We start from the raw sequence: 52,317 nt of genomic DNA on the forward strand, positions 1-52,317 counted from the left end.
TACCCCGTCATTAACTTCTCTAACAAACGATTTGGATTCTACTTCTACCTTCACCTTTCGAATAGGATTACCTACGCCATTATTACAGGGCTTACGCAACACCTCTTCAAATGCTTTATTTGAATCCTGGCCATGATCTAGGTACCTCTGTTTTATTGCTTCATAAGTAGCTCTGTCTTGATCTTTTCCCACCATCTTAAAGTCCCCCTGCTTATCGAACTTAATATCTTTTAGAGGAACACGTTTTGCAATAACAGTCTTACCTTTCTCATCAACCCCAGCTTTCATCATAATCGTTTCTTTATGAGCAGCACCTGTAATTGAACGCTTTAACATACGTGAAACAATCATATAATTAGGTAACTCCAGACCAGATTCAATTGCACCTTTCACTTCACTCGGAATAGGTTGAACTGCTATCTTGGATAGTAACTCATCTCGGAAGCCTCTCCATGGCCAAGGAAAATACGTTTTCATATGTACATTCAAATTTTCTTTGTTTTTGTGATATTTTGTCATTCTAGTCACCATGTAGTGGTCTGTACATGCTACTACAACAGCATCCATGGCATGATGCAAGTGCGTATCTTGTCTTTCTTTTTCTAGTCCCCAACGTCTTCTGATGTGAGATGTTATTATCCCATTGACTGTTTGAACCCGTTTAAGAAAATTGTCATCTTGCCCCTTTTTAAATTCTAAATTGTGTTCAATAAAGTTTTTTAAGAATTTGCTTGCGTACCGAGTATCATTTAGGTGCCTTTCTCTTATTTGATCCCTTTCCCTGCCACTGTATTCTTTCTTCAGCAAGTTCTGCTTTTTCTTTTTTGAAAAAGATGAGTTAGATTGAACATAACTCTCAAAAGCTTCCCAATTTGAATTGTTTTTCGTTAAATAATCATAAGGGATTTTGTCTCCCTTTTTCCGATTTTCGTCACTATACACAAGAACTTTGTTATGGTAGCTATCCATAAAGCTTTGGCTGTACGGTAAAATGTGATCAACATCTAATGTTGGTACACTTCCACGTTCTCTCCGTAACTCAGAGAAAAATGTGTCAGGTTTAATCTTTTTTAGTGAATAGGGACATCTTTCACCTTGCTCTTTCCAAAGTTTATAACGAACAATATCATGACCAGTTGGATTTAATATGCCGTATTCAATAAGCATCTTAATAGCACCTTTGTTACGTTTGTAATTCTCATTTTGCTCCTTAATAATTTTCTGTCTCTCTTTATGGTCTTTTGATAACTCCCGAGCTAATTCGATGTGGATAGATAAAGGGGAGCCATATCGCTTAATTATTGCATTAATGACTTTACGAGATTGTGTTAAAGCCCTTTTCACAATAGGATTTGTAATTTCTTCAGGAATCTTAATTAGAAGCGTACGTCGTTCTGATTTCTTCAATCCTGTTGTATCATAGTTTAGAAAATCTGCTGCTTGCTTAAAGGTTTTTCCTTCCAACATAACAGGCAGTAACTTTTGAATAGCTTTAAAAGATAAATGTCCAAATTTTGTATAGGAGAGATGTAATAATTGTTCAACAAGCTCATTAGGATAACTACGTTTGGATAAATTTGTTGGATTTTTCAAATATGAACGAATATCCATATCTGTTTTATAAACCGTTAATGCAAATCCAAACGTGTCAAAATCTAATCTAGTGTAATTTTTAGTACCCTCTAGTGTTCCCATATAGTTGAACACACATTTTTTTATTTCATAAAACGATTTGATATTTACAAATTCTTTTTGCTCAATTTTTTTTATTGTTTCATTAGGATCATATGTGAGGTTATTGAATGCAGATGAATCATCTAATTTGATCCACTTTCGTATATCATGATACGTAATTTTTGGTAATGATTTTTTATTTAAATAATCTGTTCGATTAAATATTTTATCTAAAATCAACTCTCTTTGTTCATTGCTCAGAGGGTCAAGTTTTGCACCTATTCTTATATTATTTAACTTATCAAGTACCATATAGTATTGGAAGGTATATGTAGCTTTAGGAATTCGTCGTTCCTTATCCTCTAAAGAACAAGCTCCGACTTTTTTGAGTATTTGGTTACCCGAAGCAAAGGGTAACTGGTGCCCCCAAATCTTGATGTACTGTTCTTGCATCTCTTCAGAAGCAAATTCTGAATGAAATTGTCTTTGTGCTTCAAATAGCGTCTTTATTTCACTTTCTAAATCAAATCTGCTAACAGAGAAAACATATTCTTCAGTAGTGTTATGTCGCCTTTCTAGTTTTCTGAAAGAAGGGTCTTTCATCCACATTTCTCCTACAGTGCGATATGAAGATAGGCGTTGTTTATTTTCTTTTATGTTGGTTAATACTCGTCCAGTTTCAGTCTCTTTAAGCTCTGATTTACGATTAGATTTAAAGCCTCTACGTTGAGAAAGGTGGATGAGTAATCTTGTCCATTCGAAACGATTTAACAAACGATCTAATCCCTCAATACGAATATCCCAAATATCAACTGTTCCCTTTTTTAAAGGGTATAATTTATTCAATTCTTCTTGACTAATAACATCATATTCTACTAACAATTTGCGAATTTTTTGTTTTCTCAGTTTTTGTCTGTTTAATCGCCTTCGGGAGGATCGAGCTAAACGACGAGGCTCAGCAAGGGATGCACCTGTTTTAGGGATTTCAGATTTATCAAACATTCGAACACCCATATCAATAATGCTTGTTTTTTCATATTTTTCTTCGATTTCGTCATAGTCTAATTGAATGACACCCCATCCAATGGAATTTGTACCAATATCAAGGCCAATTCGATAATCTATGTCTTTCAAATATGTTCTCCTCCTTCACAAAAATTGTTAATAAAAAAGACCCTTGCTATCAAATGAGTAGCCAGGGTCCTTGTAGTCAGATTAAAGTGGGGAGACACCCGTCGTAACGGGCAGGCGATCCCCAACGCCACGGGCCTAAGCCCTTATCATAGAAACATCAAAGCCATTGCTGTACCATGATACTAATATTTTACAAAAAAACTCAAAAGATGTACAGCCAAATCTAAGAAATCTATAAGAATTTTTCATTAAATTTGCTTATATTAGATTTAATATAATATAGTTCTTGAGGTTTTCACCAGATATCACTATCCATTACCCATTACTCAATTATAATAGTTTACCTGTTTTTCCGCTCCCTGCACCCCGACCGCCCTTATAGAAACATGCTATCTTTCTCCATTATGCCACAATTTCCCCATCAAAAGAACTCTTGTTCCTCTCAAAACACTGATATTACTAACTTTTTTCAACAAACATATACAGCTTTCGAGCTCGTTCGATAATAGTAAGCAGCGTCTTGTAGTCTTCCTTGATATCGCATGTTCTTACTAAAAGAGTTTCTTTTTCCACTTCCAACTCTTTCAACTTACTTTCAAGTTGATTAATACGATGGACCAACTCTTCATTCTCTTGTGCAATATCTTCATAACGCTGACTTTGTCCTTCAAGCAATTGTAAATAATTGATGACGTTTGATATATTTAAACGTTCAACACTATTTTTTTGTTCTATATGTCGCACCTCAGCTTTATCCTCTAATGATTTACTATTATTTTTCTCTTTGCGTTGCTTCTTCGCAAGCTCAATTCCTGTCTTATATTGTTTTCTAACAAATGAATTCCACCGAAAGCCACAAGCTGAAGCTGTCCTCGATAAACGCTTTCCTACTTCCTCAAAGGCTGATAATTGTGTTCCACCTTCTCTTATGTGCCTTAGTACCACCTCAGCTAATAACAAATCCTCATCCTGTTTCCATGCGTCTTGACGTTTAGCACCCATACTCTCCCCTCCTAATCGCTTTTTTCTTGATATATGCGTTAAGAAAGGAAGATAGACTTTTTTAAATATTTTCAATTCAAAAAGACGAGATTTCTACTCTCGCCTTCCATTTTTCATATGTATCTTAGTGCTCTGATTAGATGATATAACGATTAGTCGGCTGACTGTATTCACTAAAGGTATGTGTTTTCGCAGTAATGAATTGTTCTAGTTTGAACGGAAATGACAATTGATATTCATTTAATATTTTTTCATTCTTAATAAATATCTTATGGTGTCTATCTGTAACATTGTCTGGTCTTATTGTCTCGATTAATGCCTTAAGTACTTGTAAACTAGATATCACCTGAAACGCTTCTTTTAATGTTCCGTGATAGACCTCTTGCATGTCTCCTACATGTAATATATTAAGCTCTTTGAAACGAACGATATCCTCATCTGAAAAATATTGAGGCAAAATTTCCGAATAAAAATCATGAATTAACTCCCTAATCTCTTTTTCTTGTAAAGGAGTTGAGGCAAATACTATTTTCACTTTGTACCCCCACTTATTTATTTCTATAAAGAAAGAATATCATAAGTTAGAGCATTACATATGTGGTAAAAAATTACTATTAATCACAAATAAAAAAAGCCTATCTATTGATAGACTTGGATTGACTAGTAGTATGTATGTTAGCCGTTTTTAACCGCTTCTTTTAGTTCTTTACCTGACTTAAAAGCTGGGGCCTTACTTGCTGCGATATCAATCTCTTCACCAGTTTGTGGATTTCGACCTTTACGTGCTGAACGCTCACGTACTTCAAAATTGCCAAAACCAAGAATAGAAACTTTGTCACCCTTTGCTAAAGATTCTTGAATAGTTTTAAATACTGCATCCACCGCTACACTTGAGTCTTTCTTACTTAGTTCTGCTTTACTTGCAACTGCACTTACTAATTCTGTTTTATTCATAATTTTAAAACCTACCTTTCTTAGAGAATATTATTATATCAGGCAGTTTATCCAATTGAAAGAACTATAATACTCTCAAACTACAAGATATTATATCAACACTCGACTTTTTGAAAAGTCGCAATATTATATTCTGTGTCACCTTCGAACGTCTGAGGCATGATACTCTTTAGTTCAAACCCATTAGATATCATCGTATTGATTTGTTTCTGGATTGATAATTCCTCCTCTATTGTATCAGGAGTTTTGAATTTAAGCCTTTTTAGAATCATAGTATACACACCATTCTTTATGATTTTACATGCGTCACTATGCTTATTCTAGTTTAAAACCTCAATCTCCTACTCTTTTATATTAATCTTTCGTTAATTTCCTCTATCCTTATAGCGATAAGCAGCTTTAAAGTAGCTAATCGGTTTATTTTCTACCCCATGTTGTACTTCAATCAACCCTAATACTGTTGGGCCATATATTGCTCTCTCAATTGTTATTTCTTCTTCGCGATACGTTACAGTAGCGGTGAATGTGTATGGATATTCAGGAAGTCCCATGACATCCGTTGGAGCCTTATCGTCCCCTAAAAAGAAAATGTCAATAATCTTCACAGGATCTTCTAATAATGAGTTTTCTGTAGGAGTCATGTTGTCATTTAACTTAAGAATGGTTTTCAAGCGATGGATATAGTTCAGTTCTCCTTGAATATCATCATTTTTTTAATAATGAAAATCTAACATTTCCGCCTCCCGATTTATATTACCAACATAATAACCATAATATCACTTGAGGTGAATAAAAAGAAAAGCATGAGCAACATCTGCCCATGCTATAATTAACCTAATATTTTATTGTTCCTATAAACTAATCCTCAAAATATCCAGAGTCAATTAGTTTTTGGATTCTAGTTGATAACTCATGTTTTATTTCTTTAGTTCTAAGATTAGATATTTTTATTTCTTCTAACCCTTCAGTAAAAACAGCATATTGATTGTTTAATTTTTTTATTTCAGCTAAGTCCTCTTTAGTTAATGAATCAGTGAGTGATTTCTCATATAGCCCAAAAATACTCATATATGAGCTTTTTACAAAGGCCCTTACTTCAGTTTCAACAGGTAATCTTAAATAATAGTTTTCATCAGATGCACTTTTAATTTTTCTCAACGCAGAGGTATAATACTCTGTGTTACCCTCATCGATTGCCTCTACTAAATATTCCATTTCATATGCAATGTCAAATTGGTTACTTAAATATTTCGTGTATGAATTATTGATAATGGCTGCATTATCATTTGTTGTCTCAAATAACACTAGATTAAGAAAAAGAGAAGTAACAAACGAAAATAATAAAATGGTTTTAATTAATTTTGACTTCAATATTTCCACTCTCCAACACAGAGTATTTCAAGTTTTTAAGCCTAGATAATAATTTTTTAATCAGTCCATTTCACTTCCATCATTCTACCTGTCCAATAATATGCTGTATATGATGAATTTGGATTCTGATAATTATTTTCAAATCTTGCAGAATAGTTAATTCTTGTAACTGGTTCAATCGAAGCAGCACCCACGCCTGAATTACTACCTTTAATTCTATATGTGAAGTGTGTTACAAACCCTCCATTAGTTTTATATGAATTACCTATAGTTGTGCCTGATGGTAAATCAATCTCAGTGCCTAAACCATTACGAACTTTTACATTAAAATAATAAAGAGCATTGTTATTTACATTTACATCTTTCACATGAGTAACATTAGGTTTAAAGGTTAACTGTTCAGCTACTAGTTTCAAAGGTTCTTTTAAAAATATTTCTAAATACCACCATTTTTCCAGTATATTGAGTCCTATTCCGGCTGCTGGCCAAACCTCATCCTCTAACACATCTAAATTTGTTGAACCCGTAAATAGCATATTAAGTCCTTGAGCCCTAGCAGTAGTTTTAGCATATAGAGGGTCTCTTAGATAACTCTCTACAACACTTATATTACTAAAAGTTCGCATAGTAACTGTAGTTGTACCATCAGAATTATTAGATGAATAAAAGTTTGTGACACCAGTAGTTTCCCCGATATTAGTAAATGTAGTTGGGAGTGTTTCAGTTCCACCTTTGCCAAGATAACCAACATCGTCAGTACCCATGTGAGTAGAAACATCTTGACTACTTATACTTGTAGCAACTTTTAACATAGTTGGAGCAAGTTTTGGTGTTACTAAATTTGATGTTTGTACAACTGTATTTTTGTTGTTTTTTAATTCAATTAATTCTTCTGCCTTATTTATTTCAGCTTTAGAAAGTTCTGTATGATCTCCAAAAAACAGGCTACCTATGCCTTTTTCAGATATTTCACCAATTGAAATTGTAACTATAGCATTTTTTGTTGATGGATTAAAATATAAACCTAAGATACTATCTTCTGATCCCCCTTTTGTCTCTGATGTACCTTCAAGTGGACCATAGTAATAAATTCCTTCTTCACCGGTAAACTTTTCTAAACTTCCATTATAATTACCTTTATAATTGTCATCGTTCACTTTAGTCACTGTGTGTACATCAAAATATGATTCACTGTTATTTTCTTCGATTTTTATATTTAGGTTTATAAAGGTATTCTTATATTTCTCTTTGGTTAAACCAACCTTCTCCTTGTTTCCCTTTAAAATATTTTCATTTGTTAAATCTTCCATATCCTTAGCATAATTCAATTTAATCTGATGTGTAGAATTTACTTTTACTTGGCCACTACTTAAATCTATAGCATTTGCTTTTGTAGTGATTACTGAACTAAACAGTACTGATAATATTATTCCAAAAATAGCAATTCTTTTCATGAACTCTTTCTCCTAACACTCTCTTTTTAATAATCGATAATATAGATTACAAACCAGTTTGTGTAATTAATTGTTCGAACAAACTTAGCTTATCATTATGTGAGAATTATGTAATTAGGTAGTTTTAACCAATATTCTACAAATATTAATAAACTAGCTTTTCAATAGATTTGTTGATTTTGTGAACAAAAAAATGGTTAATTTAGAGAATAAAATCACAGCATATTACCATTAGTTAGATGGAGTAATTTATATATTTTCAAACACAATTTGTCCATTGTGTCGTATAGAATTTTAAAATCCACCTCGGATAACGGTGATGGGATGTGATATTTTTTATAAAGTCTTAGCAAGCTAATTAAGTCAGTCTAGAATTTATGGACCTCCTAAGAATTTATAACCAAAAATAATTAATCAAAAATACTTGTTATTCCACAATATGGCCCTTTTCTTGAATAACTATATTGTCGTTCAGATTTTCTATCTCTAATTATAAAAATCCCTTTAGAGATATATATCCAAAGGGTAAAACGTCGTATCTTTTTTATAAGCATCGCGACTTTATTCAAAACATCGCATCTTTTTTATAAACATCGTAACTTTATTTCAAACCAACAGTATTTGATCTCCAATTATTTTGACAACGGAAACAAAAAACCTTTTCGAAAGAAATTGCTTAGTAAAAGTTAATACTATGGTAGACTTGCAAATATCAGCCTACAACAGGAGTATTTGGTGTGGATTATAAAGTGGAACGAATTACAGGTAACTTCTGTTACGACATAATGCAGTTTCAATGTAAGTGATGATATGAGTGTTGATTTCACATTAAACCCTGTCAATACAGTTTGTGATACACCTCCAATAAGGATTAACATTTATCAATTTTAGACAATAAATTTATACTAACCAGCTTGAGACTAACGAATAATTGCCGTTGTTTTAACGTTACTACTTTAAAAGATATCAAGTAAAAATAAGAAATGTTCTTCTCTAACAAGGGCTTATTAACTGTTGGAGTATATTTTTTCAATAAAGTGACATTCGTGTTTATTGTCACAACAATTATTTAGAAAAAACGTCGCCTCTTTTCTGTAAATATCCTGATTAAATAAAAGGCATTGTACCCTACATCATAACTTCATCAGAAATCCATATCCATACTATAAAACCTCTACTAGTAATCAAGATGACTAACGAGGTTACCTGATTATCTTTAAATATCGAAACATAAAAATATACTGAGCTTCAACAAACTGGGATATATAGCGGAACAGCGATTTGTAAATTTATAGTAGATTCAAAAATTCTTTCTCTTCGTTAAAACACACCTTATGATTACTTTGTAAAAATAGAGGCAAATGAATGTATTTAATAGTATCTTGTCTTTAATGTCACACATAATATTAAAACTAGTACAACACTTTGCGCCAAAATATAGAAAGTCGAAAATGTAGTTCTTCTGATTTAAGAGCAGTAAATTTGCTTGTTTGTTGAATAAATCCTAAGGTTAACACTAAACTATTACCAACGTAAAAAAAGATATTATCAATTTAATATTAATAAATAATTGAATCAAAAAAACACCTTACAATAATGATTATGTAAGGTGCATTGCAAAGTATTAATCTATTAATTACCAGCCATAACTGTCAAACCATATAGCATTAGTATAGTTTTTAATTGCTTTTTCTACGTATGGGATAATATTTGGAGGTAGATCTTCTAGTTCAAACCAAGTAAGTAAATCACATTTATTTGGTTCCATATTTATTATTTCCCCTTGCCATTTTTCGGCTACAAGGAAAAAGTCCATTCTCTCGTCCGTTGTTTTTCTATGCATTAGTCCCACTACTTCAATATCATCTAAATCTAAAATAATACCCGCTTCCTCTTTCGCCTCTCTTGCAGCTGCCTTTTTTACTTCCTCGTTTCCGTCTAAGTGACCTGCAATCACACTATAATTTCCATCTTCATATCCAGTATTGAACCTTCTTAATAATAGAATTTGGTTATCTTTTTTTAGAAAAAGGTGTACAGCTCCAACCATTTTGAACCTTTCATTGCTCATTTGAATATTTCCTCCTCTTTCTCCATGAAAATCTCGTCGAGGCTTTGGAGTACCTCTTGACTTAATTTTACATCAATAGCCCTAATATTTCCTATAACATGTTCTTTTTCACTTGCACCAATTATTGCACTTGTAATGTTAGGATTATTTAATATCCAAGCTAAAGATAATTGTGCAGGATTTAGATCTAAATTATTTGATAAATCAACTAACTTTTGAACTTTTGTTAATACAGCTGGAGACAAATCTAAATTTTTCACTGTAGTTCTTCCTGAATTTAATGAACCAGATAAGTACTTTCCACTTAGGACACCTTGAGCCAAAGGTGAATACACTATTTGTGATATACCGTTATTTGAACACCAAGGAATAACATTGTTTTCTATCTTTCTGTTTAGCAAATTGTATGGAGGTTGATTTACCACTATTCGCTCTAGTAGATACTTGTCTGCGACTTCCAAAGCTTTCTTCATTTGTTCAACTGTCCATTTACTTACACCAATGTATAATATTTTCCCTTGTCTAACTAGATTTTCTAGTGTTCTTAATGTTTCTTCTACAGAAGAATTGATATCAAAACGATGACAATAAAAGATGTCTATATAATCAAGATTCATCCTTTTTAAACTAGTATTTACTTGGTCAGTTAAATGCTTTTTTGATAAACCTTTTTGAGTTGGCCAAGGACCAATTGGAAAATAAGCCTTTGTAGAAATAATATACGTGTCTCTAGAATAATCCTTTAGTGAATGAGAAATTAACTCTTCAGCTTTTCCATTTTCATAAACATTTGCTGTATCAAAATTATTGATACCTAACTCATATGCAGTTTTTACAATTTCATTGGATTTAATATCGTCTATATAATTACCAAAGGTTAACCAGCTTCCAATGGAAAGTTCGCTTACTAATAATCCTGAATTACCTAATTTTCTATATTTCATCTTAACACCCTTCTAGATAATTTTTTATTATACAAGTTCAAATTTATTAATTAATGCCCACTCATCCTTTTTATCAATCCAAGTATTTAAGGATTTCTTTAAACGGTCATCCACACTGTCGGTAATCTTATCTTCATCCAAATCATTCTTCATATCTATTACAAGTCTCTCCATAAGCAGCTGCCACATAGATAATGATAATAGTATTTGATTTTTCAGAGAGGTATCTGTACTTTTTTGTTGCAAGAAAGCCTCTACTTCTGACAAAAAATTCTCTCTAATTAAATACTCTTTGAATGATGAATCTATTTCATAATTTTCTTCTATGCATGAAATTAAAAATTTCAGTAAGAAATGACTAATCTCTCTATGTCTCACCATGAAGTTATATAACAGTCCCCTCTCACTATTAGAAGCAACTTTATAAAGACTTTTAGTGGTATACATAATACTAAAATTACTATCAATCCACTTTTGAGCAGCAAGGCTCAATTCACCAACTCTTTTATCTAAAAAGGTTATTGCATATCTAGCCATATTTGTATCTGGTTTTCCATCATTCAATACCAGTTCAACATCACGTTTTTTTTCTGTTAGCTTCAACATTCTGGAATAGGGGGAATTCATTAGCACTTCCATTGAAGCCAGCATATAGGAGACAATAGAATGAACTGGCCTTCCAACCTGATGTTGCTTAATGTACTTTTTATCTAGAACCAATTTATCGTATAATTCTTCAAAGGACATCTTCTTCATATCTACTGTTTTAATTACTGCGTCTTCTCTTTCAAGAAAATTTAGATTCTCCTTTAAATCATCAAACCCTTCCATCATTTGATCAAACATAATAAAACCAATTCTTAACTTTATCCCAAGAGCGCTCAAAATTCTAAGTGCAACGATGTTTTGTTCTGGTTTAGTACCTTTTCCATAACGTTTTAATTGTTTTTCACTTCCAGACTCTACACCAATAAAAACCCTGTCTACCCCTGCTTTTGCAAGATAATACCACATTTTAAATCTTTCAACATTCCATTCCTTACTGCGTTTTGGCTCATATACCGAATCTGCTCTTACAGCTATATCAAACTTAATTTTATCTTTTCTTTTTAATAATCCTTTACAAATGTTAATTATTCTATCTGCTTCTTTTCCATCTGGTAATTCTCCGACAAATTCCTCATCAGCAAAATAAATATGTGGCTTAATACCAACTGCGGTACCTGCTTTAACTAAATCATCTACTTGTTTTAACGTTTGTTCTACAGTGAATGGTCTCCATGATCTCATTTTGTGATCCCTCGGACAAAAAGTACATAAAGAATAGTCGCAACCACGACTTGTTTCAAGAGTTAATGCCCCTCTTAGTTTCGATATTACCTTTAAAGTGTCCAAAGCAGGAGTTGGAACTTCTTCAATTTTTACAATTGTCGTTGGATTATACTTAATGGTGTTTTGATCCCTATCAAAGTATTGAACACCTCTTACATCTTCAATGGTAATTTCATTTTTTATTAACAAGCTAAGATCTTCTAGTGTATACTCTCCTTCTTTATCTGCAATTAATACTTCCGGGAATTTTTCAAAAAATTGTTCAGGAGAGAATGTTGGTATTACATTCCCACATACTATTAGTGAATCTATAGATCCATTTAATTTATGATTAAAGAGTTTTTCAGTTAGAGAAAATGCTAACTGTTTTTGTCCAAAGTTTACTGACATACCTATCAAACTTGGATTAATCTCCAAAGCTTTTTCTACAATTCCTTCTAAAGTAACCCCCACTTGCATATCAATAATAGTTACGTCTGCCAACTGTTTATTCCTAAGGTATGAAGCAAGGGTACCAATACTTAGATTAAGCCTAGGTATCGGGAAATTTTCTATTACACTAAGGTTAATTAATAACATTTTTGGCAGTTCCAATTGTTTAATCAATTTTTTGTCTAACTTAATTGTGGAAATATGTAAAGGTTGATTAAAGTTATGTGCCCAATTGCAATCCCAACGATTTAATAGTTTATTCTCCCTTATATCAGACTTAGGACAAAAAACAGTTACATCTTCTTCAGTTATTAAATATAAGGTTAGATTTTCTGTTTCACCAGTTACAATTAAATCCTTGTAATGAACTTGATTAATATTAAAAAAAGATTTTATTTCTTCTTTCATTTCATGAGGTGAATTCCAAAAATCACCAAATAATTCATCTAGATATTGTAAAATAGTTTGATTGTCCATCATAACACTCCCATATTTTTAAAATTATTTTCTTCATCCAAAAAACTAGGAATAAAGTTATCCAAAAAATATTTAATATATTCATGTTCGGAGGCTAGCTTACCTAAAGAATCCTCAAATTTGGATAGTATCGGTTTGAATTCACTATTTCCTCTTTTCACTTCGAAAATTGCTTTGCAATAACCATCCAATTGGTCTGCTACTTCAACAATGTATTCAATATCCATGTTTTCAACGTGTAGAGTATTAAAATAACTAGATTGTAACTCGATTGGTAAACCTTTAATTAGATGTTTTTTAGCACTTTGTTTTGTAATAGTGTAATTCTCTTTAATTGATGAATGATTCTTTATAGGGGATATTATGTGGGTAGTAATGCTGTCAGTTGAATCATGAAAAATGGCGTACTCAAGGGCCTTTTCGATATCAATTTCCTCATTGAAAATTTGTTTTTTTATCATGCAAAGCGCGTGAGTAAAAACGACAACATTAAAGCTATGCTGTGCAACATCTTCACTTTTTAAACTATATGTACCATTCCAACGTGGGATCATAGATAACCTTTGCATCATGGCATAAAAATAATAAGACATGTAACTCTCCTTTTCTTAATTAGTTTTAGAGATTGGTATGATATTATTTTTTTCCAATTCCAACTTTAATCGGTGAGCTTGTCTAAGAGGTGTAGTTATTTCTTGCTTAAATGTAATTAATTTAATGTCAAATTCTTTTGCTACTTTTTTCCCTGCATCAAGAATATGAGTTTGGGCTTCATAACTTTTTTTGAAACCTTGGTTATTATCTAAGTTTCTATTTCTTTTTTTTAATAAAGAAACCCAATCTTCATAATCAATTTCAAAGTTTATTAGAACATCAGGATTGGGCAAATTATAATAATCTAACTTAGTAATCTCTTTTAACGAGGTAAAATATGGATCTGTGTTTTCTATAAACCATTCCATTCCAGGTTTCTCAAAATAGTGATATAAAACTTTATTATAATATGAGTCTACTATAGCCCCTTTCCCTTGTTCTTTTATGCTTTCTGCTAAATACAATAGCGGAACTCTTATAGACCTAAACCACATTATTTCCGTAAAATGTCCATATAGGTCTCTATTTTGCGCTACAAGTGGCCATTCATCTTCTTCTGGTTCTACTAACACTTCGAAGTTAATTAATTTACCCAATACTTTCAAGGTAGACGATTTACCACACCCTGAAATACCTAAACCTGTAATAAATGACAATATTACCTCCTCCTAAATTTAAACAATTTTAAAAATAATTTGAATTTTTTTCTTTTTATTATACAATAAAGAAAGAATTTGTAAATCTTTTGTAAATCTTTGTTAAAAAATGTATAGGAGAAGTTTATGAAATTTAAAAGATTTTTTGTTACATGGGGAATATTATTAGCTTCATTGTCAGGAGCTTTTGCAGTATTATTTAACGGGAGTTTAATGAATGTAGCCCTCCCTTATTTCACCAATCTTTATAAAATTAATACAGTTACTGGACAATGGATCATAACAGCTTTTCCCCTAGCTATGGCTATTACAATGCCTTTAATTGGTTATCTTCAGAAAAAAATGGGAGATAGGCCATTATATCTTACCGGTTCATTTATATTCACATTTGGTTCAATTGCAGGGTCATTTTCATGGGATCTCTATTCCTTAATTTTCTTTCGAAGTATACAAGGGTTTGGTGCAGGTTTAATCATGCCATTAACAATGGTTTTTATATTTAAATATTTCCCAAGTGCAAAAAGAGGATTTATTATGGGTATTTGGGGTGTTGTTGGAATGATAGCACCTACTATAGGTCCAACAATTAGTGGTTCGTTTTTAAATATTAACCTTTGGCAAGGTCTATTTTTTATTAATCTACCAATTATTACACTAACTATTGTTTTCTCTTTTCTTTATATACCTAATGAAAAAGAGAAAATTATGAAAAGCACTAAATTTGATGTATTGGGGTATACTTTTCTAACTCTTTCATTGATTTGTATATTAGTTGGTGCCAATATGGGGAATTCCAATGTGAATAATTCCCCTTTGGGATATTACATAATTGTAAGCGGTATAATCTTGTTAATTGTATTCTGCATTATTCAATTCAGAGTAAAAAATCCATTGTTAGATCTCTCTGTTTTTAAAAATTTGTCTTTTACAATAAGTCTACTTATTTTGGCTGCAAGCACTATTAGTCTTTATTCTGTCATACTATTTATTCCGATTTATCTCCAAGAAATAATGCAATTGAGTCCACTGATTGCCGGATTAATATTGTTGCCACAAGCATTATTTATGGGAATTTCAATGACGATCGGTGGTAAGCTTCTAGATTTGAAAGGGCCAAAGGTAGTTTTGTTAACGGGATTACTATCTTTAAGTGTCGTTACCTATGTGTTGAGCTATAGTTTAACGACTTACTCATTAGTAACAGTAGTGGTGATACTTATCATCCAAGGTTTTTGCAATGGACTTATTAATACACCAGCAACAACTCTGGGGTTAAATTCTCTTAGTAGCAAATTATTAACAGCAGGATCTACTATAAATAACTTATGGAGACAATTAGTGAAAGTATTCTCCGTATTACTGTTAACTATATACTATGAATTTAAAATCACTCCCTATCCAGGTAATCCACAAGATCATGTAAATACTAAAATTCATGCTTTGTCTGGAACACTTCAAGTAGTAGCTTTAATTATAATCTTATGTGTTCCATTAACATTTATATTAAAAAAAAATAAGGAGGAAAATTAATGAACATATTATGGGGAGGATTTGGTATATTTACCATTCTATTAACAGCTTATCTATTTTCAAACAATAAACAGAAAATCAATAAGCGTGTAGTAATAGGTGGCTTAATCATTCATGTGTTGTTTGCATTCATCGTTTTAAAATGGAGCTTAGGAAATAAAGTATTGACATCCATTTCTGGATATATGGTGAACTTATTAAGTTATGCAAATGAAGGAGTTAACTTTCTTTTTGGAGGCATTTTTGAAATAGAGGGTGTTGGATTTATATTTGCATTTCAAGTGTTAACTACGATAATATTCTTCTCCTCTTTAATCTCTATTTTATATTATTTTGGTGTAATGCAATATATTATTAAAATTATTGGCGGCTTTATCCAAAGAATCCTTGGAACATCTAAAGTTGAGTCTATAACTGCTACGTCCAATATTTTTGTAGGTTGTACAGAAGCTCCTCTAGTAATACGCCCTTATATTAATAGACTAACACAATCTGAGTTGTTTGCTGTTATGGTAGCCGGCTTATCTTCAGTCGCTGGCTCAGTTTTGTTAGGGTATAGTTTGCTCGGTGTCCCCCTAGAGTATCTCATAGCAGCTTCATTCATGTCTGCGCCTGCTTCACTGTTAATGGCAAAAATAATTTTTCCTGAAAACATGAGTACAAAAGAGGAAGAGGAAGTCGTATTATCAACCAAGGGTGATGGTGATGATGATCCAGTAAATGTCATTGATGCAGCTGCAAAAGGAGCTTCTGATGGTTTGAAACTTGCATTAAATATTGGAGCTATGCTGTTAGCATTTATCGCTATAATTGCTTTATTGAACGGTATTCTTGGATACATTGGTGGGTTTTTTAATGTAAATCTTTCAATTGAACAAATTTTTGGTTATTTATTTTCTCCAATTGCATTTATTATTGGTATACCTTGGGCTGAAGCCGTACAATCTGGACAGTTTCTAGGATTAAAATTAGTACTCAATGAATTTGTTGCGTTTTCAGCTTTAGGTGCTGAATTAGAAAATTTATCTGGCAAGAGCATATTAGTCCTAAGTTTCGCTTTATGTGGATTTGCGAATTTTTCAGTGATAGCAATTTTATTGGGTGGATTAGGAAGTATAGCTCCAAAGAGAAGAACAGATATTGCAAAATTAGGATTTAAGGCACTTTTTGCAGCAACATTAGCGAATTTTTTAAGCGCTGCTGTAGCTGGGATGTTTTATTAATAACGAATCTCTTTAAAGTTTAATATTAAATAATTACAGCAAGTTGCTTGAAACAAAAAATAAAGATTTGTAATATTAAAATATTTTAAAAAAATGGAATATACGGCCCAATTCTTGAATAAGAAAAGACATTACATATTATAAGTCATAAAATATGTAATGTCCTTTAATCTAGGTCTTGATAAAGCCTTATCAAAAGGAGAATACCGTCACATCTTTTTTATAAACATCATGACTTTATTTTAACCCTACTATTTTTTTCATATTTTTAAAAGATTCGGTGTATATTTTGCTATTTTTGGTAGTTGGATTCAATAGATGATAACATCTACAAACATACGCTCTTAAGAATTTAATAATATTATACGAAATCCATAAAAGTTGTGGTGTATGTTTATCGAAAATAGGTCTGAAAAATTATAACATGTAGCACTATACGGTCCAAATGATTAAGACAAGGATATAATGCATTCAATTGTTATTATCACTACCCTTATAGAGGTAAAGGAGAGAGATATAATAGTTATATCAAATACCGATTTAGAGTTACACACATCCTATGTAAATTATTTTTAAGGATCATTAAGGAAAATGCGTAAGGAATTTAAAAATATTAAAAGTACAATGAAGAAGAGAGGTGTAAAAATTTACAATAGGAAGTAAAAATTGAAGAATTCAACATTTGGGAATATTAATGTCGTGGATACAATTGAGAAATTTGGTGCCAATATGGGAAATTCCAATGTGGATAATTCCCCTTTGGGATAATACATAATTGTAAGCGGAATAATCTTGTTAATTGTATTCTGCATTATTCCATTCAGAGTAAAAAATCCATTGTTAGATCTCTCTGTTTTGTCTTTTACAATAAGTCTACTTATTTTGGCTGCAAGCACTATTAGTCTTTATTCTGTCATACTATTTATTCCGATTTATCTCCAAGAAATAATGCAATTTGAGTCCACTGATTGCGGGATTAATATTGTTGCCACAAGCATTATTTATGGGAAAAAGGGGTGTGTCCATGAGGTAAAAACTAATGATGTTTGTTGCAGCCTTTCCATTAACTTTCGGGATGGGATTATGTACAACTAGCGCAGATAATCCACCGCCTCCTCCTGATGATGGAGGTAGTACTAGTGGCGGTGAGAACTGTGATCCAGCTCCAGATGGTATTTCTCTTAATAAAATTTACCCACCTGAAAGATGATAGCGAAAGTTGATCATCCAATGTCAATTGGAGTATCTCACCATTCCCGGTGAGGTACTTTATTTTTTTGTCTAGCAAACCTCTCAGTTATTATCCTAACATAGGAATAACTACAATTTCTATCTAGGTTATTAAGAGTTAACCTTCTTTTTTACCTATTTCTTATTTTCCAGTTAAGCTAGTTTTCTGTAACAAGATTTCGCATATTGTTGAAATTTTAAACTTTTCCAACAAAAAAGCGCAACGGATTTCAACTTCATTCCTCTTACATATGTATATAAATTTAAGGAGGAAATTTAAGTTCTTCAATTTTATCCATGGGTTTGTTAATAGGTACGTTGGATATTACAGCTAGTGCAGCAGGAGAGTATGTCCCAATAAGAGAGTTATTTCCCGACGCAACTATAACATACGACAACGCCACACAAACTGCATATGTTCAACGTGATAACGGCCTTTCAAAATATTGGAAATGTGATAAAGTGGAGAATGGAACATGTTACATATGGTGGGACGAATAAAAATAAAGATGTATCGATAACACTCCTTGGCGTGGGCAATTTATAATATGCGTAATAACCTCAATGTCCATTGTGTTGATTAAAATTAGTGTATAATTATTATGATTACATCAAATATTATAGTTACGCTGTTATAATTGATTTAGTTTAAAGCACTCATTTATGGGTGCTTTTTTGTGTTGCTAGTACGCCCTCAGACAAAATTATCTTTTCACTTACTTACCAAGGATAAATGCAAAATTAATAAGCCTTGAATCCAATACCAAGGTTTTAACTGATCAAGGTTACGGCAACTAAATGCTTATTAAGTCGTCAAATGAATAAAATAATGAGATAATACCAAATATATTTGTGTGTAAGACGAGATACATGTCTCTTGCAGGCATCACGAATTATAAGTTACGTACGTTCAAACGTAACTTGTAGGGAAATATATCAATATACGTACACCTTAAGGGTATTGATATAACCTTAGCTCGATAGTGGCGACTATTGAGCTATTCGTGCTCAGGTGAGATGTAACCCTGTTCAATAACGAACAGGGCTGGATAAGGAGAAAATACCATCAACGCCTTAAATGAGGGATCGTAATTAGACGAGGCGGAGGTTACGACCCCTCACTTAAAACGTTATGTATAATCTCTAACAGAAGGGGCCGTGCATTTTACAAAGAGATGAACGTTCACTTGTTAAACACGGAAAAGCTTTCAGCAAGGAGATTGGCATGAGTTACCTATATGTAAAACGGCCCCTTGTGTTAAACATTAAATAAAGTATTAGTACAATCCCTAAAATTATAATTCCCTAAGAATCCCTTTTTATACTCGTTTAATCAAAAATGTTGTCAGAAGACAAAATAGATAAGCCTCACTCTGTAAAAGAGCAAGACTTTGTGAAGGGAGATAACTACACATCATTACGCACTGAATATAAAATATGTACTCCCTTATCATTTGGTGTCGACAAGGGAGTATTTTTGTATGCGTTATTTCAATGCTCTATCAACAATAACCGGATTTAAAAATCTTCATCGAGAGTGATTTCTTTCCTTTTAGCTTTTTCTGCCCATTCATTGCTTTATAAAATGTTTCAGTCATATGCGTTTTGGTAGGCTGCTTGTAAATCTTTGAATTGTCAATTCTTCAATTTCATATTTACTTTCTCTTACTTTGGCTTTAATTCTGCTTCAATAGCTCTTAGAAACACATTCCATCGACCTTCACCTAAAATACGATGAGGACAGTATTTATTTGTCTAATCTTGATGTTTTTTAACTCTATCAACTCCCCAATTACGCTCTTTTAACAGTTTAGCAACGAACTTAACTGTTAATGTCTCTGCTCTTCTATAACGTTCTCCACCACTTTTTGAATGGCTTATTTCTATACCAATTGATGAACGGTTTCCTTTTCCGTATCGACCTTATGGGGCGCTCCATTCTTAATACGGCAACTACAAACTGCCTTTATTTGATGAAATATTTTCAACATATTTACCTCCATGAAATAAACAAAATAAAAAGCCCTATGGGTACTAATCAACTAATTGGGTATTGAGTCGATTGAGGTTATTGTTTCTTCAATTTAAGGCTCCATAAAATCCTTTAATCAAAAAATTTGTTATTCCACAATATGTCCCGTCTCATGAAGAAAACGCCTTCTCCCCTCTTAGTTATCGGGACTAATACGATGGATGTACCAGAATAACGGTACTGTTTCTAGGTCATTAGACATCTTAAAGACTTATTATCTTATTTAAATATTCGGAGTTGCTACTAAGTATTAATCGTAATATCCTTATCTAGTAGGTCTTTCTGATGGCAACCAAATTGATCCATCTTATTAATTATTGTATATTGTCCAAAACCACGTTGGTCTACCTACCAAATTAGGTAGTTTCTTATTTATACAGATTGAATATGCACAGGTCATGAGGTGGAGCACTACTTTTTCTGACAAATGGTGTCCAGCCGAACTCAATTTCTTCATTTAGAGAGTAATATCTTGGGTTACATATAATAATATGATCAAGAAGGTCTATCCCTACAATTTTACCTACTTCCACAAGGCGTTTAGTAACAATAATAGCAATTATTACATGTCTGTTACTAGTTGCTATTAGCATTCCTACACCGTACTCAGCATCTGCTGCGAAACCAGGGCATAGTTTTAATGACTTAGAAACAGAAACAGTCTATGGAAATCCAAGGGATACTTCCAACGAATCAGCTCTAGCACTTGCTTTAATAGCTTGGATTCCTGGAATATCTTCTTATAAAGCACTCGATATTGCAATGAAGGCTATAGGAACTGCGATATCATGGTCAGCATTTGTAGATGATGATAAACCAAAAATGAGTTTTCAATTTATAAATATGTTTATAAAGCTGATGAAGTTACGATGAAATTATTGGGGATATTTTGATGTAGCTGTAAGAAATGTGGTTACTATGGAAGAGTGGAAGACTTTTGACCACGTTATAGGAAAAACAGCAGCAACATAATAAAGAAGAGAATATGTAATTATGTTATATAATGGCGAGCCATTTGACTTGCTATTTTAATTTATAAAGGTGGTTACAAATAATGAAAAACCTTAAATTAATTGTTAGTTTAGTTCTATCCCTTATTGTGATAAGTGAGTACAAATGGAGACACTACGAATGAATATACTTCTTCAAATAATACTGTTCCTAAAACTTTTGAGGTAGTAAATAACGAAGAAATTATTGCAACAGTATATGAGAAAGAAATTAAAGGGAAAGAACTTAATGAATTATTTACTTTATTACAATTTGACGGAAAAAAATCTGAGTATATCTCAAATACAGAAAAAAAACATAGCAAATATACTTATAAAAAAAACTAATATATTCAAAAAGAAGCTGAGTAGAAGAGCTATCAAATTTCTAATTCTGAAATTAAAGAGAATTTAAATGAATTAAAGAGCAAATATAATACTGAAAGGAATGGCAAAAGATAGAGAGATTCCAAGATTTAATGAACTAAAAGATTTTATTAAAGACGAGATGGAAGAAAAACGTATAGATACTGAGATAAATAATATCATTGACAGATTGATCGAAGAAGAAAAAATTGTTATTTTTCTATAAAAAGGTTGCTATTAAAACACTCATCTAAGGTTTTTTTGTTATTAGGCTTGTTAGCCGTTAGAGTTTTGCCTATTCGCTGGATAATAACATATGGGGCAAAGGGAGCTAATCTACAATATACCCCAAAAGTAAATTCCTGATTATGAAAAAGAAAAACTCAATTTTTTTTTTGAAGAACTGAAACTAATCGACTCTATAATCATTTTGTTTAATATAACTTCGAATTTCAATTTCTAATAGTAATCGAAATTCATCTTCATCCTTCACAAACATGGAGATGGAAACTTCTCTAGGTAAACTTTAAAAAATTCGTATAAGTGGGACCTGAAATGGTAAAAAATGTGGTTTTATTTCTGGTTGATGATAGTATGGGTAAGGTTGATAATAATGATGTTTTGACGGATACATCCAGTACCATGGGTACGGTTGATAAGTATACTGATTTTGAGGATGTATTGAGTACCATGGATAACGTTGACTTCTAGCGTGACCTAGCTCTTGAATATCGTGGTATGGTATCGTCGAGATCAAACTGTTGTGCATAATTATATAACCTCTTTCTTATTATAGAAAATTAAATTATGGGTGTGAAGCTTTAGTATATTATATGCAATTATCCATAATTCTGTTATTAATGAGTTTCTACACATAATAACGTTACACCTTAACGGTTATTTGGCTGTATTCTTGAAGCACTCATTCATGGGTGCTTTTCTGTGTAGCTATGAAGCCCTCAGACAAAATTATCTTTTCTTTTATGTACTAGATATAGTTCAATTCAAAATAAAAAAGCCACCTTCAATAGGAGCTCACACCATATTTTTAAGATAAGTAATAATTACTTTCTTATATTCTTTTTTTATGAAAATTAGCCCTGTTCAATTATGAACAGGGCTGGATAAGGAGAAAATACCAACGCCTTAAATGAGGGATCGTAATTAGACGAGGCGGAGGTTACGACCCCTCACTTAAAACGTTACTTTATGTATAATTTCTAACAGAAGGGGCCGTGCATTTTACAAAGAGATGGAGGTTCACTTGTTAAACACGGAAAAGCTTTCATCAAAGGAGATTGACATGAATTACCTACATATAAAACGGCCCCTTGTGTTAAACATTAAATAAAGTAAATTTTTAGTATTAGTACAATCCCTAAAATTATAATTCCCTAAAGTTAATTTGTTATACCCTATTTTTCAAAAAAACTTAAACACAGTCTGTATTAGAGTAGAGCTTTAATGGTAAGAGGTGACGAAATATCCTCTTTATAAAGTATGTATCCCCTGTCCATTTAATGTGAGCATGGTAAAGCAAAGTTGTTGGTTTGGAATAAAGATTGATCAAAATGGATTCTTCCCCTAGTTTTAATGTGAATTTCTATAAAAAAGTTCGATCATTTTCTACTTCTGGTGTTCCAAGCTCCATATCGTATTATGAGGTCTACCAGTTACCTGATTGGTCCATATTTTAATTGTTATGATTCTTAAGCTAGACGAGATAGAATTCCATTCATGAGCCATATTGTGGAGTAACGTTAACGGTTGATAATTAGTAAACACAACTCACCATGTGTTTACTAACAACTCATGTTACAAAAACTTTATATGCAAGAAATTCGGAAAATAATTAAATTACCCCTCTTCAAAACCTTTATAATTCAACATTGTATAATATCATGTATATTCGAATAAATTTCAAAGCTAAAAAACTTTGATATATCAAGGGTTTTAGTAGGAAGTGGACAGTATTGCGGACAGGATCAAGTCCCACTGGCCCTCACATCCTACTCCGACTACCTAAAGAATAGCCTATAAAAAGAAGGCCAACCAGATAAAATATCAATCTGGATGACCTTATAATACGATATGGACCTAAATAGAAAAATCATCACAAATTCTCACGAAAAAAAAAGAACTGATAATTTGTCCTCTTCTTAAAAACACTGATTTGTAGTCTTATTCAACAATAGTGGAATTTATTAAATTATCTAAAGGTAGAAGTTCTAAAAATATTAGTAATGACACAGCTTGTTGAAGGAATTAGTGCTTCTATAATATTGTGGTAGAATCCGTCCTACAAACCCTGTTAAGCACTTATATGACAGAACAGCATGTGAAAATTGAAATTCTGCTTTATCTACTAGCATAAATTCACAAAAAAGCCAAATCTATTTCTTCAAGTCTAACGCCAAATTTATCTGCCCAGCTATGAGTTGATACCCATAATTCACTTGCACTATCTTTTAAACTTTGGACATCAGTATTTAGAGATAATAAACTGCAAACATTCTGTTCATACCCCTTGGGTAATGACTTTAATTTGAAACTCTCATTATACATTGTCCGACCAGATAAATATTTTTGCTTATTTTTTAATCCCACACAAATTGTTGCCCAATAAGCAATTAGCCTAGCTTCTTGTGCAGCAATCATTGTATCAGTATTTTTTAAAGTAAATACTTTGTATACATGTTCAAACATGTCGGCCATTGCATCTTTTACAAAAATATTAAAATTAGCTTGATCTTCTACTTCTTTTGCAATTTCTCTTAGATTTTATATAGATTGGTTGGGTCATAAATTATTTTACATGTAAAAAGAGAATCACTTTTTACTGACCATTCATAATCAATATTCTTAGCTTTTGACTTCATTTTATCTATAGTACTAAAACTTATTCCCACAAACATTCCTTTATAAAAAAACGGGTACCAACCACTTTCTCTACCAACTACAATCACTCTTAATTCTAAATCGGATTCTGGACAATCCATTCCTTTTGCTGTAGAACCTTCAATTGCAACTGAAATAAGATTATCTTTATACTTCTTTAATAATTCATTGTTAATTTCTTCAGCTATTTGAAATCTATCCTGAGATTTGAATTTATTAGGTTGCCAGCTGTTCAACTTATTCGCACCTCTCTAACAAATATATGCTACCTATAAAAAACATTTTACCCAATATAAAACTTATATTCATTAATTCTCTAATATATAATTATAATGAAAGGTCTTTTTGTAAGTAAATACTATTATTTCAGATGAGCGCCATATTGTAGATAATTACTTGAGTTTTATTAACTGATATGGAGCTCAATCCCTTCACCATTTGGCTTTCTGCCCGCCACCTAACTGTCTACGCTTAAAGACTATAGTTACCTTTAGTCCTCCAAGACTCGCTAAGAGTGAATAGCTAGTTCTTACTCGACGGGAATCCTACCCGTTCTATGATACGACCTAAGCTCGGCCGTACAAGCACCAGATTGCGGAAGATCATTATTAGTTTTACTAATCATTGAGTTGAATTAAGCGATCTACTAAACTCTCTCCCCCTACAATTTATTACAGGACGATTTTCATCTCACCTAATAGTTTCTTACACGTAATTGATATTTCCCTCCAATGTTACCTGCTTGAGTATAAACCTTTATTTTATATATACCTGAACCATATTTACTCAGATCAACTGCAAATAATCTCTCTTGAGTATCTGCAGTTATAGATTCTCCAACCAACCTTCCATCAGGAGCATAAACTTTATATTTATAGTTGTAACTACCATGTATATTATTTAAATAAAAATTACATTCGGATCCTTTAGTAACATCTATATTTACGTAATACAAAGCAGAGCTGTCATTAAGGATATCTTCCGCACTAAATATAGCTTCAGCCATTTCCTCCACAGGAGCAGACGCACTTCCTGGATTCATTAAGTCTTCTTCAAACTGTGAGGCTAACAATATACCGACAATACAAAGTGCAGTAGCGACTCCAGCCATAGGGAGTAGTTTAAATATTAGTTTGTCCTTTTTGCTTTCTTTATTAATACTCTTCTCTATTTTTTGTCTTAACTCTAATTGTTTTTGTGAATCCCAATGTATGTTTTTATCCAGATTTTTAAACTGATTAAACTGATATTGTTTAGGATAATTTCTCATATACAAACCCTCCTTCCGTTAATTCTTTATGTAATGCCTTCAGTGCTCTAGATAAGGTTGACTTAACCTTGCTGTCAGACCATCCTAAAATTTCACCAGTTTCTTTTATGGATAATTCTTCTATTTTTCTAAGAACAATAACTTCGCGGTAAGTGGGTTTTAGTTTGCGTAGAGCATTATACAATTCTTTAAAATTTTCATTAATGATCATAATGCTTTCTGTTGAAGGGGTAACCTCTTTTTCACGTACATGTAATTTAAGATGTTCAAGGATATTAAATTGGTTTCTCCTTATATAATCGATGGTTGTGTTATGCGCAACTTGAAAAATCCACGTTTCTATTTTTTCCTTATTATTAATTTTGTGCAATGAGTTACTTACTTTAAGAAACGTATCATGTGTCAAGTCTTCAGCTTTATGATAATCATTAGTGATCATATAAATAAACTTTAAAACTCGATTACTATAAACATCGTATAAATGAAGAACTTCATTAGTTTTATCTTCTACAAACATTGTATCGCCACCTTCTTTTCCACTAAAAACTATAATATCAGTGGTAATATATGGTCTGTTTTTCAATATCTACATTTATTCTATCTTTTTTTTCGGAAAAGTGCGACAAAAAATGATTTTATTCGTCTTACATATGTATTAAAAAAATTTAGGAGGGGTAAATATGATTCAATCAGTAGTAAGATCAGGAAAGAAAACACTCTTAATTTTTGTAGGTTTGCTGTTAATGGTAATGACAATGTTTTCTGGGACAAGTTTTGCTGCATCTGAAGGGGCTGTAAAAGTCATTACCAATAACAAAAGTTACTCAGGTATAACAGCTGACATCAAACTTCCTAGTAATGCTGATGTCAAAACAGGTTATGTTAACTGGTATTTAGGTATAGGTGCAGCCAAGGTTGAGGCAGGAATTTCAAAGACACCAAGTGGTTACAAAGTATTCTGTAACACTGGATATAAAGAATCTGGAAGCAATGATAAATATTGGATTTCTTCATATGATTCATCTATTGAAGACGGGGATACAGTGAACTTGAAATTGGTTAATAATGGGGACAATACCCTCACTATGTATGTGAATGGTAAGGTATATGAGAATGAGGCTGGAGTAAAATATGAAAATCGCCCTATTTATGATGGTTTAGCTCAATATGAACAAGTGAAGATGGTGATGGGTGTTGAAGATGATGGGAGCAATTCTTTCAGCGAAGCTAGTTTCTCTAATGTCCAACTAAGAGCTAATGCGTCAGGCTCTATTTATAAAAAATGGGATAGTTCAATTTCTTCAGAATTCAGTAGATATTCATCCTATGGTGATGATTTCGATGTATCCTCACAAGTACCTTTAAGTGCTAGTTTGCGTTAACATCTTTAATTTTGGTGATGAATCTGAATAACCAATCTATTTCTTTTTATTCATAATAAAACAATAATTGTTCTACAAAAACTTTAATATTATTAATATATTGTTAATATGTACGAACAATGGAATAAAATGGGATTTAAACCGATTTTATTAGGAACTCCCCGGACATAAAATAATAACACTTTCCAACGAAAAGGAGAAAAATATATTTATGAAAAAAATATCTATCGCTCTGATAACAGTTCTTATGATAATGGGATCTTTAACTAACCTGAATACACTTGCAAATGAAAATAGTACACCAATGAGTAAAGAGAACATAAATAAAATAATAAAAGAATTTGAAGATGAATACAATCAAAACACTTTAAAAAATGAAGATAGAGAAGAAGCGAAAGAAAAAATAGAAAAAATGAAAAGGGTCAAAGAAAAAATTAAAAAGGAAAAAGATAAATTTGCAACAGGTTCTGAATCGCTAGAATATAAAAGTCTGAAAATGGCAGCTAATGATGATTATAGTGAATATTTGAATGAATTAAGACAAGGAAACTATATTGAGGGAATACTTGATTTGGATGAAGGCTTATCAGAAACAGACATCTTTGATATTGGGTATACTTATGCTAATGAGGCTAGAGATGCTGCGATTGATTATAGTAGTAATACAATGCTAAGGGATGCTTTCAGACATTTTAGTTGGAATTATTTATCTACTGTAAATGTTGGGAAATCTGAAGCTAGAACTGCGACAATTAATCATGAATGGGGTATTCAAATGATTGACGCAATTGGAAATTATTATACAAATCGCTATAATGAATATATTGCTGACGGCTATTCTGAATCTGACGCTGCGAACAAATCTTTTATTGATGCAACACTATATATAGATGATCTTAAGTATTTCATGATACAATTTTGTGAGGACGATTTAAGCTTTTTCAAAGGATATTTTGAAGATTCAAATATAATGGACTTTACTAATAACCACTATGGAAGAGAATATGGTGACGACTATCCTACAATCGGTTATAAATTTGCCTTTGCAAATGCTAAAGATGAGGACGTCAATCAACTCATACTTGATGAAGATGATGTAGTAAGTTCAAGTTATGAATTAGTTTGGAAGAATGATTGGTACACATATTAATTAATGGTTCAACAAAGTATTCATTCTATGGTGGATTTTAGAATTAAAGGTTTTCTATTAAACCAAACCAAGCCATAGGTTGGTTTGGTTTAATAGATTATAATATTTTAGGAGTAAAAATATGAGATTCATAATTTGGATATTTTTCTCAATAATAATATCGATAGCTATCTTATACAGATATTGGCCTGATTATAGAGATAACGAATTTCCATTGTTCACAGATATCGTTATGCCAATATTTTTAATGTCATATTATATGACATTTTTCGCAATCCCATCTTTATTACTACTTAAATTCGGAAAACGTTTATCGGTAAATTTTATAATAACCTGCATTATATTTCTTCTTTCATTTTTATTTTCTTTATTCGTTTTAAAGTTTTCATCAGTAGTTATTGAAATTGTAATATCATTAGTAGTTTCTTTGCTTGCCTGGTTTTATATTATTGTATCAGTAGCCTTTTTATTAAAGTCTAAATAATTACTTGAGGTAAGTGATTTAATTAACATAAATGATTAATGAGTAGATTAAAAGGACTGTAATCAGCCCTTAATCTCATTAATAATCATGAGGATATCCGAAAAGAGTAATTTTGTGTGCAATTTAAAATCAGGTTGTTGATATCACAGTTTCTAAAACATATAAAGGAGCATCCAATAGCAGGATTATCGACTTATTGGAAAGCCACTAAGTTGTAAGGTTCTTTTCTTTTTCACTCCTATTTTTTTTTACTCTAATTTTCATCTAGATAACCATCTTCAGTTACTAGCTTAGCTCTTATAGATAATTCTTTTTGTATATCTGAAACTGTCAAAGTAGAAAAGTTTAAAACTTCACTTTCCTCTATAAAAAGTTGATATTGACTATTTAGTTCATCCAACTCTTAAATGTCTTCTTCAGTTAATTGGTCAGATAACGATTTTTCATAAAAAGAAAAAATCATGTTACTGGTATTTTCAACAATAGATATCATATTTCCGTCAATATTTATTTGATACATAAAATAAGAATTTATCTCAGCTGCTCTTTTTACATTTCTTAATGCCTGATTATAATCTTTTCCTTGCTGGTGATCAACAAGATCAACCAGTATGTTTAAATTCCTTGCTATACTAAATTCATTGCTTAAGAATTCAAGATAAATATCGTTTAGGAACTTTTGATCTGTCTTTACTTGTTTATAAAAGATAACAATCAGTATAAGTGAAAAGACAAGCAATACTGATAATCCAATTTTTACGATTTTCGATTTCATTTTAGTTCCCTACCTTTTTCAAGAGCTCATTCTACAGATGAGATACACTATCTAATAAACAATTAGTATGCTGTGTAAGTTGAGTTTGGGTTTTGATAATTGTTTTCAAACCTTAGCTTATAATTAATTCTTGTAACTGGAGCAATATCTCCACTATTTGAACCCTCAAAATGGTATCTGAAAGAAGCTAGAAAACCACCATTTTCCTTATATAAATCATAATAATTTACATTAGTTGGCATATCTATTTCTCTACCCAATCCTTTTCTAACATGAATATTACGATAGTATAATATATCACCATTTCTGTATTCAAAGTATTCAATTTCAGGTTGGGAAAATAATTCATTATCAAACACTTTCCAATTCTATTTATTAGGTAATATTTCAACAATCCACGATATTTAGAAAACCTAACACTACTTCCTTCTAATGGGTATGTGTCGTCAATTTGGATATTTTTTGACCCAGTAAAAAGTATATTTAGCCCCTGAACACTAGCAGTCGTATCCTATAAAAAGAGTTACTTCCACCGAGAGTTTGAAGACTCTGAGTGTGACGGATTTGAGATTCCGGAAAGCCTTGTTCACGATTTTTTAAAATAACTTTCTCTTAATAAGGTTCCTTGTGCATCTTTATATATACCTATGAAGTATTCTTTGTTCACGTCTAGGGTAAAAGGATTGTCAAAAATTAAATCTGGAGTAGCCTCAGCCCTCCCATCCTCTCTGATATGTTACTGTTGTCATTGGTGTTTCCCCTATTCTAAACCCTGTGCTTCTGTCGTATACCAGGTTGCAGTAGCATCATAAGGAAAATTTGATCCCTTCACAATTATTTTATTTAGTTTTAAAAGGGCAGTGCCTCTGGTTTTAATAATATTTTGGTTCGATATGAAACCTCAAGTAACGCTTTAGCATCAGGAATATCCTCTAATCTATTGATAATTCAAAGGCATTACTCCATTAATTTTTCTTTTTAAATTAAATTGTAACATAACAAAAACATTTACAATATATGTTATTACAGGAATAAAAAAGGGGTTAAAGGAAGAATAGAGATGATTAGGATATAATAAATGGATTTTTTAAACTCGCGTGGTGACGTTAAACACCCTATTCTTATGATAGAGGACCAGATTACTCTTTACACTATCCGTGAAGAACAACTAGAACATTTAATCTTAAATTTTAAACGTTCAATAGAAAATATAGTAAAAGATCGGAATGAAGCAATTAAAATAAAACCAGAGATGATTGAAAATATGGAAGCTGATGGCGATAGCATACAAGAATATCATTAATCAAAATTGAGGAGAAGGTAAATTTCTCGTCTTTTTTTATTTAATTTAAAATAATTCTCTTTTATCTTGGAAAGATAAAAATTCTTAGGGTTAATTAATTCTTAATTTTCAAAAAAGAATGTCACCAGATTGATGACATTCTTTAATCAATATTTTTCAAAATAGTTTAATTTAACATCTGAATTTTAGTTAAACTTAGTAATTAATTCTTAAAATAATACTAAAATTTTCCTGTTACTAAAATAAAGTCATAAAGATTTTTATCTATAAAATTTAAATTTTGTACCTGAAAATTATTCTTTTCTATAAATTTTATCTATTTAGGGTTTCTATATTTTATTTGAATTTCTAAATCTAACGCATCTAAAATTTTTAATAATGTATCTATATTATAATTTTGTTTTGTGGTAACTCTAGATATTTGTGAATAACTCATTCCGTCTATTTTCTCCCCCAATTTCCTTACTGTTAATCCGTTCTTATCTATAGAATCTTTAATCATATTAGCAATATGACGTTTAGGTTGATCGATTACTGTATACTCCACAGGAATTGGGACGATATCAGAGAAAGAAAATGTCTCCGTATCCTTTCGGTTTTCCATACATTCTCCCCTTTTTAGAGTCTGATTCATTTTTATCATTCCTTTAACAGTAAATTTCATTATATCTTCTATAATGTAATATAGGGTGTATATAATTTTTTAATGATTTACTACAAAATTGAATGGTTCATTCCTCCTCAGTATGTTATATAAATAGATTTTTAATCCCTTCTTTCTGAGTTTACCTCCTTTACATTTTAGTTTTTATTTAACTTTTCTGTTCATTTTCTAATTTCATTACCATAAGAGGAGTTACTAAAAATCGGGGTAAGAAGGAGGGTTTATACCCATCCTTCTTCCTTAGCAACTTTTTTTGCTTTGTCCCAGTGTTTCTTTAAAATTTTGTTATCTTTTTTTAAAAACATTATTACTAATCCATAACCATCTTGTGCCCTTCTAAAAATTATCCTCCAGTAATTATTTTGGGACATTATCCGAAGGGACCACCACCCATTATGTAGATTTTCTAAACTTCCCCTTGTATGGAACTCTAGATTAGTACCATGATCGTTTAAGGTATCTAGATTGCTCAATACCTTCCTAAACGCGATTGGGTCTCTCTTTAAAGCTTTATCCTTTTCTAAACTCTTAAGAAAGTCATCACTGTAACGTAAGTTGGAGTGTTTCGGATTTCTTTTCATGTTTAACCTCTCCCTCTTGGTATGAAATTTTCAATGAACAGTTAATAATAATTGCCTTATTTGATCTCGTTCGCATATATGATAACAAAAAGGAAATTAAATGTAAAGGATATTGCATCTACTATAAGAATAGGAGTTAATTTTGTAATATTACTCGATACTCAATGTACCCTGATAACGACTATTTTTGTTGATTCTCCGTTTTAAACAACAGCATCAATAAACCAATAGCTAGGGAAGGAATAAGTATGAAAAGTATAGTAAGTGGTGAAAGAATTAGAGAATTAAGACTAGCTAGAGGATATTCACATCAACAAATGAGTGATAAATTAGGTTATGTAACACTGTAAGTTATCTCCAAAACTGAGAAAGGTGACAGAAATCCATCTTTTCCTTTACTTGATGATTTAGCTAAGTTATTCAGTGTTTATAAAAATTACTTGCTTGGTGAAACTGATGAAGTAGATATAATTGATGAACAATTTCAAAAACGCATAGATGAAGAAACACAAGAGCTATAGGACATTTTACAGAAACTCGACCCGGACAAAAGAAGAAATTAATGGATATAGTTATAAACTAGGCAAAAGTAAAACATCCAAATTTGTAAGATAAAATCAATTGGAAGCTACCTTTTACAGGTAGCTTCTAATTGATTTTATTCACTAGTTCCGTAGCATCACTATCATTTCTTGCGTGCTTGTCCTCAACAGTTAGTTGCAACATTAGGTATTCTTCCTTTGACATTTCCATTTATAAAAATAAGTTCTTCGACTGGAAAAAACTATATATATAAACTAATCAGCCCGCCAAATGTGATTGCAAAATTAACGGTTAAATACCATTATAGGCCCCACCCCTTTTCAAAGAATAAAGCCGACAACCCTTATAAATTATTTATTTTATTCCATTTATACCATAGTTACCTATATTGTTGTAATTTGTCCCACTTTGCATGTTATTTTAAATTACAAAAGTTCCAATTTTTCATTTCTGGAGAACTGGAACTAATTGACTCAATAATCATTGAATTTCCTATTCATAAACGAAACTCCGTAAAGATGTTTGGAAATTAAGCTTCGAAGATGATCTATCGATGACGGATTAAACTTCTCTATTTTTTCAACAGGATTTCCGTTCTTAAATATAATTACTGCTGGATAAAAATAGTCAATTTTAAAATCATCTATGGTAAATTTGGGCTTGACATTATATGTTATAGTTTCAAACGGAACAAATTCTTGTTTAATTTTATCTAGTTCTTTGTTAACATCAAAAAAATTACAAATAGAACAAGATTCTGTTGTAAGACCATAAACTTGAATACCGGTTTCTTTTAAGTCAGGTAGGCCATAATCACTCATAACTGATTCTCCTTTATTATAATTTCACTATTATCTACATAAATTAATTATCTTGTGTAAGAAAAATATAATTAAGTATTAATTTGATCCAGTTTTGTAATTCTAAATCAAAAAACTATTTAACACAATGTCCATTATGTCGATTAAAAGGAATTATTTGACCTATCACATTAATACAAACTTAACTAAAGTAACTTACATAAAATAAAGCAAACCCTTTAAATCACTCTTTCCTCCCTTCCTTTCCTTTCTTGAACGAATAATCAGGGAGGGTTTACATACGACTATCATTGAGTTAATTAGTGCTACTAGAACGCCCTAAGACAAAATTATCTTTTCCTTTACGTACTATATGATAGATAAATGCAAGATAAAAAAAGTTCCTACTCTATATATGAGGAATTACGGCTAGATTTGAATGATTTGCAAAATATGCACTCCCTATCTGCTTTAATTGATAGGGAGTTAGATGGGTTGGTGTGCAGCAGGGGATCACACCGTATTATAAAGGTATGTAATAACTGCTTTTCTATATTCTATCTTTATGAATATTAACCATGTTCATTGAACAGGGCTCATTGCCAACGCAATAGATGAGGGCCATATCATGCGGGTGGATACCACGCACCTCACTTAAAACGTTATACATAATTTCTAAATGAAGGGGCCGTGCATTTTACAATGAGGTGGTTTTTCACTTTCTAAACATGGAAAAGTTTACAATGAAGGAGATTGACATGATAATACACATGTGTAAAGCGGCCCCTTGTATTAAAAATTATATTTTAAGTATTAATACAATCCTTAACATTATAATTCCCTAAGAATCCCTTTTTATACTCGTTTAATAAAGAATTATGTCAGAGAACAAAGTAGATAAGCCTCACTCTGTATAGAGCAAGGCTTTGTATAGGGAAATGAATATACATCATCACGCATTGAATATTAAATATGTACTCCCTCACCTTTTGGTGTCTGCTAGGGAGATTTTTGTATGCATTATTTAAATGCTCGATCGACAATAACCGTATTTAAAAATATTGCTTCATCGAGAGTGTTTTCTTTCTTCTTCGCTTTTTCTAACCACTTTTTACTTGTTAAAATATTACGGTCATATGCGTTTGGAATGCTTCCTCTAACTCTTTGAATTGCCAATCCTTTAATTTCATATTAACTTACCATGGCTTTAAGAATCAGATTGCCAATTGAATCCCAAAATACATATCAGTTAAAGGCTGAAGTATTTGATAATAACTAACCACCATAATCATACAGTTACTTTAAGTTAGCACTTATTCGATCGACCGTTCTTAGGAGTTTATTCACATCATTGTAAATCACTTGTAGAAGTTGTTTTGCTAGTTTAACTTCTTTTTACTTGTTTCTATCGCCATATTCAACTATTGATTCTAAATAAACTATTATTGAATATTTCACCAGTTATTCTTTTATATTCTTCCAATGTATGTAATCCCTTTCACATTCTCTGATTTTCTCATAAATTTGAATAGAGAGATAGAGGTATTTAGTGAACTTTTATGCAAACATTTTATGAAATATGTTTTTTCATACTACTTGAAAACCTTGATATAACATCAATGCATAAAATCGTGCATACCGTAGTATTGAATAGAGTATACATATACATTTCATCATAAGATTTTGAGTATAGGATATTACTTTCAGGGAATTATATTATATGGGATTTTACTAATACTATTTTATAACTTCTAATTCCTATAGAAATTATAAAATGTCTCGTTAAGTTAGAAATTAAATTGCACGACTATGATGTCCATGTGATATTTAACTTTTCCCTTCAATTGTCATATTTGAGCATGGAAACACAGCTGTTTATAAGAGTTAAATGCTATCAAAAGAAAACTATACGAGTTAAGGAGGAATATTAGATGGTTGAAGATAAAAATATCTGTATAATGAGTTTATTTAATCTTAATAAAGAAATCAGAGAAGGATATTATTCTCCAACAGGTTTTAGTTACCCACGCTTTGATGAGGATCGTGGTGATGTTTACTCTTTAATGGGAAGCTATGGTGATTGGGAAGTCTCGACTAGGAGTGACCAACAAAGCCTGATTTTTAATTGCCCTATCATAGGGGGGACTTTCCAAAATTCTTTAGCATCAACAAATGTATCGCTCGAAAATAGTTGGATACAAATAAAATATGAACTTGATGATATTGAAGCTTATTTCAATATGCTTGCCTCCCTTGTTCCTGCTCCTGATCAACCTGAGGTTGTAGTTATAGATTCATCATATAACTTTTCTTCAGAGGCTGATCCTTCAAGAATAGAACGGGAGTGCAATAGATTATTTGAAAAAATATTCTCAAGTGAAAGTGGCGACTTAGTCGTTCATATTTTGTCTATGTTGATTCCTGATCCTAAACTCAGAGGAGATAAAAAAATATTTCTACAAATATCTTTAGATAAAAACAATGATGAAGAAACAGACTTGCAAAAAAGTATGATAAGTATGTCATATAAATAAGCAATTATAATATTCTAATCATAGACAAAGAGTAACTGCATACAATAAGAAAGACCGCACCCCTATTTAAAGTGTACCCTTTGTAAAGGACATTTTAAAAAAAGCCTAGGCTACATTAAGAAGGTGATCTCTGTATTGAACGAGGGCACTGAAAAACTTACGTTTTTTATTTTTATAATCTCAACTCAATACAAAAAAGGCAATTTACTATCTAGTTTTAAACGTAAATTGCCTTTTACCTTTTCTATTTTTATTCTTTTTCACTAAGAAGTTTAAGGATTCGCTTGAGATTAACTGCAAATATCGCTGTAGCTCCTTGCATTTCCATACCTAATAAACCCGCAGATGAAGCCGTTTCATACCCGTGTCTATGTTTTAACTCACTATTCTTTGCTTCAATTTTATAACGAGAGCGTGCCAGTTCTTTAAATTCTTCACTGTTTTGAAATGTTTCCTGTTCCTTATGTTCAGTGGACTTTATTGAAACAGAATAGGTTTTACTTTTTGCCTCTTCTCTATAACAACCCTCACGGAAAGGACATACTTTACACTTTTCAATGTCAAAGTAATACGTATCCTTTTGATTTTCATTTTGACCTTTCTTTCCTGTTCTTGCTTTTCGTATTGCCATGTGCCCTGCTTTACAAACATACATACCTGCATCTTTATTAAACTCAAATTCATCTTCTTTCGCACGTCGACCTTGTGTGATCAGAGGGTTCAGTTTGGCTACTAGTTGAAGTTCTTCTTTTTTTGCATATTGAATATTATCTTTTTCCGAATAAGCTGTATCACCAATGATTCTATCAATTGTCATTCCTGCTTCTTTACTTTTCTCAACTAATTCTTTCAAGTATTTCCCATCACTTTTCTCACCAGTAGTAACAATCGCCCCTATAATAATCCGTTCATCACTCATGGCTATATGTGTTTTAAATCCAAAGAAAGAAGAATCAGCTGTTTTGTGTCCGACACGTGCATCTGGATCATTTGAATAACTTAGTTGTTTTGCATAATCTTCTACAACTTCTTTTAGTACGTTTAATTTTTCTTTGACAGCAGGAATCTCAGAGATTTGTGGCTCAGCTTCAATAACTGTAATGACTTGACGACAATAATCCAATTCATCATTCATTTCTTTAGAGTTCGTTTTTGGTGGGAATTTTTCTCTCATTGATCCATCTACTTGATATACTGCTTTTCGGGCATTTTTTGATTTTTCTTGTAAAAACTCTCTCGGTGATTTTTGATTATAACGAGCTTTTATATGTGTTGCATCCACAATAACTGTTTTACTCTTAATGATCTCTTTTTCTAAAGCAATCTCAACGGTTTTGCCAATAAGCATATCTAATGGACCCACATCTTGAAGACGGAGTTTTCGGAATTTGGTTAAAGTGCTCGGGTCAATCACTGAATCCTCTGGAGCCATGTCGAGAAAATATTTAAATGACATATCGTATTTTGAACGTTCTATAACATCTACATCTGACAAATCATAGATTGATTTAAGAAGTAAATATTTGAACATGCGAATTGGAGAAACTGCATTGCGACCATTATCCAGACAATATTTTGATTTTAATTCTTCTAGTATGAAAGTAAAATCTACAAGCTCATTAATTTTACGAAGCATATTATCTTTTGGTACAACCATATCGTATATAGCCATGAATGGGCTAAAGTTGAGAGATTCTTGATCAGAAATCATTGGATACCACCTACATACATTTGATAACAATATTATAAAGTAAAAAGGCAGTTGAAAGTTCATTTGATTGAACTTCAACTACCTTTATTAAATATTGGACTTTTTCTGTGCCCTCGTATTGAACAGGGGTCATCTTCTTTAAATTCCATTGATATCTGTATTTATTGTAATAAATCATATATTGCTTAATTTCAAGTTTTAGTTCGTTTAGTGTCGTACATGGTTTAATATAAGCCTCATCCTTAAAATGTCCAAAGAAGGATTCTTGAGGAGCATTATCCCAACAGTTTCCTCTTCTAGACATAGATTGATGTAATCCAAATACAAAAATGTACCCTATAGGGAGGCTTTTTTAAAGTGTCTACTCTATAGGGTACATTTTATTCCATTAAGGGCAGTTTATTTTTATGCAGAAATGAAAGGATCGCTACAACTAATGTCGCAAAAGCAATCATGATCATTATCCATTCAAATGTAGTTAACATAGGTATGACCTCCTTTCACAAGGAGAATGAAGGCGAACACCCTTAGAAATTCGCTATTGTATTCCAATTGCAAACAAAAAACTGACTGATAGCAGCCCTCAGTAATTCTGAATATGTAAAATAGAAATAGTTCCATTTTTCATTTCTGAAGAACCGGATAATCGACTCACTAATCATTTTGTTACAAATGAAATAAGACAAGAATTCTTTTATATTAGTTTCCTTATGTCTAACTATCTCAACCGAAGAAGTACTACTTATTGGTGCTTCCCATTTTGTAGAGTTTAATGAAGAAGTTGAATAAGCAAGTATGGAATTTGATATGATAATAACCTTATTGAACTGTGGGCTGCAAATAAGTTTTTTAGAATCCATTACAACATAATACAACAAGTTCTTATCTAGATCGTAAGCAGTAATAATATTATCTTCTGAAACATACAATTTGTAACCATCAGAAATAATTGAATTCCCAAAATTACCCATACATACTTTTAGCTTAGCTCCCTCTACCCCAATTTGTTTTTTTCCTTAATAATTCCCACTTTCTACATTTCATGCTAGGTTTCAATTCAGATAAAAGTTCTTTTCCAAGAACTATTTCAGACAATTCCTCCATAGTTTTGTATAATTCTTGTCCTATAGAGTTTTCTTGCTTTATATATCTCCCGATTGATCTACAATCTATCAAAGAAGTTGTCATTTTGTGAACATAAGGAAAATGAAAAGCTTCACCTTGAATATTTATAGATTCTTTAACTGATATTTCATGTTTCTTTTTCAAATATTTGGTAGTGAAATTCAATAATAACGAAAATTTTAGGAGAAATTTCTTCTCTAAAACAGATATATTACTCATCTATCCTATTTACTCTTACTCGGTCAAATGTAGAAGTAATAAAAATGTTATCTGCTCTTAAGATAATTTTTTCATGTTCATTACCTAAGTCATGAGACATATCATAGATAACGATGGGGATTTGCCTTGAGTAACCAATTAGGTGTGCCGTCTTAAATAAACCCCAACCCGTTAAATAGTCTTTTGGATGTCGTATGTAATCTTGTCAGCCTCAATATCTCCCCCTTTTGTAATCTTTTCATCGTTATCTATTCTTGAGAACCAACTGTTCCAATCATCTGTAACTCTGGAATATCCATTGATAGCTTCAAACCAATACGCCTCACTAAATGGGCTTTCAATGAGACCTACATGTAATTGTAGTTGAGCAAGATACTCTAAATGAAGATGGTCCTGCACCTTCATAGGCACTTGCAAAAACGATTAATTTCGGTTGCACTATCAATTGTTGATAAACAGGGACTACTTTCTCAATTACTCTTCCCTCTTCTGGCTTAACACTAATAAAGTGTAGTCGATCAATGCTCTTCATAGGTTAGTGTCTGTTATCCATAACTTCTGGAAGAAGGTCTCCACCTAAAAGAAGACAGGAATTTAATGAGACAGTTTGTAATTCAAACCCTCCAGAGTTTGGCCATTTTACTGAACTTAAACAGTTTTGTCCAAATTCATCTAAAGAAGGAACTTTACTGTTTTCACCTTTATTTAACTTATCTTGAATATATGGAACTATGAGATCTGCAATGGTAATTCCTCCAATAACAGAACTATATAAACCTCCGTATAACTTTAGTCTAAAATTTTTAAGATTTATTGTCGAGGATTGAGTAAGGTTTTCTGGTGTTGTCTCCGAGATCAAAGGTGTTATCTCTGTTTCTAAGGCTTCTGCTTGTACATCTACTAAAGTTATTTGGGTATTTGAATACAACAAGGATTTTATTTCTTGTTCAGAAGTTCCATCGAATAAGATAAATCCTGATTCATATCTATTAGTGAATGGCTCTGTTACAAATTTTAGATTTTCATCAATTGTTCCTGCAATGTTACCTACTCTTCCTATCACGGTTCCATCAGAAGCTATACCGTATATCTCGGACGTTGATGAATATCCTGACTTCGATGCTTTCATGATGCTTACTCCTTCTGTCCTTTTTATTGTAGGTAGAGATGATAATTCATCATTAGTATAATTCTCAGGCATTAATTCACGAATTGCTTCAGCATCTTCACTAATATCTGATAAATCAGTTAAACTCGAAATTACTTTTGTTATGTTTCCACTCTCATCTTTGATAACACCAAGTATTGTAACTCCTACTTTATTATTTCCGTCTAGGATTGTACTTGTTGTGTTAAAAGTTTTTAAACCTTTTTCAGAATACTGTGTTAGTCTTATTAGGTTTTTTCCTGAGAATAGGGTGTTGTCAAAATATTTAATTCCTGTCTCTTCAAGGGGTCTAGCTTTGAATTGACCGTACTCATCTATATCACCCAGATAGGTATTTACATCATTAAATACTTGACCTTTTGAATTAATACAATTCACATTAACTTTCCCATCATCCGACATAACAGTCAAAGACAAATTATCTATTTCTTCTTTTGAAAAAGCCCTAGGTATTTCACCAAGCAAACTGTCCTCACCGTTTATTGTGTATATACCTAATTCAGCTTCTGTATACCAAAAGCCTGTATATTGAATCTTACCCGATTGTGTAACCTTCCAACTGTTCATGGAATCTGTGTCGGTCGTCAATAAATTATTATTGCTATCTATACCTATAACCTCTAGGGTTTTTTCTTCTCCAGTACTTTCACTTTTTATCAATAATGTTGTTAAATCTTCTTCTTTGTTGATAATATTTTGTGGTACTTTAGACAACATCTGTTTTACTGTTGAGCTTGTTTCTAGGGTAACACTATCTCCTTTTGCATCTTGCAATGCAGTATCTACCGTATCGTCTACTTGATCAACTACTGCAGTCTCTGCCTCACTACCCAATGCCCCTATACCAGCAACCACAAACTCTCCAACTAATATACCTGCCGTCGTCGCTGCTACTCCAAGCACAATGTCTTTCATAAAATTAGTCGTACTAGTGCTTGGTATAAATATTTTAGGACTAGCCGTGTCGTCAATAGAATCTAATTGCAAACTGTTCTTATAAAGGTTATTACTAGAATCTACACCTGTGCTAATTGATAGTTGATATTGATCGGAGTAACTCATAATAATTGTGGTCTGAGATTGAGGATCTGGATCTAATTTCACCTCATCAAATTCAATGCTGATTTGCTCACCTGTTAACGTCATACTAAACCTCTCCGCGGGTATCTTTGCCTGCTGTTTTCCACCTTTACTATTTTCAAAAGTATCCCAAATTATTTCTTTATTATTGGATATCGTTAAACCTTCAGAATCATCCTTGATTTTAAAATCATCAATGTCAGCTTTATCAAAAAAATGTTCAACTCCAGCCAAAAGCCATTTTTTCACAAATAGAGGGCCAGATATTGCGAACGCTGCTGAAGATTCTGAGTATTCCAACATATTAGGATCTATCGCATGCCCACTGATAGGAGGTTCTCTTCCTTCTGTCATACACATAACTCCTAATGTACTTTTGCGCAAGTTCGTTTCTTCATTTTCACTATTATTAATCGATGTAATGGCATAATGAACATTTGTTGGCTTTAACCATTGATAATCTTTATTTGTAGATTGTTGATTCAAGACAAAGATAGAAAATACATGATTAAATTCGTCAATATGATCCTCGAAGTATTTTACAAACACAGTCTCACAGAGAACTTTTATCATACTAGGATCAGTAGAAGAAGTAAAATCAAATGATGAACTTGTAACCACAATATTACCTTTCTGAAGCTGTAAATTTAATTGATCTCCCGTTCCTTCTATGGACCTAGAATCAATGTGTAAATTCTCCTCAGATTCTATAAAAGCAAGCTGTACCTCAACCTCAATCCAGCTATCATTAATATTGATCGGTGAAGGTTCAAGTGGAGTAGTAAATTCTCCTTCTTTTATGGGACATCTTAATACAAGGTTTTGCCCATCACTTTTAGTGGAGATAGACCAATGATCCCAATCTCCAGAAATCGAAGATGTTATATCCCCATTTGAATCAAGGGTTTTGTAATTAAAGTTAGGTGGTGTTGAATCTAACTCTTCAATTGCTTTATTTGCGTCATAGAAACTTATCGCATACGCAGTATCCCATCCAAATAAATCAATATTCTTAGACAAAGTACATCATCTCCATTATATTTAATAAATGAATATTAATGTATACCTTTAAAAGGTGTTGTTAGAAAATTATTAAGCTCTAAGCATTGGACAAGTCAAAATGAGAAATTTGAGGATCTATCTTCTCGATTAAGAAGGAACATCGGATATCAAAATTTTCTCACAGATAAGTACCCTACTTTCTCACAATGGCCCGTGCTTTTATTAAAGACATCCCAAGGACTTTTTTTAACTAAAGATTACAAATCCTTATAATTGCTGATTCTATAGGAGTTTGGAAAATCCCATCTGAGATAGGGCATTTAAAAATCAGACTTTGTTAGTCAGTATTAACGGAGATTTCCCAATCATCAAGTATTAATACAATCCCTTGATAATATAATTTCCTAAATGTAATTTCCTATACTCAAATTCTAGAAAAAATCTATACCCTCAGAATATATGTGTTAAAACAGTCGATAAACTTGAATAGTTATAAATACACAACTTCTTGAAGAATGATTTCTTAATTTCCAGCTATTTTCGTCTACTCATTACTTTTCAATATTTCACCTTAAATTGCATACTAGTTATATTATCCAAAGCAAGCTTATTTTGGAACTTATAATACCTTAATGAGTAAAAAGATAAAGATCCTAAAAAGTAACACAGAAACAAAAATGTTTGTCGTGTCTCCTTCTCCCATGTATATCAAAGCTATTGTTTCTACAACTGTTACCGCCTCATTGATAACTTCAATAATGCTCCTTTTGAGAATCAGACAAATACACATCACTATTTTCTAGCAAGGAAAATTTATACGGGAAAGAAGTATTAAACTCACTTATCAGCTTAATAGCAACATCTGTTTCAGCTATCCGCTTATCAAAACCCTAAGGATAATCACCCTTAAATATCTGAGTAATTACATCCCACGAATGTCGGAGCGGGACAACATACAAGTCAAGATTATCAACTTCATTACCAACCATACCTAATAAAGTCTGCTTCATGTTTCCTACCTTTTTAATCTTATCTCCATATGGATATCTAGTAAGAAACGAATTATCTAGAGCTGCGAATATAACGATATGGTGTTCATTTGCTCTTATTCTTGCCCATTCCTTATACCTTTTGACCTTTACTTTAATATCTGACAACTTTTCACTTCCAGTATCTAACTCAATATATACATACATATTATTTTTTCTTAAGTATCCAATCAGGTATAACATATTGTTTATCATCACCTTCAAGGTGAAAGGGGTGAGTATAGGGGTGTATTGAAACAACATTATTTAATTCCTTTACTTGAAGTAATGATTTGATTACAACTTCCTGAGTTGCAAGATAATGGTCAACATTTTTTATATTTGATAGTTTGTGAACCGCTTCATTTTTCAAAACAGATTCTGGAAGTTTCCCATTTTCCACTAATAATTTAATCCCCTCTCGTCCTATGTGAAAATAGTTAAAGCGGAAACCATCTTGTCCTAATGGATAGTTCATTTTCACAACAAATTGTACTTAGCAAATTTACCTAACCTTCTAGTAAGTGTTCTATATTTACTTCCATCACTTATGTTAAGGTAGTACTGAATCTGCTTAGTAGTTAACAACCGATGTTCAAATAGTAGAAGCAGTAATTCCATATCACTATCTTTCAAAATCAAACCTTGCCTATTCTGCTCCAATGTAATGCGTAATATTATGCCCTCCTCTATGAATAATAAAAAACACCCACAGCAAACCAAAAGACTTAATGTTAGCTCTTTTAATCTACTATGGGTGCTTCCCATTAAAATTTATGTTGTTTTACACTCGTCATCATACCATAATATCCCATCGTTACACGGAATGTATAAATATCCACTATAAGATGATATTATACAATAAATATCTACTTAATTATGAAGTTTGATAGATATTGGTAGGTAGAATTCATGCTATTTCTTTTAGTACAAATCGGAACTTGAAAAATAACTACATTTTGAGTTAAAAAATCTGCATTTTCCGGTATTCAAAACAGAAAAGAGTCGGGGTTACTACTTTTTTATTATGCGCTATACAATAGGAAAAAATCAACTAAAAGTATGTCTCTCGAGGGACAGGGTCAAAAGGACACATTTACTCTGTCTTTTTGACCCTGTCCTATTGACCCTGTCTTTTTGAGAATTGTTTGGAATATATTTCTAATAAAATCTGTTTCTTTAAAAAAACAATGAATGTATATTATTTATGGTTTTTATACATTCGATTGGAGTGTATTTTTAATAACAGAGGTATGTTATTAACTCAATAAAAACTAGTTTTAATTGAGAATGAACTAATGAAATAATAAGCTACATAATTGAGACTCCCTGATAATCCTTGATAAAAATCGATATTGACCAGCAGCCTTTCTATAAAGCTCCCACTTATCCACCAGCTCAGCTCGTCCAATCGTACCCCTATCACACTCAATACTAAAAAGCGGGGCAAGTGACTCATCATCAAAGCAGGTCTTCCGAAAAAAGTACGGATATAAGAGTGTGTTATGAGATAAGTCCTCCTTCAATTCAGCTTCTAGTTTCTCGCTCCTATCAAAAAGTAACCAATCAGGGAGATATGGGATTGTTTCATCATCAAAAAGTGGAAAACGTCTCCACTCACAATGGAGTCGGTCCGGCTGGAGAGTGAGGAAGGTGCACAACCACTCCTGCAATTCTAAATAGTGATCATGATACCCACGCACACGAAGGTCATTTAACGTGTAATGTTCCTTGAATTCATCAATACGGGGAATGTACTCCCTTACCTTCAGCACATCATCAACCACTATTCTTAACCCAAAATGTGATAGAGAGTACATATGTATGGGTACTTTCTTTATACTCGACCGAGAATTTACGTTAAGTACCTTCCTTTCAACAAGCGTTCTCAATCGATTTCTCAATGAGTTAATAAGCATATTAAAAAATCCTAGTTTGTACACTTGTTCAACAGAAAGTGCCCTATGTTGGTATAGTAAAAGTAAAATTGTATGATCAGTTTCTTTATTATTGTGTACCATGCTTCTTACACTTTCAGCATCATATAGCTTTTTGATCTGGGCCTTGCTCTCATGGATCACGTCTTCCGCCTCTAATAATTAAGTTGTTATCTATACGTTACATGCCCTGTCAATCTCCTATTCAAAAAGCAGACACTCATAAAACTACAATTTGTGCTGGAGACTAAAAGTAGATTAAAGGATTAAAACCAAAGTGGAAATAGATATCGGAATCACCAGTGCGGGGGGACATAGATTGTTACGGTTTCCGCACCCCTATTTTTGTGTTTGACCAAACTTAAAAGGCAAAACAGGAAAAATCATGACAAACGTTGATACACCAAGGAATACAGTTATTAAATAGAGTAATAAATAAACTATGAAACATATTATTTACATAAAAAACTGCCTATTAATCCAGTAGTAGGCTGTTTCATATTGAGTTATATAGATATATTTCATGCTAAGTTTCATACGCATCTTCATAATAATCTATCACAGTTGTTCATATGGTGGTTCATTATCTTGAATATAGTTTAATAAACACTAAGGAAGTTCTTCGGAAGATGATTAAGTAAATTTGCACAAATCTAAGCTGTTTTACAGAAAAAACTATAGATTTCCGAAGATTGTAATTGAAAAAATCTGCGCAGAAAAAACATTGATAGTTTTTCGAAAATTTTTACCAAAGGCACTCTTCATCGAAAATTTCAAATATATATTAAAAAGTTTTATTTTTTTTAAACAAATATAAAAAAGAAATCCAGGTAGTGTATTGCCTGATCCATAAGAAAAACTTCTTAAGAAGTTTTATAATATACACTTACGTTAAGAAGAGTAACTCCATACGGAATCTAACTATAGACTCCATATTAACAACAGAATTTTACAATATAAATTAAACCTTTCTATATAAACAATATTGAATGGAGTCTATATATAGTAACTGCATTATAATAATTTAATAATTTATAGATAAATATTGTATTTTTATCGAAAAAGTGTAGTATTCTTTGAATTTTTGCGGATACTCACCATTGATTAACGAATATATTAATCTAACATACCGTATAGACTCTATATATAGTAACTTGATTTAAAGATTTATATACCAATAGTTTAATAGATTTTAATTTGATTAATAAAGTAAGTATTCTAAATACAGACTCTTGTTATGGACACTTATAGAAAAATGAGGTAATATATAGAAAATAATATAGGAACAAGAAAGGAGGGAAACTTTTGGATGCCTTCCTAAATCAAAAATATAAAGATGTCTCCTTTTCGTCTGAAGTAACCGAAATGTTTGCTGATATTATTCAACAAGACCCAAACATACAAGAATTATTTTTATTCATAGGAAAAGAACTAAAAAATCAAAAAGCAGAGAAATCATTAACAGGTATTACAGTATCAGACATTACAGACAATCTCATATTAGTTAGAGCGACAAGAGATGAAAAAGCTAGAGGCAGATCATATACTTACAAAAAAGAAAAAACAAACATACATAGAAAAACAGCTGAAAGATTAGTAGATAAGCTTTTAGATATGTCATTACTTTATTATCAAAAAAAGGCACCATTTAAATTTCTATTCCTTACCCAACGTGGGGTACAGGTTATGTCGGTATTAATTAAAAGATTACAAAGGGAGAGTGATTAAATTGTCAAAGAGCTTTATTCATAGTGAAACAGCAATTAACATGACATTAGTAGGTTTTGGACAAGCAGGCGGGCGTATGGTTGACGAGTTCGCAAGTATCAGGCGTGTAGACGGCACACCAGTATACAATTGTTTAGCATTAAACGCTAATACTGGTGACCTAGAAGGTCTAAAGCATATCCCAAATTCAAACTGGGAATCTCTTAATTTAGGTGGTTTAGGGAAAAATCCAGAGCGTGCTTTAGAAATCCTTGAAGATAATGAAGAAGCAAAAGTAAAGCTGAAAAAGTTTATCCAAGAACGCATTCGTCCTGAAGATGAATTAATATTGTTCTTTGCTGGCCTTGGAGGTGGGACTGGTACCTCAACAATTGTAAAAGCGATTGAAGAGTTTTACGAGTTTAATAATAAGCCAAAAATAAAGGAAGAACTATTAAAAATCCAAAAAGAAACTACTGCACAAGATTTCAAAACTAATTTAAAAAAATATATGAAAGAAGCTGTAAAGCGTGCCGAACGGAAATTTGTAAAAATTGGTGTTGTAACTACCCTTCCGTTACGAGCAGACGGCCCTGATGTCTTAAGACAAGTAAATAATTTTGCAACGAAAATATGGGAGCTATCACAAGATAAGACAAAAGGTATTGCATTTCCCCTATTTATTGATAACCAATATATATACGATCAATTTAAAGCAATAAGTGACAAAGATAAAATTCATGTTGATAATTATCGTGATTATGCAAACAAATTAGTATGTGAGACAATTCATGAATTAAACACTGCAGCAACAGTTGGCGGGACGGAAATTACGTTAGATAGCCAAGATTTTAGAAGAACATTACTGGAACATAGAGGATGCCTTGTAATCAATCGCTTGTCACAACCAATGAAAAACGTGAAAAATGGTAACGACGTAAAGGATTTGTTCTTAAAAGCGATACCAGACAGCAGTTTTCATGAAGCAATCGAGTTAACAACTATTGAAGATGGTCAAAAGAAGGCTTTAAAAGTCCACCATGTAGGTTTATTAGCTGTACTCGACCAGATGGTTATATCTAAAGGTACAAGTAATATAGGCAGTTCATTCGTTGATGATGCAAGAGTAGAAATATCTGAATCACTCCCCCTAGCAGGAACTGTTTTCCCTGGATATATCGAAGCAAAGAACGACTTCAATGCAACTGTATACACTTTTTATAAAACTGAAGGCTTGCCTAAGCGATTAGCTAAGGGATTGGTAAAAGAATTTGAAGAATTCCAGGAGCAACAAAAACAAATTGTATACGCAAAAACCTCCATTCAACAGATAGATCAACAAGAAGATGATGATGATTTTGATATTGACCTCTCGGAATTTGGAATCGAAATTGATGAAGAGCCAAAGCAAGAACAAGAAAAGAGCGAAGAATATGATGTTAATATTGATGATTTAGATTTCAGTAAAATATAAAAGCACTTCAAAGAAAGATCTTTCAGGTCTTTCTTTTTTATTTCTTTGCTTCCCCCTACTACATTTCCAATTTATTCTCCTTCGGACCTTATAAATCCAGCTCCGAAAAGATATGAATAGCTACAATATTCACATATGTGGATAAAATATGGTAGAATTAAAAAGAATAGAAAAAAACACAATAATTTTCTCGCAAAAAAGAAAAGAAAAGAAAAGTCTTTTTACTTTTTTCGGAATTTATCCGTATTTTTCTCTACCGAATAACAGAATATAAAAGACTTTTACATAACTTCCGTATATTTCGGAAATATGCTAATTAATTCCGCACAAAATATTGCCATAGAAAGGAGAAGGTTATGGAGGAGCTTAATAAAAATGATGAAATGCGAAATAAGTTAATTGATGAATTAGAAAAAGATCCGCTATTTCATGAAATAAAACAAAGGCGACATGAGTATAATGAATTGTTATCCGATGAATTCCTTCAATATATTGAAGTTAAAAAGTGGTATTCAACTGTACAAGCTGCTGAGATGTTTAACATCAGCGATAGCAAGCTTAGATATTACCTTAAACCGTTGTATGAGTACATTCTCACTGAAGATACACCATCAAGTAGTTCAAGTTACCGTTTAAACTATTTATCTATTGTCAAACTAAAAATGATTTTACTATTAAAAGATGAATTTAAAGTTGCTGGTATTCAAACATTAATTGGTATGAGAGGAAAAGTAGTTAATACTGCTAAAACTACAAATGTATCCAATCCAAAAGCAGATGATGAAAAGGTACAACGTCTTGAAAACATTATTGCTCAAATCTTTAATACTGGATTGTTTATATTTGAAGAAGAAGAGGGGGAGGACTTACCTAATTTAAAATTGAATAAAGAGGCACTCTTAAGTGAATTAACACCAAAATTGATAGAATATGAAAATGTTAATAAAGAATTATCCAACATAAAAAAAGAGTTAGCTCATGAAAGAGAAGAAAAAGCTAACTTAAAAAAACATATCGGAGAATTAAAAAGTTCACAGCAGAATTCCGAAGAAAGTTTAGAAAAGAAATTAGAAGATAAAATGATAGAAGTAAAAGAACAACAAAAACAAGATGTTGCTATATTGTTATCTAAACGACTTGAGGTAAAAAAATTAGAGAAACAAGCTCTGGAGGCATGGAAAAAAGAAAAAAGTGCAATCGCAAGGATACTATCCAGTGAAGATGAGAAACAGCAATTTGTAATTGATTATATTGAAAATGAATTAAAAAGTCGTAATGACTAGTTTATTTCCATTAAACCAATTAATAAAAAAACCGTGGAAAAAAATGAATAAAATTTTCAATGTTTAATTATTATTCCATGTAAAAGTTGTGCATCTGTAGAAGAACAACCCTATGTTACTAAGCAAGCATTACAAGAGGTATTACTCAAATTTGATAAAGAGTCGATTTCAAAAGAGGACTTATAAACAATAATTCAGCGCATTAATAATAATGCGCTTACTGAAAAAGAATTAATGCAACAGTTGAATGAAATGAAAGATGATAGAATTGATTTACTTCAAGGAAATATTCCTCCATTATAGCCATTGGCTCAGTTATGATTGCTTTATCGGGATGATTATTAATCATTGGTTGGTCAGAAGTAATTGTAAAAATTGAATGAAGATGCTAACAAAGCAAAAGGTGAATTTTTCGATAAAGCAAAAATAGTTGAACAAAGGGTACTTGAGTTTGAAAAGTCAATGCATGAACTTATTACAACCAAAGAATTATTTATTAAAAATTTTCGAACAGAAGTCAAAACAGTTAGATTCTTATTCAGCTTTTTATAAATACCTGAGGTACAAAGATTCAAAATTTGAAGCTTTATGTTTATACAACAATCTTAAACATGAAGAAGATACTTGTAAACAGATTGAGCAATATATTACGAATAAAAAAATAAAACCCAAGTCAATATAAATAAAGGTATATCATCCAATTTAAAATTATTGAGTCGCCAGCAATATGAAAAAAAATAGTTAATTGAAGTTCACATATTACAGAAAATCCTGAATAGCGTTTTTATACCTTATACAGCAGACAAATAAAAAGAATCCATATAGTTTGATAAATATGGATTCTTTTTATTTGTTGAAATAACCTCTTTTGGTAAAAAGATCCTATTATCTACTATCTTTCTTGAGAAAAATATAACAGATGTAATCAAAGGATTTATCTCTAAAAAATAGGGAATAAATTTGATGTAAATCGAGGATTTTCCGTATATTGATTGAAAAGTAAACTACACTTTTCTTCAACCCCTACATGTCGCTTCATCATTAAATGCCCCGATTACTACACACTGTAACTCCCTTAAGTTGTTCATTGTATAAGTTCATGTACCTCTTTCATGTTGACAATTCTGAACGAACCTAACAACATACAAATTAGTAGATCAAAAGGGAATCAGGCTATCAACTGAATATGTTGCTTCAGTCAAGTACATGAGCCTGAAGATATAAACAGAGTTGTAAGGATATATGAAACTGTCGTTGAAATGCAGCAAAACTTCTCATAAAGCAGAGGTTTAAAGCACGATTATTGAGCTGAATAAACAAAAAAGCAGCCTTTGTTAACTGCTTTTTCTTTTCCTTCCTCAACAATAGATAAACAATTAACCTTCTTATGGCTTAACCGTTTTTTTAATTCCTTCTTAATAGTTTCTAGTTCGTCTTTATTTTCACAATCAGTAGCAATATTAATACGAGCCATTCTATCACTTCCTTTTTTAATATATTCATTTCCACGAATCATAGTATATACAACTATATTTTTCTAATAATACTATTAAAAATAGATATTGTTATTGTATACTTTGTTCTTTTCTATAATAGTGGTACAAAGTACACAAAGGTTACAAGAATAAGGAAATCATCCAACAGATGAGCCAACAAGGTCTGAATTACAAACTAGATGAATTATTTCGGGTCAAAGTGTAGGAGAATAATATTATATGATGTTGATTAATAATAATGGTTTAATTTTTTTTATATTTGAACTTAATAGTGTAAAGTTACTTTCGACTTTATTAATTCTAATTTATAAAACAGTTTCTCTTCTTAAATTGGAGAGACTCTGTTTTATTTTTAAATTGATAATAATATCATTACTTTTTACTTAAGATATTCTTAATTTCAATTATAACTACAGATTAGGTATTAGACATTGTTAATGTGTATATGTCAAAGTGTTTACTTCTTAATTTTAAAATGTGGAATGTATATTAGAGTTAGTATAGTTTTATGGACACAAAAACGTTAAGTACTTAAAATATACATAGAAAGGTTGTGTCCGGATGGGAAACAAAAATACAGGCAAAAAATATACTCAAGATTTCAAGAAGATGATCGTTGAATTTTACCGTTCTGGTAGCTCAGTCAAAGAACTTAGTAATGAATATGGCGTATCGGAAGTAACTATTTATAATTGGAATAAGAAGTTCTTTCCTATTGAAACAGAAGATGGTTCAAGCCTTACGGCTGACGATATTTCAAAGATGCAAAAACAGATGCTTCGTCTTCAAGAGGAGAATGAAATCTTAAAAAAGGCTATGGCCATATTCGCGAAAAAGTAAATTCAGACGAGCTAATGGGCTTCGTCCAAGAGAAAACGACAGAACATCCAGTGTCACTTATGTGGAGCGAATGACAACCATCCATAAAGAGAGTAAAGGACGTTATCGGGCTCCAAAAATTCACCATCAACTTACAGAAGAAGGAATACACATCAGTTTGAAACGTGTCCAACGTTTAATGAAAAAAGCTGATATCCACTCTATTGTTAAAAAGAAATTCCGTCCATTTAGTTCAAATGAGAAAGTTGTAAATCGAGAAAACATCTTGAAAAGGGATTTTTCAACTTCATCAATTAATGAAAAGTGGGTAGCTGATATAACTTATGTGCATACGGTGAAAGACGGATGGTGCTATTTAGCATCGGTGATGGATTTACATTCGCGAAAAATTGTCGGCT

The 52,317-nt window shown here is 31.8% G+C and carries 49 protein-coding genes and 3 pseudogenes (1 of these 52 cut by a window edge); 16 read left to right on the forward strand and 36 right to left on the reverse strand.

Annotated features, from left to right (window positions below; all coding sequences use genetic code 11):
• From cas9 to V1503_RS24545, 13 genes are all read right to left on the reverse strand, one after another.
• Positions 1-2,808: the 5' portion of a type II CRISPR RNA-guided endonuclease Cas9 gene (gene cas9, locus V1503_RS24485; protein WP_410629865.1), read on the reverse strand. It extends 435 nt beyond the left edge of the window; 2,808 of the gene's 3,243 nt are visible here — the first part of the coding sequence; it begins with the start codon at positions 2,806-2,808; its stop codon lies beyond the left edge, outside the window.
• Between the two features lie 459 nt (positions 2,809-3,267).
• On the reverse strand, positions 3,268-3,810 hold the full coding sequence (locus tag V1503_RS24490; protein WP_410629867.1) for an RsfA family transcriptional regulator: 543 nt from the start codon (positions 3,808-3,810) through the stop codon (positions 3,268-3,270).
• Between the two features lie 136 nt (positions 3,811-3,946).
• The gene (locus tag V1503_RS24495; protein ID WP_410629868.1) at positions 3,947-4,345 is read right to left on the reverse strand and encodes a DUF5365 family protein; all 399 of its coding nucleotides are present in this window, start codon (positions 4,343-4,345) and stop codon (positions 3,947-3,949) included.
• A gap of 140 nt (positions 4,346-4,485) precedes the next feature.
• A complete protein-coding gene (locus V1503_RS24500; RefSeq protein WP_410629870.1) occupies positions 4,486-4,764 on the reverse strand; it encodes an HU family DNA-binding protein in 279 nt (92 codons plus the stop codon).
• A 95-nt stretch (positions 4,765-4,859) separates the two neighbouring features.
• Positions 4,860-5,036 (reverse strand): hypothetical protein, encoded by a 177-nt coding sequence (locus tag V1503_RS24505; RefSeq protein WP_410629872.1) that lies wholly within the window; start codon positions 5,034-5,036, stop codon positions 4,860-4,862.
• Between the two features lie 93 nt (positions 5,037-5,129).
• Positions 5,130-5,405: a hypothetical protein gene (locus tag V1503_RS24510; RefSeq protein WP_410629873.1), complete on the reverse strand. Its 276-nt coding sequence runs from the start codon at positions 5,403-5,405 to the stop codon at positions 5,130-5,132.
• Between the two features lie 217 nt (positions 5,406-5,622).
• Positions 5,623-6,135 (reverse strand): hypothetical protein, encoded by a 513-nt coding sequence (locus V1503_RS24515; RefSeq protein WP_410629875.1) that lies wholly within the window; start codon positions 6,133-6,135, stop codon positions 5,623-5,625.
• Positions 6,136-6,191: 56 nt separating this feature from the next.
• A complete protein-coding gene (locus V1503_RS24520) occupies positions 6,192-7,589 on the reverse strand; it encodes a hypothetical protein (protein WP_410629877.1) in 1,398 nt (465 codons plus the stop codon).
• A 1,636-nt stretch (positions 7,590-9,225) separates the two neighbouring features.
• A complete protein-coding gene (locus V1503_RS24525; protein ID WP_410629879.1) occupies positions 9,226-9,660 on the reverse strand; it encodes an NUDIX hydrolase in 435 nt (144 codons plus the stop codon).
• Entirely contained in the window at positions 9,657-10,604 is a 948-nt protein-coding gene (locus V1503_RS24530) for an aldo/keto reductase family protein (RefSeq protein ID WP_410629880.1), read from the reverse strand. The genes V1503_RS24525 and V1503_RS24530 overlap by 4 nt, the downstream gene beginning before the upstream one ends.
• Before the next feature lie 27 nt (positions 10,605-10,631).
• On the reverse strand, positions 10,632-12,845 hold the full coding sequence (locus V1503_RS24535) for a B12-binding domain-containing radical SAM protein (RefSeq protein ID WP_410629882.1): 2,214 nt from the start codon (positions 12,843-12,845) through the stop codon (positions 10,632-10,634).
• The gene (yfbR, locus tag V1503_RS24540; RefSeq protein WP_410629884.1) at positions 12,845-13,438 is read right to left on the reverse strand and encodes a 5'-deoxynucleotidase; all 594 of its coding nucleotides are present in this window, start codon (positions 13,436-13,438) and stop codon (positions 12,845-12,847) included. Before yfbR ends, V1503_RS24535 begins: the two co-directional genes overlap by 1 nt.
• 15 nt (positions 13,439-13,453) lie before the next feature.
• Positions 13,454-14,095 carry a P-loop NTPase family protein gene (locus V1503_RS24545; protein WP_410629886.1) on the reverse strand — a complete coding sequence of 214 codons (642 nt, stop codon included), beginning with the start codon at positions 14,093-14,095 and terminating at the stop codon, positions 13,454-13,456.
• A gap of 126 nt (positions 14,096-14,221) precedes the next feature.
• Between V1503_RS24545 and V1503_RS24550 the strand changes: the two genes are divergently transcribed.
• The 3 genes from V1503_RS24550 (at position 14,222) to V1503_RS24560 (ending at position 18,058) form a co-directional block, all read left to right on the forward strand.
• Positions 14,222-15,625, forward strand: a complete 1,404-nt coding sequence (locus V1503_RS24550) for a DHA2 family efflux MFS transporter permease subunit (protein WP_410629888.1) — start codon at positions 14,222-14,224, stop codon at positions 15,623-15,625.
• Positions 15,625-16,848, forward strand: coding sequence for a NupC/NupG family nucleoside CNT transporter (locus tag V1503_RS24555; RefSeq protein WP_410629889.1), 1,224 nt, complete (start codon positions 15,625-15,627; stop codon positions 16,846-16,848). The genes V1503_RS24550 and V1503_RS24555 overlap by 1 nt, the downstream gene beginning before the upstream one ends.
• Positions 16,849-17,887: 1,039 nt before the next feature.
• A complete protein-coding gene (locus V1503_RS24560; RefSeq protein WP_410629891.1) occupies positions 17,888-18,058 on the forward strand; it encodes a hypothetical protein in 171 nt (56 codons plus the stop codon).
• Between the two features lie 1,694 nt (positions 18,059-19,752).
• Here V1503_RS24560 and V1503_RS24565 read toward each other — a convergent pair.
• Positions 19,753-20,001: pseudogene (locus tag V1503_RS24565) on the reverse strand (N-acetylmuramoyl-L-alanine amidase); the annotation flags it as partial.
• 477 nt (positions 20,002-20,478) lie between these two features.
• Positions 20,479-20,703, reverse strand: a complete 225-nt coding sequence (locus V1503_RS24570; protein WP_410629893.1) for a JAB domain-containing protein — start codon at positions 20,701-20,703, stop codon at positions 20,479-20,481.
• Positions 20,704-21,216: 513 nt separating this feature from the next.
• On the opposite strand from V1503_RS24570, the gene V1503_RS24575 reads away from it, so the two are divergent.
• From V1503_RS24575 to V1503_RS24585, 3 genes are all read left to right on the forward strand, one after another.
• Complete coding sequence (locus tag V1503_RS24575; RefSeq protein WP_410629894.1) at positions 21,217-21,447, forward strand: hypothetical protein; 231 nt, start codon at positions 21,217-21,219, stop codon at positions 21,445-21,447.
• A gap of 100 nt (positions 21,448-21,547) precedes the next feature.
• The gene (locus V1503_RS24580; protein ID WP_410629896.1) at positions 21,548-21,691 is read left to right on the forward strand and encodes a hypothetical protein; all 144 of its coding nucleotides are present in this window, start codon (positions 21,548-21,550) and stop codon (positions 21,689-21,691) included.
• Positions 21,692-22,020: 329 nt separating this feature from the next.
• Positions 22,021-22,176, forward strand: a complete 156-nt coding sequence (locus tag V1503_RS24585) for a hypothetical protein (RefSeq protein WP_410629897.1) — start codon at positions 22,021-22,023, stop codon at positions 22,174-22,176.
• 1,665 nt (positions 22,177-23,841) lie between these two features.
• Here the strand turns inward: V1503_RS24585 and V1503_RS24590 are convergent.
• The 4 genes from V1503_RS24590 to V1503_RS24605 form a co-directional block, all read right to left on the reverse strand.
• Positions 23,842-24,234, reverse strand: a complete 393-nt coding sequence (locus tag V1503_RS24590) for a kanamycin nucleotidyltransferase C-terminal domain-containing protein (protein ID WP_410629953.1) — start codon at positions 24,232-24,234, stop codon at positions 23,842-23,844.
• A gap of 5 nt (positions 24,235-24,239) precedes the next feature.
• A complete protein-coding gene (locus V1503_RS24595) occupies positions 24,240-24,599 on the reverse strand; it encodes a hypothetical protein (protein ID WP_410629899.1) in 360 nt (119 codons plus the stop codon).
• Between the two features lie 458 nt (positions 24,600-25,057).
• Positions 25,058-25,633 (reverse strand): hypothetical protein, encoded by a 576-nt coding sequence (locus V1503_RS24600; RefSeq protein WP_410629901.1) that lies wholly within the window; start codon positions 25,631-25,633, stop codon positions 25,058-25,060.
• Positions 25,617-26,150 carry an RNA polymerase sigma factor gene (locus V1503_RS24605; RefSeq protein WP_410629903.1) on the reverse strand — a complete coding sequence of 178 codons (534 nt, stop codon included), beginning with the start codon at positions 26,148-26,150 and terminating at the stop codon, positions 25,617-25,619. Before V1503_RS24605 ends, V1503_RS24600 begins: the two co-directional genes overlap by 17 nt.
• Positions 26,151-26,316: 166 nt before the next feature.
• Here V1503_RS24605 and V1503_RS24610 point away from each other — a divergent pair, with 166 nt between their 5' ends.
• The 3 genes from V1503_RS24610 (at position 26,317) to V1503_RS24620 (ending at position 28,649) form a co-directional block, all read left to right on the forward strand.
• On the forward strand, positions 26,317-27,015 hold the full coding sequence (locus V1503_RS24610; RefSeq protein WP_410629955.1) for a hypothetical protein: 699 nt from the start codon (positions 26,317-26,319) through the stop codon (positions 27,013-27,015).
• A 211-nt stretch (positions 27,016-27,226) separates the two neighbouring features.
• Entirely contained in the window at positions 27,227-28,165 is a 939-nt protein-coding gene (locus V1503_RS24615) for a hypothetical protein (RefSeq protein ID WP_410629905.1), read from the forward strand.
• Between the two features lie 121 nt (positions 28,166-28,286).
• Positions 28,287-28,649, forward strand: coding sequence for a hypothetical protein (locus tag V1503_RS24620; protein WP_410629907.1), 363 nt, complete (start codon positions 28,287-28,289; stop codon positions 28,647-28,649).
• A gap of 253 nt (positions 28,650-28,902) precedes the next feature.
• Here the strand turns inward: V1503_RS24620 and V1503_RS24625 are convergent, their stop codons facing one another.
• From V1503_RS24625 to V1503_RS24635, 3 genes are all read right to left on the reverse strand, one after another.
• The gene (locus V1503_RS24625; protein WP_410629909.1) at positions 28,903-29,049 is read right to left on the reverse strand and encodes a hypothetical protein; all 147 of its coding nucleotides are present in this window, start codon (positions 29,047-29,049) and stop codon (positions 28,903-28,905) included.
• 3 nt (positions 29,050-29,052) lie between these two features.
• Entirely contained in the window at positions 29,053-29,424 is a 372-nt protein-coding gene (locus V1503_RS24630) for a hypothetical protein (protein ID WP_410629911.1), read from the reverse strand.
• Between the two features lie 62 nt (positions 29,425-29,486).
• Positions 29,487-29,783 (reverse strand): hypothetical protein, encoded by a 297-nt coding sequence (locus V1503_RS24635; protein ID WP_410629912.1) that lies wholly within the window; start codon positions 29,781-29,783, stop codon positions 29,487-29,489.
• A gap of 719 nt (positions 29,784-30,502) precedes the next feature.
• On the opposite strand from V1503_RS24635, the gene V1503_RS24640 reads away from it, so the two are divergent.
• Complete coding sequence (locus V1503_RS24640) at positions 30,503-30,727, forward strand: hypothetical protein (RefSeq protein WP_410629913.1); 225 nt, start codon at positions 30,503-30,505, stop codon at positions 30,725-30,727.
• A gap of 316 nt (positions 30,728-31,043) precedes the next feature.
• Here V1503_RS24640 and V1503_RS24645 read toward each other — a convergent pair whose 3' ends face one another.
• The 4 genes from V1503_RS24645 to V1503_RS24660 form a co-directional block, all read right to left on the reverse strand.
• Positions 31,044-31,331 carry a helix-turn-helix domain-containing protein gene (locus tag V1503_RS24645; RefSeq protein WP_410629915.1) on the reverse strand — a complete coding sequence of 96 codons (288 nt, stop codon included), beginning with the start codon at positions 31,329-31,331 and terminating at the stop codon, positions 31,044-31,046.
• A gap of 281 nt (positions 31,332-31,612) precedes the next feature.
• Complete coding sequence (locus V1503_RS24650; RefSeq protein ID WP_410629917.1) at positions 31,613-31,972, reverse strand: type II toxin-antitoxin system RelE/ParE family toxin; 360 nt, start codon at positions 31,970-31,972, stop codon at positions 31,613-31,615.
• A gap of 1,016 nt (positions 31,973-32,988) precedes the next feature.
• On the reverse strand, positions 32,989-33,336 hold the full coding sequence (locus tag V1503_RS24655; RefSeq protein ID WP_410629919.1) for a hypothetical protein: 348 nt from the start codon (positions 33,334-33,336) through the stop codon (positions 32,989-32,991).
• A 999-nt stretch (positions 33,337-34,335) separates the two neighbouring features.
• Positions 34,336-34,491, reverse strand: coding sequence for a hypothetical protein (locus V1503_RS24660; RefSeq protein ID WP_410629921.1), 156 nt, complete (start codon positions 34,489-34,491; stop codon positions 34,336-34,338).
• A gap of 755 nt (positions 34,492-35,246) precedes the next feature.
• On the opposite strand from V1503_RS24660, the gene V1503_RS24665 reads away from it, so the two are divergent.
• Positions 35,247-35,849 (forward strand): hypothetical protein, encoded by a 603-nt coding sequence (locus V1503_RS24665; protein WP_410629922.1) that lies wholly within the window; start codon positions 35,247-35,249, stop codon positions 35,847-35,849.
• A gap of 250 nt (positions 35,850-36,099) precedes the next feature.
• Here V1503_RS24665 and V1503_RS24670 read toward each other — a convergent pair whose 3' ends face one another.
• The 9 genes and pseudogenes from V1503_RS24670 to V1503_RS24710 all read right to left on the reverse strand — a co-directional run bounded on the left by V1503_RS24670 (position 36,100) and on the right by V1503_RS24710 (position 45,203).
• Positions 36,100-37,560 carry an IS1182 family transposase gene (locus V1503_RS24670; RefSeq protein WP_410629924.1) on the reverse strand — a complete coding sequence of 487 codons (1,461 nt, stop codon included), beginning with the start codon at positions 37,558-37,560 and terminating at the stop codon, positions 36,100-36,102.
• A 115-nt stretch (positions 37,561-37,675) separates the two neighbouring features.
• Positions 37,676-37,879: pseudogene (locus tag V1503_RS24675) on the reverse strand (IS3 family transposase); the annotation flags it as partial.
• 61 nt (positions 37,880-37,940) lie between these two features.
• Entirely contained in the window at positions 37,941-38,045 is a 105-nt protein-coding gene (locus V1503_RS24680) for a putative holin-like toxin (RefSeq protein WP_410629926.1), read from the reverse strand.
• 499 nt (positions 38,046-38,544) lie between these two features.
• Positions 38,545-38,904 (reverse strand): hypothetical protein, encoded by a 360-nt coding sequence (locus tag V1503_RS24685; RefSeq protein WP_410629927.1) that lies wholly within the window; start codon positions 38,902-38,904, stop codon positions 38,545-38,547.
• 171 nt (positions 38,905-39,075) lie between these two features.
• Complete coding sequence (locus tag V1503_RS24690) at positions 39,076-39,303, reverse strand: hypothetical protein (protein WP_410629929.1); 228 nt, start codon at positions 39,301-39,303, stop codon at positions 39,076-39,078.
• Between the two features lie 136 nt (positions 39,304-39,439).
• The gene (locus V1503_RS24695; RefSeq protein ID WP_410629930.1) at positions 39,440-42,172 is read right to left on the reverse strand and encodes a TULIP family P47-like protein; all 2,733 of its coding nucleotides are present in this window, start codon (positions 42,170-42,172) and stop codon (positions 39,440-39,442) included.
• Positions 42,173-43,044: 872 nt separating this feature from the next.
• Positions 43,045-43,386, reverse strand: a complete 342-nt coding sequence (locus V1503_RS24700; protein WP_410629932.1) for a hypothetical protein — start codon at positions 43,384-43,386, stop codon at positions 43,045-43,047.
• Complete coding sequence (locus tag V1503_RS24705; RefSeq protein WP_410629934.1) at positions 43,352-43,585, reverse strand: hypothetical protein; 234 nt, start codon at positions 43,583-43,585, stop codon at positions 43,352-43,354. The genes V1503_RS24700 and V1503_RS24705 overlap by 35 nt, the downstream gene beginning before the upstream one ends.
• Before the next feature lie 892 nt (positions 43,586-44,477).
• A complete protein-coding gene (locus tag V1503_RS24710; protein ID WP_410629936.1) occupies positions 44,478-45,203 on the reverse strand; it encodes a replication-relaxation family protein in 726 nt (241 codons plus the stop codon).
• A gap of 1,221 nt (positions 45,204-46,424) precedes the next feature.
• On the opposite strand from V1503_RS24710, the gene V1503_RS24715 reads away from it, so the two are divergent.
• The 4 genes from V1503_RS24715 to V1503_RS24730 all read left to right on the forward strand — a co-directional run bounded on the left by V1503_RS24715 (position 46,425) and on the right by V1503_RS24730 (position 50,135).
• Positions 46,425-46,847 (forward strand): hypothetical protein, encoded by a 423-nt coding sequence (locus tag V1503_RS24715; protein ID WP_410629938.1) that lies wholly within the window; start codon positions 46,425-46,427, stop codon positions 46,845-46,847.
• A gap of 1 nt (position 46,848) precedes the next feature.
• Entirely contained in the window at positions 46,849-48,300 is a 1,452-nt protein-coding gene (locus V1503_RS24720; protein ID WP_410629940.1) for an FtsZ/tubulin family protein, read from the forward strand.
• A gap of 356 nt (positions 48,301-48,656) precedes the next feature.
• A complete protein-coding gene (locus V1503_RS24725; RefSeq protein ID WP_410629942.1) occupies positions 48,657-49,583 on the forward strand; it encodes a hypothetical protein in 927 nt (308 codons plus the stop codon).
• Positions 49,584-49,958: 375 nt separating this feature from the next.
• Positions 49,959-50,135 (forward strand): hypothetical protein, encoded by a 177-nt coding sequence (locus V1503_RS24730; RefSeq protein WP_410629943.1) that lies wholly within the window; start codon positions 49,959-49,961, stop codon positions 50,133-50,135.
• A 748-nt stretch (positions 50,136-50,883) separates the two neighbouring features.
• Here V1503_RS24730 and V1503_RS24735 read toward each other — a convergent pair.
• Positions 50,884-51,057, reverse strand: a complete 174-nt coding sequence (locus V1503_RS24735) for a hypothetical protein (protein WP_410629945.1) — start codon at positions 51,055-51,057, stop codon at positions 50,884-50,886.
• A gap of 583 nt (positions 51,058-51,640) precedes the next feature.
• On the opposite strand from V1503_RS24735, the pseudogene V1503_RS24740 reads away from it, so the two are divergent.
• Positions 51,641-52,317, forward strand: a pseudogene (locus V1503_RS24740) (IS3 family transposase); the annotation flags it as partial.

Origin of the sequence: Nanhaiella sioensis (assembly GCF_046557775.1) — a bacterium.
Lineage (GTDB): Bacteria > Bacillota > Bacilli > Bacillales > SM2101 > Nanhaiella > Nanhaiella sioensis.

What these genes read in the sequence shown, in the direction of transcription:
- V1503_RS24665 (WP_410629922.1), top strand. Translation starts at nt 35,247, where the DNA reads ATGGTTGAAGATAAAAATATCTGTATAATGAGTTTATTTAATCTTAAT.
- V1503_RS24685 (WP_410629927.1), bottom strand. Translation starts at nt 38,904, where the DNA reads ATGAGTAATATATCTGTTTTAGAGAAGAAATTTCTCCTAAAATTTTCG.
- V1503_RS24525 (WP_410629879.1), bottom strand. Translation starts at nt 9,660, where the DNA reads ATGAGCAATGAAAGGTTCAAAATGGTTGGAGCTGTACACCTTTTTCTA.
- V1503_RS24585 (WP_410629897.1), top strand. Translation starts at nt 22,021, where the DNA reads ATGGTAAAAAATGTGGTTTTATTTCTGGTTGATGATAGTATGGGTAAG.
- yfbR (WP_410629884.1), bottom strand. Translation starts at nt 13,438, where the DNA reads ATGTCTTATTATTTTTATGCCATGATGCAAAGGTTATCTATGATCCCA.
- V1503_RS24680 (WP_410629926.1), bottom strand. Translation starts at nt 38,045, where the DNA reads ATGTTAACTACATTTGAATGGATAATGATCATGATTGCTTTTGCGACA.
- V1503_RS24510 (WP_410629873.1), bottom strand. Translation starts at nt 5,405, where the DNA reads ATGACTCCTACAGAAAACTCATTATTAGAAGATCCTGTGAAGATTATT.
- V1503_RS24670 (WP_410629924.1), bottom strand. Translation starts at nt 37,560, where the DNA reads ATGATTTCTGATCAAGAATCTCTCAACTTTAGCCCATTCATGGCTATA.
- V1503_RS24650 (WP_410629917.1), bottom strand. Translation starts at nt 31,972, where the DNA reads ATGAAAAGAAATCCGAAACACTCCAACTTACGTTACAGTGATGACTTT.
- V1503_RS24560 (WP_410629891.1), top strand. Translation starts at nt 17,888, where the DNA reads ATGATGTTTGTTGCAGCCTTTCCATTAACTTTCGGGATGGGATTATGT.
- V1503_RS24490 (WP_410629867.1), bottom strand. Translation starts at nt 3,810, where the DNA reads ATGGGTGCTAAACGTCAAGACGCATGGAAACAGGATGAGGATTTGTTA.
- V1503_RS24550 (WP_410629888.1), top strand. Translation starts at nt 14,222, where the DNA reads ATGAAATTTAAAAGATTTTTTGTTACATGGGGAATATTATTAGCTTCA.
- V1503_RS24570 (WP_410629893.1), bottom strand. Translation starts at nt 20,703, where the DNA reads ATGCTAATAGCAACTAGTAACAGACATGTAATAATTGCTATTATTGTT.
- V1503_RS24600 (WP_410629901.1), bottom strand. Translation starts at nt 25,633, where the DNA reads ATGAGAAATTATCCTAAACAATATCAGTTTAATCAGTTTAAAAATCTG.
- V1503_RS24535 (WP_410629882.1), bottom strand. Translation starts at nt 12,845, where the DNA reads ATGGACAATCAAACTATTTTACAATATCTAGATGAATTATTTGGTGAT.
- V1503_RS24645 (WP_410629915.1), bottom strand. Translation starts at nt 31,331, where the DNA reads ATGGAAAACCGAAAGGATACGGAGACATTTTCTTTCTCTGATATCGTC.
- V1503_RS24620 (WP_410629907.1), top strand. Translation starts at nt 28,287, where the DNA reads ATGAGATTCATAATTTGGATATTTTTCTCAATAATAATATCGATAGCT.
- V1503_RS24700 (WP_410629932.1), bottom strand. Translation starts at nt 43,386, where the DNA reads ATGTTATACCTGATTGGATACTTAAGAAAAAATAATATGTATGTATAT.
- V1503_RS24725 (WP_410629942.1), top strand. Translation starts at nt 48,657, where the DNA reads ATGGAGGAGCTTAATAAAAATGATGAAATGCGAAATAAGTTAATTGAT.
- V1503_RS24520 (WP_410629877.1), bottom strand. Translation starts at nt 7,589, where the DNA reads ATGAAAAGAATTGCTATTTTTGGAATAATATTATCAGTACTGTTTAGT.
- V1503_RS24500 (WP_410629870.1), bottom strand. Translation starts at nt 4,764, where the DNA reads ATGAATAAAACAGAATTAGTAAGTGCAGTTGCAAGTAAAGCAGAACTA.
- V1503_RS24505 (WP_410629872.1), bottom strand. Translation starts at nt 5,036, where the DNA reads ATGATTCTAAAAAGGCTTAAATTCAAAACTCCTGATACAATAGAGGAG.
- V1503_RS24640 (WP_410629913.1), top strand. Translation starts at nt 30,503, where the DNA reads ATGGATTTTTTAAACTCGCGTGGTGACGTTAAACACCCTATTCTTATG.
- V1503_RS24630 (WP_410629911.1), bottom strand. Translation starts at nt 29,424, where the DNA reads ATGAAATCGAAAATCGTAAAAATTGGATTATCAGTATTGCTTGTCTTT.
- V1503_RS24605 (WP_410629903.1), bottom strand. Translation starts at nt 26,150, where the DNA reads ATGTTTGTAGAAGATAAAACTAATGAAGTTCTTCATTTATACGATGTT.
- V1503_RS24530 (WP_410629880.1), bottom strand. Translation starts at nt 10,604, where the DNA reads ATGAAATATAGAAAATTAGGTAATTCAGGATTATTAGTAAGCGAACTT.
- V1503_RS24655 (WP_410629919.1), bottom strand. Translation starts at nt 33,336, where the DNA reads ATGAGTGATTATGGCCTACCTGACTTAAAAGAAACCGGTATTCAAGTT.
- V1503_RS24710 (WP_410629936.1), bottom strand. Translation starts at nt 45,203, where the DNA reads ATGGTACACAATAATAAAGAAACTGATCATACAATTTTACTTTTACTA.
- V1503_RS24555 (WP_410629889.1), top strand. Translation starts at nt 15,625, where the DNA reads ATGAACATATTATGGGGAGGATTTGGTATATTTACCATTCTATTAACA.
- V1503_RS24735 (WP_410629945.1), bottom strand. Translation starts at nt 51,057, where the DNA reads ATGGCTCGTATTAATATTGCTACTGATTGTGAAAATAAAGACGAACTA.
- V1503_RS24580 (WP_410629896.1), top strand. Translation starts at nt 21,548, where the DNA reads ATGGCAAAAGATAGAGAGATTCCAAGATTTAATGAACTAAAAGATTTT.
- V1503_RS24615 (WP_410629905.1), top strand. Translation starts at nt 27,227, where the DNA reads ATGAAAAAAATATCTATCGCTCTGATAACAGTTCTTATGATAATGGGA.